The organism is Rhizobium leguminosarum, from assembly GCF_002953715.1.
Taxonomy (GTDB): domain Bacteria; phylum Pseudomonadota; class Alphaproteobacteria; order Rhizobiales; family Rhizobiaceae; genus Rhizobium; species Rhizobium leguminosarum_V.
The window spans coordinates 512,601-570,271 of sequence record NZ_CP025014.1; the positions used below are offsets into that span (position 1 = coordinate 512,601).

Annotated in this window: 49 protein-coding genes and 2 pseudogenes (2 of these 51 cut by a window edge); 24 read left to right on the forward strand and 27 right to left on the reverse strand. The window is 61.1% G+C overall.

Features of this window, described 5'->3' with window-relative positions:
• The 9 genes from CUJ84_RS31970 to CUJ84_RS32010 form a co-directional block, all read left to right on the forward strand.
• Positions 1-126, forward strand: the 3' portion of a protein-coding gene (locus CUJ84_RS31970) for a TadE/TadG family type IV pilus assembly protein (protein WP_105009585.1). Its footprint begins 672 nt before the window's first position; 126 of the gene's 798 nt are visible here — the last part of the coding sequence; the start codon falls outside the window, past its left edge; its stop codon occupies positions 124-126.
• The gene (locus CUJ84_RS31975; RefSeq protein ID WP_105009586.1) at positions 123-1,763 is read left to right on the forward strand and encodes a TadE/TadG family type IV pilus assembly protein; all 1,641 of its coding nucleotides are present in this window, start codon (positions 123-125) and stop codon (positions 1,761-1,763) included. Before CUJ84_RS31970 ends, CUJ84_RS31975 begins: the two co-directional genes overlap by 4 nt.
• Positions 1,735-2,415, forward strand: a complete 681-nt coding sequence (locus CUJ84_RS31980) for a TadE/TadG family type IV pilus assembly protein (protein WP_105009587.1) — start codon at positions 1,735-1,737, stop codon at positions 2,413-2,415. Before CUJ84_RS31975 ends, CUJ84_RS31980 begins: the two co-directional genes overlap by 29 nt.
• 1 nt (position 2,416) lies before the next feature.
• Positions 2,417-3,343, forward strand: coding sequence for a hypothetical protein (locus CUJ84_RS31985; protein WP_105009588.1), 927 nt, complete (start codon positions 2,417-2,419; stop codon positions 3,341-3,343).
• Positions 3,340-4,296: a Flp pilus assembly protein CpaB gene (gene cpaB, locus CUJ84_RS31990; RefSeq protein ID WP_105009589.1), complete on the forward strand. Its 957-nt coding sequence runs from the start codon at positions 3,340-3,342 to the stop codon at positions 4,294-4,296. Before CUJ84_RS31985 ends, cpaB begins: the two co-directional genes overlap by 4 nt.
• A 20-nt stretch (positions 4,297-4,316) precedes the next feature.
• Positions 4,317-6,215, forward strand: a complete 1,899-nt coding sequence (locus CUJ84_RS31995; protein WP_105009590.1) for an ATPase, T2SS/T4P/T4SS family — start codon at positions 4,317-4,319, stop codon at positions 6,213-6,215.
• Between the two features lie 112 nt (positions 6,216-6,327).
• Entirely contained in the window at positions 6,328-7,191 is an 864-nt protein-coding gene (locus tag CUJ84_RS32000; RefSeq protein WP_105009591.1) for a type II secretion system F family protein, read from the forward strand.
• The gene (locus CUJ84_RS32005; RefSeq protein ID WP_105009592.1) at positions 7,188-8,093 is read left to right on the forward strand and encodes a type II secretion system F family protein; all 906 of its coding nucleotides are present in this window, start codon (positions 7,188-7,190) and stop codon (positions 8,091-8,093) included. Before CUJ84_RS32000 ends, CUJ84_RS32005 begins: the two co-directional genes overlap by 4 nt.
• Before the next feature lie 2 nt (positions 8,094-8,095).
• Complete coding sequence (locus CUJ84_RS32010) at positions 8,096-8,971, forward strand: FHA domain-containing protein (protein WP_105009593.1); 876 nt, start codon at positions 8,096-8,098, stop codon at positions 8,969-8,971.
• Positions 8,972-9,083: 112 nt separating this feature from the next.
• Here the strand turns inward: CUJ84_RS32010 and CUJ84_RS32015 are convergent, their stop codons facing one another.
• The 3 genes from CUJ84_RS32015 to CUJ84_RS32025 form a co-directional block, all read right to left on the reverse strand.
• Entirely contained in the window at positions 9,084-10,175 is a 1,092-nt protein-coding gene (locus tag CUJ84_RS32015; RefSeq protein WP_105009594.1) for an acyltransferase family protein, read from the reverse strand.
• Between the two features lie 155 nt (positions 10,176-10,330).
• A complete protein-coding gene (locus CUJ84_RS32020) occupies positions 10,331-11,845 on the reverse strand; it encodes a lipopolysaccharide biosynthesis protein (protein ID WP_105009595.1) in 1,515 nt (504 codons plus the stop codon).
• 19 nt (positions 11,846-11,864) lie between these two features.
• Entirely contained in the window at positions 11,865-12,950 is a 1,086-nt protein-coding gene (locus CUJ84_RS32025) for a polysaccharide pyruvyl transferase family protein (RefSeq protein WP_105009596.1), read from the reverse strand.
• A 371-nt stretch (positions 12,951-13,321) separates the two neighbouring features.
• On the opposite strand from CUJ84_RS32025, the pseudogene CUJ84_RS32030 reads away from it, so the two are divergent.
• A pseudogene (locus tag CUJ84_RS32030) lies at positions 13,322-13,435 on the forward strand (FHA domain-containing protein); the annotation flags it as partial.
• A gap of 188 nt (positions 13,436-13,623) precedes the next feature.
• Here CUJ84_RS32030 and CUJ84_RS32035 read toward each other — a convergent pair.
• The 3 genes from CUJ84_RS32035 to CUJ84_RS32045 form a co-directional block, all read right to left on the reverse strand.
• Complete coding sequence (locus CUJ84_RS32035) at positions 13,624-14,229, reverse strand: LysE family transporter (RefSeq protein WP_105009597.1); 606 nt, start codon at positions 14,227-14,229, stop codon at positions 13,624-13,626.
• Between the two features lie 7 nt (positions 14,230-14,236).
• Complete coding sequence (locus CUJ84_RS32040; RefSeq protein ID WP_105009598.1) at positions 14,237-17,431, reverse strand: M10 family metallopeptidase C-terminal domain-containing protein; 3,195 nt, start codon at positions 17,429-17,431, stop codon at positions 14,237-14,239.
• A gap of 107 nt (positions 17,432-17,538) precedes the next feature.
• Positions 17,539-17,787: a hypothetical protein gene (locus CUJ84_RS32045; protein WP_105009599.1), complete on the reverse strand. Its 249-nt coding sequence runs from the start codon at positions 17,785-17,787 to the stop codon at positions 17,539-17,541.
• A gap of 155 nt (positions 17,788-17,942) precedes the next feature.
• Here CUJ84_RS32045 and CUJ84_RS32050 point away from each other — a divergent pair, with 155 nt between their 5' ends.
• From CUJ84_RS32050 to CUJ84_RS32060, 3 genes and pseudogenes are all read left to right on the forward strand, one after another.
• Positions 17,943-18,836, forward strand: a complete 894-nt coding sequence (locus tag CUJ84_RS32050) for a helix-turn-helix transcriptional regulator (RefSeq protein ID WP_105009600.1) — start codon at positions 17,943-17,945, stop codon at positions 18,834-18,836.
• Between the two features lie 9 nt (positions 18,837-18,845).
• Positions 18,846-19,988 (forward strand): helix-turn-helix transcriptional regulator, encoded by a 1,143-nt coding sequence (locus tag CUJ84_RS32055; protein ID WP_105009601.1) that lies wholly within the window; start codon positions 18,846-18,848, stop codon positions 19,986-19,988.
• Between the two features lie 211 nt (positions 19,989-20,199).
• Positions 20,200-20,343 (forward strand): annotated as a pseudogene (locus CUJ84_RS32060) (FHA domain-containing protein); the annotation flags it as partial.
• A 14-nt stretch (positions 20,344-20,357) separates the two neighbouring features.
• Here the strand turns inward: CUJ84_RS32060 and CUJ84_RS32065 are convergent.
• Complete coding sequence (locus tag CUJ84_RS32065; protein WP_105009602.1) at positions 20,358-22,286, reverse strand: adenylate/guanylate cyclase domain-containing protein; 1,929 nt, start codon at positions 22,284-22,286, stop codon at positions 20,358-20,360.
• Positions 22,287-22,505: 219 nt separating this feature from the next.
• Here CUJ84_RS32065 and CUJ84_RS32070 point away from each other — a divergent pair, with 219 nt between their 5' ends.
• The 3 genes from CUJ84_RS32070 (at position 22,506) to CUJ84_RS32080 (ending at position 25,687) form a co-directional block, all read left to right on the forward strand.
• Positions 22,506-23,276, forward strand: coding sequence for an SDR family NAD(P)-dependent oxidoreductase (locus CUJ84_RS32070; protein WP_105009669.1), 771 nt, complete (start codon positions 22,506-22,508; stop codon positions 23,274-23,276).
• 146 nt (positions 23,277-23,422) lie between these two features.
• Entirely contained in the window at positions 23,423-24,481 is a 1,059-nt protein-coding gene (locus CUJ84_RS32075; RefSeq protein WP_105009603.1) for an alpha/beta fold hydrolase, read from the forward strand.
• A gap of 156 nt (positions 24,482-24,637) precedes the next feature.
• Positions 24,638-25,687, forward strand: coding sequence for a class I SAM-dependent methyltransferase (locus CUJ84_RS32080; protein WP_105009604.1), 1,050 nt, complete (start codon positions 24,638-24,640; stop codon positions 25,685-25,687).
• Positions 25,688-25,967: 280 nt separating this feature from the next.
• On the opposite strand, the gene CUJ84_RS32085 is transcribed toward CUJ84_RS32080, so the two are convergent.
• From CUJ84_RS32085 to CUJ84_RS32095, 3 genes are all read right to left on the reverse strand, one after another.
• On the reverse strand, positions 25,968-26,903 hold the full coding sequence (locus CUJ84_RS32085) for an NUDIX hydrolase (protein WP_245457607.1): 936 nt from the start codon (positions 26,901-26,903) through the stop codon (positions 25,968-25,970).
• Positions 26,904-26,994: 91 nt separating this feature from the next.
• Positions 26,995-27,837, reverse strand: a complete 843-nt coding sequence (locus CUJ84_RS32090; protein WP_105009605.1) for a dienelactone hydrolase family protein — start codon at positions 27,835-27,837, stop codon at positions 26,995-26,997.
• 206 nt (positions 27,838-28,043) lie between these two features.
• Complete coding sequence (locus CUJ84_RS32095; protein ID WP_105009606.1) at positions 28,044-28,928, reverse strand: LysR family transcriptional regulator; 885 nt, start codon at positions 28,926-28,928, stop codon at positions 28,044-28,046.
• 125 nt (positions 28,929-29,053) lie between these two features.
• Here CUJ84_RS32095 and CUJ84_RS32100 point away from each other — a divergent pair, with 125 nt between their 5' ends.
• The gene (locus tag CUJ84_RS32100) at positions 29,054-29,239 is read left to right on the forward strand and encodes a 4-oxalocrotonate tautomerase (RefSeq protein WP_105009607.1); all 186 of its coding nucleotides are present in this window, start codon (positions 29,054-29,056) and stop codon (positions 29,237-29,239) included.
• A gap of 406 nt (positions 29,240-29,645) precedes the next feature.
• Here the strand turns inward: CUJ84_RS32100 and CUJ84_RS32105 are convergent, their stop codons facing one another.
• From CUJ84_RS32105 to CUJ84_RS32120, 3 genes are all read right to left on the reverse strand, one after another.
• The gene (locus CUJ84_RS32105) at positions 29,646-30,614 is read right to left on the reverse strand and encodes a DMT family transporter (RefSeq protein WP_105009608.1); all 969 of its coding nucleotides are present in this window, start codon (positions 30,612-30,614) and stop codon (positions 29,646-29,648) included.
• Between the two features lie 319 nt (positions 30,615-30,933).
• Positions 30,934-31,668: a phosphotransferase enzyme family protein gene (locus CUJ84_RS32110; RefSeq protein WP_105009609.1), complete on the reverse strand. Its 735-nt coding sequence runs from the start codon at positions 31,666-31,668 to the stop codon at positions 30,934-30,936.
• A gap of 620 nt (positions 31,669-32,288) precedes the next feature.
• Positions 32,289-32,600, reverse strand: coding sequence for a DUF982 domain-containing protein (locus CUJ84_RS32120; protein WP_011655309.1), 312 nt, complete (start codon positions 32,598-32,600; stop codon positions 32,289-32,291).
• A gap of 432 nt (positions 32,601-33,032) precedes the next feature.
• On the opposite strand from CUJ84_RS32120, the gene CUJ84_RS38110 reads away from it, so the two are divergent.
• The 3 genes from CUJ84_RS38110 to CUJ84_RS32130 all read left to right on the forward strand — a co-directional run bounded on the left by CUJ84_RS38110 (position 33,033) and on the right by CUJ84_RS32130 (position 34,698).
• Positions 33,033-33,254, forward strand: a complete 222-nt coding sequence (locus CUJ84_RS38110; protein WP_158686985.1) for a hypothetical protein — start codon at positions 33,033-33,035, stop codon at positions 33,252-33,254.
• A 94-nt stretch (positions 33,255-33,348) separates the two neighbouring features.
• A complete protein-coding gene (locus CUJ84_RS32125) occupies positions 33,349-34,038 on the forward strand; it encodes an HAD family hydrolase (protein ID WP_105009610.1) in 690 nt (229 codons plus the stop codon).
• A 180-nt stretch (positions 34,039-34,218) separates the two neighbouring features.
• The gene (locus CUJ84_RS32130; RefSeq protein WP_018246177.1) at positions 34,219-34,698 is read left to right on the forward strand and encodes a GNAT family N-acetyltransferase; all 480 of its coding nucleotides are present in this window, start codon (positions 34,219-34,221) and stop codon (positions 34,696-34,698) included.
• Between the two features lie 255 nt (positions 34,699-34,953).
• On the opposite strand, the gene CUJ84_RS32135 is transcribed toward CUJ84_RS32130, so the two are convergent.
• The 7 genes from CUJ84_RS32135 to CUJ84_RS32165 all read right to left on the reverse strand — a co-directional run bounded on the left by CUJ84_RS32135 (position 34,954) and on the right by CUJ84_RS32165 (position 46,041).
• The gene (locus CUJ84_RS32135; protein WP_105009611.1) at positions 34,954-37,359 is read right to left on the reverse strand and encodes a protein kinase domain-containing protein; all 2,406 of its coding nucleotides are present in this window, start codon (positions 37,357-37,359) and stop codon (positions 34,954-34,956) included.
• 42 nt (positions 37,360-37,401) lie between these two features.
• Positions 37,402-38,586, reverse strand: coding sequence for a serpin family protein (locus CUJ84_RS32140; protein ID WP_105009612.1), 1,185 nt, complete (start codon positions 38,584-38,586; stop codon positions 37,402-37,404).
• Positions 38,587-38,599: 13 nt separating this feature from the next.
• A complete protein-coding gene (locus CUJ84_RS32145) occupies positions 38,600-41,125 on the reverse strand; it encodes a trypsin-like serine protease (RefSeq protein ID WP_105009613.1) in 2,526 nt (841 codons plus the stop codon).
• The gene (locus CUJ84_RS32150) at positions 41,122-42,738 is read right to left on the reverse strand and encodes a caspase family protein (protein ID WP_105009614.1); all 1,617 of its coding nucleotides are present in this window, start codon (positions 42,736-42,738) and stop codon (positions 41,122-41,124) included. The genes CUJ84_RS32145 and CUJ84_RS32150 overlap by 4 nt, the downstream gene beginning before the upstream one ends.
• A 22-nt stretch (positions 42,739-42,760) precedes the next feature.
• Complete coding sequence (locus CUJ84_RS32155; protein ID WP_105009615.1) at positions 42,761-44,725, reverse strand: DUF4384 domain-containing protein; 1,965 nt, start codon at positions 44,723-44,725, stop codon at positions 42,761-42,763.
• A 212-nt stretch (positions 44,726-44,937) separates the two neighbouring features.
• A complete protein-coding gene (locus CUJ84_RS32160; protein ID WP_105009616.1) occupies positions 44,938-45,315 on the reverse strand; it encodes a hypothetical protein in 378 nt (125 codons plus the stop codon).
• A gap of 135 nt (positions 45,316-45,450) precedes the next feature.
• A complete protein-coding gene (locus tag CUJ84_RS32165) occupies positions 45,451-46,041 on the reverse strand; it encodes a hypothetical protein (protein ID WP_105009617.1) in 591 nt (196 codons plus the stop codon).
• A 157-nt stretch (positions 46,042-46,198) separates the two neighbouring features.
• On the opposite strand from CUJ84_RS32165, the gene CUJ84_RS32170 reads away from it, so the two are divergent.
• A complete protein-coding gene (locus tag CUJ84_RS32170; RefSeq protein ID WP_105009618.1) occupies positions 46,199-47,809 on the forward strand; it encodes a hypothetical protein in 1,611 nt (536 codons plus the stop codon).
• Positions 47,810-47,823: 14 nt separating this feature from the next.
• Here CUJ84_RS32170 and CUJ84_RS32175 read toward each other — a convergent pair whose 3' ends face one another.
• From CUJ84_RS32175 to CUJ84_RS32195, 5 genes are all read right to left on the reverse strand, one after another.
• Entirely contained in the window at positions 47,824-49,038 is a 1,215-nt protein-coding gene (locus tag CUJ84_RS32175) for a methyltransferase family protein (RefSeq protein WP_105009619.1), read from the reverse strand.
• Positions 49,039-49,052: 14 nt separating this feature from the next.
• Positions 49,053-49,358 (reverse strand): hypothetical protein, encoded by a 306-nt coding sequence (locus CUJ84_RS38115; protein ID WP_158686986.1) that lies wholly within the window; start codon positions 49,356-49,358, stop codon positions 49,053-49,055.
• A 24-nt stretch (positions 49,359-49,382) separates the two neighbouring features.
• The gene (locus tag CUJ84_RS32185; RefSeq protein WP_105009621.1) at positions 49,383-51,962 is read right to left on the reverse strand and encodes a caspase family protein; all 2,580 of its coding nucleotides are present in this window, start codon (positions 51,960-51,962) and stop codon (positions 49,383-49,385) included.
• A 224-nt stretch (positions 51,963-52,186) separates the two neighbouring features.
• Positions 52,187-53,464 (reverse strand): L-fuconate dehydratase, encoded by a 1,278-nt coding sequence (locus CUJ84_RS32190; RefSeq protein WP_105009622.1) that lies wholly within the window; start codon positions 53,462-53,464, stop codon positions 52,187-52,189.
• A gap of 95 nt (positions 53,465-53,559) precedes the next feature.
• The gene (locus tag CUJ84_RS32195) at positions 53,560-54,294 is read right to left on the reverse strand and encodes an SDR family oxidoreductase (RefSeq protein ID WP_105009623.1); all 735 of its coding nucleotides are present in this window, start codon (positions 54,292-54,294) and stop codon (positions 53,560-53,562) included.
• Positions 54,295-54,737: 443 nt separating this feature from the next.
• Between CUJ84_RS32195 and CUJ84_RS32200 the strand changes: the two genes are divergently transcribed.
• The 3 genes from CUJ84_RS32200 to CUJ84_RS32210 all read left to right on the forward strand — a co-directional run bounded on the left by CUJ84_RS32200 (position 54,738) and on the right by CUJ84_RS32210 (position 57,044).
• Complete coding sequence (locus CUJ84_RS32200) at positions 54,738-55,523, forward strand: IclR family transcriptional regulator (RefSeq protein ID WP_105009624.1); 786 nt, start codon at positions 54,738-54,740, stop codon at positions 55,521-55,523.
• 77 nt (positions 55,524-55,600) lie between these two features.
• Entirely contained in the window at positions 55,601-56,437 is an 837-nt protein-coding gene (locus CUJ84_RS32205) for an amidohydrolase family protein (RefSeq protein ID WP_105009625.1), read from the forward strand.
• Between the two features lie 202 nt (positions 56,438-56,639).
• Positions 56,640-57,044 carry a helix-turn-helix domain-containing protein gene (locus CUJ84_RS32210; protein WP_027687649.1) on the forward strand — a complete coding sequence of 135 codons (405 nt, stop codon included), beginning with the start codon at positions 56,640-56,642 and terminating at the stop codon, positions 57,042-57,044.
• A gap of 61 nt (positions 57,045-57,105) precedes the next feature.
• Here the strand turns inward: CUJ84_RS32210 and CUJ84_RS32215 are convergent, their stop codons facing one another.
• Both CUJ84_RS32215 and CUJ84_RS32220 read right to left on the reverse strand, forming a co-directional pair.
• A complete protein-coding gene (locus tag CUJ84_RS32215) occupies positions 57,106-57,372 on the reverse strand; it encodes a hypothetical protein (RefSeq protein WP_011655326.1) in 267 nt (88 codons plus the stop codon).
• A 66-nt stretch (positions 57,373-57,438) separates the two neighbouring features.
• Positions 57,439-57,671: the final stretch of a TfuA-like protein gene (locus tag CUJ84_RS32220; RefSeq protein ID WP_027687650.1), read on the reverse strand. 511 nt of this gene lie beyond the right edge of the window; the window shows 233 of its 744 coding nt (coding positions 512-744); its start codon lies off the right edge, out of view; the stop codon is at positions 57,439-57,441.

A 57,671-nucleotide genomic window follows, 5' to 3' on the forward strand; every position in this document is an offset into this window, starting at 1 on the left:
CCGGTCACCGCCAAGGTGGAAGCGCGCTTCCTGCTGCTCGAATATGCCGGCTGGGTCTTTGCCCGCGGCCAGAGGAAAGACGGCCGCTACTACACGATCTCGACGGCGGAGGTGAACCTGCTATGACACCGACCCTCATAAAGCGCCTGCACCGCGACGAGCGCGGCTTCCTGTCACCCATCATTCTCTACATGACGATCGCGCTCGCCCTGATGATCGTCTGGATCCTGAATACGGGACAGATGATCTACGACAAGCAGCGCACGCAGGACACTGCCGACGCCGCCGCGCTCGTCCATGCGGACTGGGAAGCGCGCTATCTCAACATCATGGCGATGAACAACGTTGCTTCCTCGCAGGCAACCGTCGTCATGGCGACCTCGGTCGCCTACCAGCTGACGACGGCGGAACTCGCCCTGCGCTCGGGTGTCATTCTGGCGAAACTTGCCGAATATTCTTTCACGGAAGGCTTCGGCCCGGCGTCGCTCCTGCCGCCGATGCCGCCGATGCCCTATTGCCCGGGCTGGCAGAAAGTTCCGATCGTCGGCGGCATCATCTACGGTGCTTGCTTGGCGTTCCAAGGGGTCCGGGCGATAGGAGCCACCAAGGCGCTTGCATATACGGTAAAAGCGCAGATCGATTATGATCCCTTAGGCCTCATCGTGAAGTCCAGCGACATCATCGACGCCATGAATGATCTCAACGACTACCTCGTCGAGAGCTTTCCTCAGCGGGTCGGCAACGAAGCCTTGCATCTGGTGCGCCTGAACAAGTCGGACCATGTCGTCTTCCACCCGCCGTGCGAATCCTGCAACGACGCCGGAGAGGGCGCCGGCGGCAACCTGCCGGTGGATCGCGACGGCATCAATCCCGCCTCGGCCTATGCTGAAATGTGCCTTGCCATGGCCAATGGCACCCAGGGACAAGACCCGCTCCTCATGCGCGGCGAGTTTGCCAATCGCGGCTTCCCCAACGGCAAGGGTCCGTTGACTGCAGGCGGCGTCGACGGCAGCCATATCCGCGACTGGGTCAACCACGAGAGCGGCATCGACGATGCTTTAGTGGACTTTTACATCTTTTATGAAGCCTTCGGCCCGGCCTATCTGAGCAAGGTCCCGTTTAAGGCGATCATCGAGCAATTTGGCGATCTCAGCTGGTGGCAGGAACTGCTGCTCGATGGCAGCTTCTTTGTCGCCGAAGAATTCTTCGGCATCGAGTTCGGTGTCGTGAACCCCTTCCAGCTGCCGATCGACGTGCCGCCGCGCTATTCCGACAAACAGACAAAGGACGAGAACGATTTCACCCGCAAGTTCGACATGATCTGGAACCAGGTCTGCGGCCCAGCCGGTGGCGCGATTTCCGTGGCGGGTGCTCCCCTGCCCGTCATCTCCTTCCCGAAGCCTTACTGGCTGAAGGGACGCATACCGTTTAACTTTACGCCCTTTGGCGGCGAGCAACTCGACGACTACCAGACGCTAGCGATCGTTTCGCGCGCCCCGCGCGCCAGGCTGCAGATCCGCATCTTCAAGGACAAGACACCGTCCGCCTATGCCTTGGCGCAGAGCTGGGTCCACAACTACACGGCCTTCGATCTCTACACCCAGGATTGGCTGGCATCGCTTGCCCCCGCGACACTCGCCGATGATATCGGCCAAGTTTCCAACACCATCAAACAGAGCCCGGCTGCCGATAGTTTCACCGGCTTGACCCGCGTCTTCGACCGAGGAGGAGCCAATGCCTGGGCTGCCGTCAACACACACTGAGCCTATGGGCGGTCCTCCGGGCCGCGGGCTGCTGATGCGGCTGCACCGCGACAGGCGCGGCCTTGCCTCGATTGAATTCGTGCTCGCCGCGCCGGTCATCTTGCTGATCGTGATTTTTGTCATCCACGCGAACAAGATCTCCACCAAGAAGGTCGGAACCATGCTCGCGATGCGCAATGCCGCCTTCGCCGAGGCGAATGGGCTGGACTGCACGTCGGATTTCTCGAACGTCTTCCCGATTCCGGCCTTGCCAGGACTACCCGGGGGCGACGCCATGAACTGCTCGCGCACACCATCGCACGAAGGCGACGGCGACCCGCCGCGCACCTTTGTCTGGGACGATGTTCAGAACACCCTCAAGAGCGACGGCCGCGATTTCGGCGACATGGTCGGCGACCTCGCCAATGAGAAGCCGCAGCTCGTCACCGCGACTGCCGACCGCGTCTACAAGTTCAGGGATTCCGACGATCTCGATACCATCAGGAGCATCCGCTGGAAGGATGCGTTTACGGTGGACGATTCCACGCTGTTTGCCTCGCACAACAACGATACCACGCGTCGCGGCTACGATCCGACCCTGCGCCGGGAAATCCGCGACGTGGCCGACGATTCCGGCGATCTCTTCGACGGCGTCTTTCCGGGGGCGAAATGAGATGAGACAGGGCTCGCGCATCGCTTTCCGTTTCGCCGGCCATCTCACTGGTTTGGCGCTCGTCATCGGGCTTGCCGCTGCCATGGCCGCACCGGGCCGCGCCGAGATCTACAAGGATTTGAGGGTGACGCTGAATTCGATGCTGGCCGGTATCGTCGGCGCGCCGGAACGCGCGCCGCGCGATCTCGTCATCAACGGCCAGCCGCTTGAATTCACACCCTACCAGAGCGATCGCAGCATTTCCGATATCACCGACGAGTGGCTGCGGGTACTGGCCGTCAATACCCGCCCTGCCCTGCCGAAAAGCAACGACAGGCAAGAGCTGACCGCCGTCATTGCCGCCAACATGCTGATCGTCCCGAAAACGAGCCGCATCCGCGACGATCTCGCCGTGGTGGTGCGGTTCTTCGACGGCGACGGCGAGGCGGCCCTCGACTATCTCAGACGGCAGGATCCGGCCAATCCTTCGGCAAGAGCGCCGATACCAGGCGTCTCGATCATGATCCGTCGTCCCGCCGATGCGCCGATGACCGAAGTGCTGATGAGCCGCTTCGACGATGTCACTGCGACGCTGCCGGCCTTCGCGGCTCCAGCCGATGTCAGCAAGCTGCCGATGTCGCTGCGTCCGCCGGCCGGTGTCGAAGTGCTGAGCGATATCGGCGATCGCGACAAGGGCCACACGTCGCGCACGGTCGTGTCGAAAGGCACGCTCACCGCCTCCCGCTGGTCGGATCAGCGCGCCGATCTTCTTGTCCGCGACGGCTTCACCATCGAGACGCCGCCGGCACAGCGCGGCGGAGTCACCGCTCTTTATGGCCGGCGCGGCAGCGTCGAGGCTAACGTTCTTTATGTCAGAAGCAAAACCGACGGCCGGACCGTCGAGGTCATTCAAATCAGGCAACCCTTCGTCGAAGGAATAACACCATGAACTGGAAGCTCATCGCGGCCGTCATCGTCGGGCTCATCACGGGCGTTCTGCTCTACTTCTGGACCGAGAGCGTCAAGAACGAGCAGGTGGCCTATGCCTTCATGCGGCTCCAGCCCGACAGGAAGGTGACGCGAGGACAGGCGATCACGCCCGACATGCTCGCCGAACCAGTCATGCTGCCGGAAAGCTTCGGGGCGCTCGCCAAGCTCGCGGTTCCCGCGGCCAGCGCCTATCAGGAATGGCTGAAGGACAGGACGGCTGCAAGCGATATTCCGGCCGGCTCGGTGTTGCTCTTCCAGTATTTCGACGATACCGACGGTGGACGCCTGACGACGATGATCGCGCCGGGTAAACGGGCGCTGACCCTTCCCGTCAATGCGGCCGCGGCCGTCGGCCATTTCGTCGAGCCGGGCAGCTATGTCGATATCATCGGCACGGTCGACGAACCGGTCGAGCCCGTGGCGCCGGCCGCCGCGACCCAGCTGGGCGCTCCTGGCCAGCCCGCTGCCGTGCCAGGTCAGCCTGCCGTCCCTGGTCAGGCGCCGGCCGCAGCCGGGCAGCCGCAGGCTCCAGCCCAGCCGCAGTCGCCGGTCGAGCAGATGCTGAAGAATTATCTCACCCAGTATCCAGGCGCCGACGAGAACGATGTCAACGCCTACCGCAAACAGGCGCAGGACTATAAGCTCGGCATAAGCTCGCGCACCCGCGTCGTCACCCGCACCTTCCTGCAGAATGTCAAAGTGCTGGCCGTCGGCGCAGCGACGACGGCGGAGGGTGCGGTCACCAAGGCCAATAGCACCTACAACAATGTGACCGTCGAAGTGACACCGTCGGAAGCTGAAATGCTGATTTTTGCCATGGGCCAGTCGAACGGCAGCCTCAATCTCGTGCTGCGCAATCCGGCTGACAATACCGTCGAGGACCTGCCGAGCATCAACTGGACGCGCATGTGACCGTCGCGGGGGAATGAGCCATGCTGTTGAAGATTTCCTATGAGGACGGCAGCGGTCGGGAGGTGATCCCGCTCTCGGCGAACGAGACCTATTTCGTCGGCGAAAGCAGCACGCTGACGCTGCCCGCCGGCGCGGGCGTCGTGCGGCTGCGCGGCAGCCACGTCTCCTCGCCGCAATTCGTGCTGCGAAAGTCGGGCCAGGGCTGGTCGGTGCAGCATCACGGCCGCAACCCGACGCGCGTCGACGACCAACCGCTTCGAGCCGGCACGCCGGTTGCGATATCGGCCGGCATGTCGATCTGGGTGCCGAATGTCACGATCGAACTCGTCGAGCCGGCCGCGGCCCCCGTGGCGGTCACGCAGTTTCCGGACCAGGAACGTGTGCTGGCGCTGCAGATGGAAATACATGAGCGATTGCTAAAAGACACACAGTATGACCGGCTGGTGAAATCCTCCGATTTCGGCCGCGAGGAGACGCGCAGCCGCATCCGCGAGCGTCTCGACATGTTCATCAAGGAGGCGCTCGACAGCGCGCCGCAGGATCTCGTCATCCTCGTCATCAAGAACGCCGTCTATCGGTGGCTGGCAAAACGCATCGCCCGCACAGGCCGACGGGATGCTTCGTCGAATGCCGCAAGCCTCTCGCGCGAGGAGCAGGACAATCGCCGCCTGTTCGACGTCGGCAAGGCGCTGATTTCGGCGCTGCAGCTCAAGCTGAACTTCGAATCCACCCGCTCCGACTTCGCCCAGCTCGACACCCGTTTCAGCGCCGCCTTCCAGTCCAGGCAGGCTCTGTTCAACGCTGGCGACCGCTACGAAATCGCCCATATGCACATGCGCTCCAATATCGAGGAGCTGATGTATCGCTGGGGAACGATCTCCGAGCTGATGGATCTCGACGTCATCTCGGAAATCATGGTGACGCGCTACGACGAGATCTACGTCGAAAAATTCGGCCTGCTGGAGCGCTATCCCTTCGCCTTCGCCAATGAGCGGCAGCTGATGAAGGTGATCGAGCGCATCGCCGTCGATTCCAACCGCTCGATCAACGAGAGCGAGGCGATGGCCGACTTCCGCATGCCGGATGGCTCGCGTGTCAACGCCGTCATTCCGCCGCTGGCGGTCAAGGGCGCCTGCCTCACCATCCGCAAGTTCGGCGGCAAGTCGCGGCTCGACATCAGCAAGCTGGTGACCGCCGGCGCGCTCAGCGAGCCGATGCGCGCCTTCCTCGAGGCGGCCGTCCGCTCGCGCAAGAACATCGTCGTCTCCGGCGGCACCGGCTCCGGCAAGACGACGCTCTTGAACAGCCTGTCGCAATTCATTCCGGTCGGTGAACGCGTCGTGGCCGTCGAGGACACGTCCGAACTGCAACTCGACGGCATCCATGTCGTCTATCTGCAATCGCGGCCGAAGACGGCGGAGTCCGAGACCAGCGTCACCATCCGCGATCTCGTGCGCAACGCCCTGCGCATGCGGCCTGACCGCATCATCGTCGGCGAGTGCCGCGGTGCCGAAGCGATCGACATGCTGCAGGCGATGAACACCGGCCATGCCGGCTCGATGACGACGGCGCATGCCAATACGCCGCAGGACATGATGACCCGCCTTGAGGTGATGGTGCTGCAGGGCCAGAGCTCGCTGCCGGTCATGGCGATCCGCCAGCAGATCGTTGCCGCCGTCGAACTCGTCGTGCAGCTGAACCGCCTGGCGAACGGGCGGCGCGCCGTCACCGAGATATCAGAGGTGATCGGCATCGATCCGGATACCGGCCTCATCATCGTCGAGCCGATCTTCAATCTCGTCGGCCGCGCCGGCGGCCAGGCCGTGCATGCCTTCACCGGCTACCTGCCGAGCTTCGTCGCCGAACTCGTCGAGTTCAACGACGACGGCGAAATCGAAAAACTGGATATGTTCGTCTAGAGCGGTTCAGGTTTTCGCGGAAGCGCAGAACCGCTCTAAGCTTTTGTTTTTACGCAATTCCGGACGGAAAACCGCTTCGCACTTTTCCTGGAATTGCTCTGAGGGGGAAACGATGAATATCAGCATTCTGCAGATTTTTACGGTCGCCCTCGGCGCTGTGACGGCGGGACTGCTCGTCTGGGGCGCGCCGGTGCGCTGGCCGGCGCCGCTGCTGCGCGCCACCGAGCGTGACATTGCGCTCGCCAGCGAGGCGGCGCAGGTCTTCGGGCGCGATGCCGTTCCGCCCTATACGATGATCCTCGCCTACGGCATCACGGCGATTGTCGTCTTCATCGTGGTCTCGCTGATCTTCGGGCCGATCTTCGGCTTCGTCGTCGCCATCCCGGTCGCCATCTTTCTGCCCAAGGGCGTGATCCGTTATTTTCTGCAGCGCCGCTGGCTGCAGATCGAATCGCAGCTTCCCTATGCCGTCGACCAGATCGTCTCGGCGGTGCGCACCGGCAAACCGCTCGCCATCGCCGTCAATGCGGTGGCCGATACCGGCCAGATGCCGGCCTCGCGCGAGTTCGAGCGCATTGCCCGTGAACAGAAGCTCGGCATCGGCCTGGTCGAGGCGCTCGACCGCCATGGCCGCAACGTGCCGAGCCTGCACTTCAAGATGGTCGATGCGGCTCTCGGTCTCTTTGCCCGCCAGGGCGGCGACATTTCCGAGCCGCTGACGGAAATGTCGAAATCCTTCAAGGAAATCTGGAAGCTCGACCAGAAGATCACGACCTCGTCGTCGCAGGCGCGCATGAATTTCCGCGTCGTCAACGGCGGCGCGCTGTTCATGATCCTGATGATCTTCTTCGGCCAGCCGGAACTGATCGACAAGGTGTTCGGCAATGCCATCGGCATCGTCATCGCGATCGTCGGCGCCGTTCTCTATGCCACCGGTTTCTTCTGGATGCGCTCGATGATGAAGGTTTCGGTATGATGTCCGGGATACCTCTTGGCCCCATCGCCGTCGTCTTTGCCGGGATCACCGCTGCGCTGTTCGTCTGGTGGATCGGCGACATGCTCGGCAGCATTCAGGTGGTGCGCCGGTCCGCAGGCGGCGATGGTCCGCCGCCCAATATCGTCGACAGCATCGGCATGCGCACGCCGGTCGAATTCGTGCTGACGCATTTCGAGCCGCTCCTGGCCGATTACGGCGCGCAGCTCGAGCAGAAGCTGATCTATGGCGGCCGGCCGTTCGGCGGCGTGACGGGGCGGGAATATATCGCGCTTCTCGTCGTTCTGAGCCTCTTCGGCTTCATCGTGCTCGGCCTGCTGTTCGGCATTGCCAGCGGCAGCGTGATCGGCGGGCTCGTCGCCGGCCTGATCCTCGGCCTGATCCCGGCCATCTATTTCTGGGTCGTCGCCGACGACAAGGCGCAGGATCGCAAGGAGCGCATTTCGCGCGAATTTCCCTATTTCCTCGATCTCGTCGTCATGACGCAGCAGGCGCAAGCGACGCTGCCGGAAAGCCTGAGGCTTTATGCCGAGGCGGCACCCGGCACCGTCATGAGCGAGGAGATCGAACAGACGCTGAAGGACGTGGCGCTCGGCACCGGCATGATCGAGGCGCTGCAGCGGCTGGAGCGCCGCATGACCGCCGAGGAGGTCATCCGCGTCATCCGCGCCGTGATCCAGGGCGAAGTCGAGGGCAGCAACCGCGTCGAGCTGTTGCGCGAACATGCGCGCGACCTGCGCTTCCGCCGTTGGGAAAAGGCCGACAGGGCCAGTGAAAAGCTGAAAGCCAAGATCGTCATGCCGGCGATGATGATCGTCGTGTCGATCCTGCTTCTGGTGCTGGCCCCGGCAATTGTCGAGATGATGTCGAGTGGGATGTTCTGATCATGGTCTTTTCCTTCTTTCGCGGAAACAAGCCAAGCCTTCTGCAGACCGGTCCCGGCGGCCAGAGCCGCAGCCATGTGCTCGACCGGCCGGAAATGTCGATCGGCCGGGCTTCCAATGCCGATATCGTCGTCGACGATCCATTCCTGGCGCCGATCCATGCGCGCATCGAGCGGCAGAGCGACGGCGGCTTCATCATTCGCCGCATGGGGCTGAACCCGATCATGCTGCGCGGCGAAGCATTGTTGCAGACGGCCTCGCTGAAAACAGGCGACAGCTTCCGTCTCGGCAAGGACGTCGAATTCCAGTTCGTCGTCAAAGCCGCCGCCAAGGAGGCGCCGAAGAAGGAGGCTTCCAAGGTCGGTGACGACAAGCCGAAAAAATCGCTCCTCAAGCAGCCGGCTTTCCTCGCCGGCATGGGTGTCGCCTATCTCGCCATCGTCGGCATCATCGGCTACGTGATCCTGTCCGACAGCGGCAGCGCGGAAAGTGGCCCGACGGCCGAGCGCATCAATGCCGAAGCCGGCCGCATTCCGACATGCATCAAGAACGCCCGGCGCATGCGCCAGGTCTCCGAGCAAAGTTTCAACGGGGCTGTCGGTGGCCGCGTCGGCAGGGATGGCGATGCAACCTATGCCGCTCTTTCGCTGGCAGCCGAACCGTCTGACGACACCGCGCTGGCAAAGGCCGCCGAGCCGATCGTCGAGGCTTACAAGCGCACGGCGCTCGCAGCCCTTGCCTCGGAAAACCGCGGCAACAATACGCTGGCGCAGAGTCTCTACCAGCAGACCTACGATCTCGTTCCCGACATCAACTGCTCGGCCGCGCGTTTTGCGCTGCAGCGCCGCGCCGCCACGAAGCCGCCCGCCCGCCGCTGATCGACGACATAAGCGCGTCGAAGCGGTTTGCTGCAAGACGAGCGGTTGACCGACCATTCCAAGCGCACCCCATGCATTTAAGTAGGTGCACCTAGCAAAGCCGACGCAAAAGTTATCGAGCTCGACGGGTCCGCGTAGCCATGGTTTTGTCAACGAGGCGAGCGGTCAGATAAGCGAAACATACGACCGCGCTGAGAAACACTGAGAATGCGAGAGGGCTATTCAATCCAATCGACGCCGCAACCGGCTTGAAAACGCCGATCGCACCTCGATGTAGGATGTAGATTGGGTAGGAGATATACCCAATCCATGTCGCCAACGCCTCTGCTTTTGCAGGCATCTCCAAAAGTAGGCCAAGCATCACGATGAGCGGCGCCAGGGCCATCGCGAACATCAAGTCGTAGTAAGGCCGCAGCACGACAGGAACCGGCGCCGCAATGCAAATCATCAGAAGAAGGCATGGCACAATGGCGGCCCAGCCCTTCCTCCATGCGGGCATGCCGCCGAATAGACGGCTTATCACGACCCCTGCGGTAAATGAAAACATCACCCTTGGCAGGCCGCCTACCGCGGAGGGCCACTCCCAGCCAATATTCAACATGCCGTATTTAAGACCGACAAAAACCAAAGATGCAGCCGAGACCAATACAACTCCGCAGAGGGCGCGGATAGAAAGCCGAAAAAGCCACAGGGCGAAGACTATATTCACCAACAGTTCCCAGAACATCGACCACGCTGGACCGTTGATTGGAAACATTCCTTGCATCGGGTTTGCTTGAAGGAAATAGATTGGGCTGGGCAGAAAGAACGTGTTCGCAGTCGTCGACGCCAGCAGGTCGATGACACTTTGATTTCTCAGCCCCCAGCTTGTTAACAGAATGATCTGTATGAGGCCGACCAAAATTCCGATCAAATAGAGCGGATAAAGGCGCTTGATGCGGGCCGCCATAAACGACTGGAACAGCAGACCGCGGGCGAGCCGTTTTCCGTAAATATCGGCGATAATAAATCCGCTGAGAACGAAGAAAAAATCGACGGCCAAATAGGCTGAAGGCGCATAGCTCTCCCGGAAATGTGTAGCGACAACACAAATAGCGGCAAATCCGCGCATTGCATCGAGCGTATAGTAGCGGTTGCGGTCGGCAACCGAGGCTCCTACATCGTCCATCGCCGGTGGCGAATAACCGCGGTCGAGGCTAGTCATCTTATGGATTATCCTATTACGCGTTGTGTCTGAGGGGCGTTCGGATGCGGTGGATGAGAACGTCACCGAAGCGGCGTTCTCATAATTTCAGATGACGGCTTGAGCACCAGATCCTTCAAATCGCAAGACAGGTCTATGCGGGTAGGGCCTGGAAATCATGCAGGGTTGGCAACCGCACCCCTGTTACTTTTGCGCTGCCGTGCCTGCTTTATACTGCCGATCAAGATATTTAAGCGAGCTCTGCACAGAACGAATATCAGGCCGCAGTAAACCATGCCGCCTGCAAGGATTTCCAAAGCCAAGCGTGGATACGGGGACCAATGAATGAGCAATTCGTGGAGGAGGAAAACGACTGCAACCATTCCTGCAGAGGCTATGGTAGGCCGCAGGAATTGCGCCAGATATGCCGGGATACTCAGCTCTATATGCTGCGAAACCTTCCAGCTGGTGATCGGCCAAAACAACAGAACTTCGATCATTATGGCGAAAACAATCGTCGTGACGCCATAAGGATAGAGAATTGCGATCGTCAGGAGTGTGAGGAGGTTTCGTGCCAGCTGGTAGTAAAACCACCAATCCATCTCTCCTTGGCTCTTGATCAAGGATGCCTGCACGTAGCCGATCCCAGCCATCAATCCTATGACGCAGTAGAACCGAACCGGCCAAACGGCCGCGATCCAATGTGCACCGAAAATTGTCGTGATCGCATCATCGGCAACGGCGGCAAGGCCAATGAATACGGGGTAGGACACCAGAGCACAGCCAAACGTTGCCATGAGAAATGCTTCTCGAACTTTCTTCGGATCGGACCGCAATGAAGAAAGCAAGACGTGCGTGACAGATGTTAAGCCCCCGGCGATAACGTTGTTGATCATATCAAACAAGCGCTTCGAAAAGTTATAGATCCCGAGCGCTGCCGGGCTCAAGAGCACTCCAATGAGCAAGTTGTCCAAGCTCATCGTCTGTAAAAACCGCGTGCCGGATGCAAAGAACCCATAGTGAAGGAGTTCGTTGAGGCTTGCTCGCTTCAGGTGAAGCCCGGGCCGCCACCCGGCGCCCCAGAAAGCGGCGCCGCATGATGCTGCTGTGGCCGCGATCTGTGCAATCGCAAGCCCCCACAAGCCGAAACCCGCGAGAACCAAAACAAGGCAAATGCAGGCAGAAGTGATGGTAGCAATCACAGTGCGGACGGCTACCAGATGAAACGACATCTTCCTATTGACAATTGCATTCGGAACGACGGCCGTGAAGTCGAAGAAAACCTTCAATCCCATGATGTAAATCAGGGGTGTGATTTGCTCATGCCCCACATAGGCCGCGATTGGCGAAGCGGCTATGCACAAAGCGCCATAGATCAAAAATGAAAAAGCGAGCGAAAGCAGGAATATCGTATCCAGATGGCTGCGCCTGATTTCGGCTTTTTGTATGATCGCTTCGCCAAATGCCGTTGGTCCAAAGCTGCCCGCAAACGACACAATGCTGAATGCCAGCGCGACAAGACCGAAATCCTGGGGCTGGAGAACGCGAGACGTCACCACAAAGACAGCGAAGGTCAGAACTGTCGGAATAAGCGTGCTCAGCGCCGACCAGAAAGCACCCGTTACGGCTGCGGCGGATCGGTTCTCACTGACATGGCTGAATAGAATATCGTCGTCTCGTAAAACCGACAAAGTGAGCTCCTACCGGGAATCAGACTATGGAGGGTTGAGGTATTAGATCGGGCGCGGGAATAGCGGGACTTGGATTCATGGGTTTACTCGACTTGTACCAAGCTCCTCCCATCTCATACGGCAGGCGAGACATTGCTGCTAAAAGCTCACCGTGATTTGTCGCTTTCTCCACCAGAGGGCTATCGCCAGTCTGGCTATCGATGACGTCGTGTAGATTGCTTCCGTCCCTCGCAACCGCGATATGCGGCTTGTTCAGCAAAAGACAGAGAATATGACCGTGTAGATGGTTGGTGATGATCCGTTGCGCGCCGGACAGGATCTTCACGCCGTAATCGACATATCGAGCCGCGACATCCTCACGATGTTGGGCGATCATCTCTGTGCGGCTAAAGCCATGCCGCAACGCCGACTTGACGACGCTCGACTTGCGCATGCGCGACAAGCTATTTGGACCGTTGATCCAATTGGTAAGAGGTCCATCAACGATCGCTCGTGCTTTCGCTATATCAACCTCGTCCTCTCCAAGAGGCTGCATGACGTATAATACCCTGAGAGGATCGGCTTCGAACGGTTTCAGCGTTCCCATGCCGAATGCCGTGTCCGGACCAGCCTCAACTTCACAATCGAAGTTGGCTTTCGCTAACTCGAAACTCTGACCATCGCGCGTCATGCAAAAAAACTTGCGATGCCTCCCAATCGTACGTTTCGCGTATTCCTTGAGGGACTCGTTGGCGAAATGAATCGTTTGCGGCATCTGAATGATCGTTCGATCCGGATATTTCCACATCAAACGGTAGCGAACATCATCCCTGCCCGTCCGCGCGTCTCCAAGGTCGGTCCAACCGCAAATGAATATTGGAGCGTCGCCTGGTGTTGTTTTTATCTCATCTATACTTTGAGCGGTGCTGCCAGTCAGCACCGGGAGGCGCCCCGTTACTTCGCGCAATACCATCGACAATCCAAGCCAACTCGCATGATGGCCAGGGTCTTTATTTGATGGAAAGTTCATTATAACGTAAGGCTGTCCCCGGCTTACAAATTTCCTTACGATTTCAATCAACTTTTCTTTTTGTCGTCGTATTACAACTTCGCCGAGGTGATGCATATACTCAACTTGTATTTTCAAAACTCGAACAGCAATTACAGCCGCGATTCTGAAAAGTCAATTGGAGGATGTATTACTTTTGAGTAATAGTTAAGTGGGCAAATTGTCTCACTTCTTAGCCACCAACGATCACGAGGTTCGAGCGTCGCGCCTGGGCTGGGAATTGCGAAGCGAACGGACAGCCCGCGGCACATCCGTGGATGATGAAGTGTTGATTGGACTAGATGTCGAAGAAGGAGATCGCGGGCTTTCGGCGATGGCCGGACCATCAACAGCACCGCGCAATTCCGTTCCGGTTTCCGCGATATCTATTCTTACGACAGCAGGGGAAGCGGGCAAAAACGCCTGGGATACCAGGCTGGCCGCTTCAGCTGATAACGAGCCTCTACCAACAGACCTACGATCTCGTTCCCGACATCAACTGCTCGGCGGCGTGTTTCGCGCTGCAGCGCCGCGCCGCCGTGAAGCCGGTCGCCCGCCGATGATCGCCACGCTCTCCGCCACCGTCAACAGCGACATGCAGAATAAGATTGATAAGCTGCTTTCGTGGATTATTCGGTATTGCATTGTCCACCAGCGGTCGTCAGTTCCGCTTGCCTTGCCTTGCCTTGCCTTGCCTTGCCTTGCCCTGCGCGGCTCGACCATATCGTCGTTAGCTCCCTGAGTGATTGGATCAAAGCACATGCTCATAAAGCAGTATTAAGCCATAAAGCCCCATGGCGGCTGCCAGGACGGTTTGGGCAGCCCTCGCCCAGATCGTGTCGAGCCGTTGAATGGCGGGGACGGAGAAAACAAGTCCAACCAAGATAAACCAGGAGAAGGCCATGAGGAAAATGATGCAGGAGGCTGCTTCACCCATACCGGTCCTGAAGTCCGGCTGGGCGAGATAGAGGCCCACGAAGAAGGGAACGGACAGGGGATTACTGAGCGCCGTTGCGAGGCCCAAACTGTAGAGCCTGAGACTCAGGCTATCCGATCCGACCTGTTGTGGGCGCGCGCCCGCAAGAGGACGGCGCGCAAGCCGGACGGCTGAATAAAGGAGAATCGAGGACAGAACAACTGAAGCCCACATATCCAGGTCATCCAGCATGTAAAGGGACGTTGCTCCGATCGCAGCGAGATAAGAGGCCATGGCGGCGCCGGAGGCAATCCCGGCGGCCACGCTCAGCAAGCGACCCCAGGACGGCCTTACGGCCACGCGAAGCACAATAAGCAGGTTTGGCCCCGGCGCGACCAGAACCAATGCATACGATAGAGCAAGCGAGGCGAGAAGCGGCATATCCGCCTCACATAAGCATGTCGTGATGGGCTGCCACCGCCAGGACGGGCTCGGCCACGTTCTGGATGTCGATGGTGAAGGACTTGACAGTCGATGCGCCGAGGCTGTCGGTGGCCTTTGCGGTGATCGTCAACGCGTGATCTGTTATGGTCTCGTAGTCGATCGCCGCCGTCGTCTGCAATTTGTTGCCGACGATCTTGAAATGGTCGGCATCGCCGACGAGCGACCACTTGATCGTATTGCCCTCGGCATCGATGGCTGAAAACAGGCCGACCGAGGAGCCGACCTTGATGTTCTCTTTGATGCTGGCGCGGGAGAGTTTGAGCTCGACCGGGGCAGTGTTGACCGCAGGTTCGGCGACATCCTTGACCGAAATCGCAAAGGTCTTGTCGACTGACACTGTGCCGTCGGAGACCTCGACGATGATAGCGAAGGAACTCTTCGCCTCGAAATCGAAGGCCTTGGCGGTGACCAGCCTGTCGCCTTTCAGCGAGAACTGCCCGTCGGCGTCGTCGATGAGCTTGAATTTCAGCGTGTCGCCGTCGCCGTCGAAGGCCGAAAGCAGGCCGAGCGTCGTCCATCGCGGCGTGTCCTCTGCGACGACCATCTTGGAGAGCTGGATGTTGGTCGGCGCGGTGTTGACCGGAGGCGGCTCGCCGGTTCCCAGATCGATTGTGCGATCCGCGAATTGCGCGAATTCAACATCGAGACCGTATGTGTCCTTGCCTTCCGCAACGCTGGCAATGGTGTGAAGATCCGAGTTCCATTGGTAATCGGCGTATTTGCCGGCAAACACGATTGTGTCGCTGCCATCGCCACCGGAAAAAATGTCGTCACCGCCGCCGCCCGATATCCGGTCGTCGCCTTTACCGCCACTCAGGATATTGGCAAGCCTGTCGCCGATAAGCGTGTCGCCGTAGTCGGAGCCGGTCAGGTTCTCGATCGAGAAATACTTGTCTCCCGCCGCATCCCCGGTGTTGACCGAGGAGTCGGCGAGACTGGCCGTCACGGCCTGCGTCGCATCCGAATAGGAGGCGGTGTCATTGCCGGAAGCGACAGCGCCGTAGCTTGGCACATCCACCGAGACGTGCAGCTGATAATCATAGGCCCTGTTGTAGTAATTATCGACCACCAGGTAATAGTCGCCGGTATTCTGGACGGTAAACGTCAGGTGGGAATCTTTTACATTCGTCGATCCCGGATCGAGCGGCCCCGTCATATCGTCATTATAGGCGATATCGAGCCCGCGCGAGGCGTATAGGCGGATGTTGGTGTCCGTGGTCACGCTCGGCGACGTGCTGTCGATGTCGAAGGTAACGGTGGTGCCGGCAAGGAGCCGGAGATGGTAGTAGTCAAAGCCATTCTCACCGGTTGAGGCGTCGACCGTCACATGCGGCAGCGAGGTGGCGTTGGCGATGTTGGCGTTGGCGCCCAGGCTGAAGCGATCCGTCAGATCGAGCGCCTTGTCAGCGGAGGAAAGATCGAGCGTGGCGGGCTTGACAACCTCGCCGCTGCCCATGCCGATCGGCGAAACCGGGCCATCCGCCGAGACATGAAGCTGGTGCGCCATTTTGCCGTTGCCGGAATGCGTGATGTAATAATCGCCTGTCGTGGCGACGGTAAAGGTGATGAAGGAGTCTGTCCCGCTGGCCGAGCCGGGATCGAGCTGTCCACCCATCGCCTTGTTGAAGGCGACCAGCGCGTGCGCCGAGTCGTAGAGGCCGACTTGGCTGTAGGTCCCGTAAGGCAGGCCATCGACATCGAGCGTCACCGTCGTCCCGGCGTTGAGATGCACGCGATAATAGCCTTCGCTGTAGGCTTCTTCGTCGGGCAGGTTGATCGTGACATGCGGGACCGTGGTCGAATCCTGGACATTGGCATCGGCAAAGACGCTGAAGCTGTTGGAGATATCGAGCGCCGTGGCGAAGGACGAAATCGCGTTGCCGACAGGCTTCGTCACCGAGCCGCTGCCGAGGCCAACGCCCGCAGGCTGGTCGTCGCCGTAGAGCACGTCCGCGCCCGCGCCGCCGCGAAGGATGTCGTTGCCGGCCCCGCCCAGCAGTCCGTCATTGCCGGCTCCGCCGTTCAGTGTGTCGTTGCCCTCCTTGCCCGAGAGCGCATCGTTGCCGCCGCCGCCGCTCAATGTGTTGGCAGCGATGTTGCCCAGTATCGTATCCGCTCCGGATCCGCCCTTGGCGTTCTCGATCAACGAGCGTGGATCGTTATTGTAGAGCAGCGCGTTGGCGATATTACCCTCGGGCGGCGTGATGATGTTGCTTGCCGAAAGATGGCGAGCGGCCAGCTGGCTTTCGGAGAAAGTCGACATCGCACCCGGGGCGAGGTCAATCTTGAGGTCACTGCTGTAGTTTGACAGATCGTAGGTGTCGACGCCGCCGCCATCCCAGACCGTGCCGTAGATCGTGTTTGTCGCCGGGGCGCCCTGGCCGACACCGTTGTGGAATTGCTCGCCGGTGGTCGGGTCCCATGAATAGGTCGTGTCGCCGCCGTTGGTGGTGAAGTTGGCGCCGTAGAGATATTGAAGAGCCGCGATATCTGCCGGCATGAAGCTTTGTTGCGACTGGTCTCCCGCGTAATAGCCGAACGAATGGTCGGCTCCGAAGAAGATGGAATAGTCGGCGCTGTGCCCGCCCTGATCCAGGCCGAGGGTCTGCGCCACGCCCCTCATGATGTCCAGAAAGCCAAAATTTCCCTTTATCGGCTGGCCAAAAAAGAAATTATCCTGGCTGAACCATGCGTCGCCCGCCTCGGGCGTGTGGCCGGGGGCATTGAACATCGTCGAATCGAAATTCTCGATGGGTGGAGCGTCGCTGTCATAGACGGTCTTCAACTGGCTGAACCGCAAAATGGCGTGGTCGGTCGCCGTTTCGGTCACTTCGGAAAAGTTGAGGCCGGTGTAAGAAGAGACCATGGCAAGGGCGGAGCGGGTCGCATCCTGCTGAGCGGCGGTAAAGCCGACATGCTGCGCCCACCAGGGCCCAAGTCCGACGCCCGGATATTCGAAGCCGCCAGAGGGATAATAGGAATAAAAAGAACCTTGAGCAGGGAAGCTGTAGGTCAGCGTCGTCGACGTCCATCGGGTACCCGAGAGAAGCGGATCGATATTTGGATTTCCTGAGGGGCTTACGTCTGCACTATCACCTGTTTCGGCTGATATAAGTGCGGCTTCAGTTATGTCAGACATCACAAATCCTTCCAAATCAATGTCTTAGAATTTAACGGAGCATCGAATTCCAGCACCTAAGCCAAAACAGCGAGATTGTTTGCCGCCGAGACGAAGGTGGCCTTCGATCAGTCTGGCGTGAAGCTGGCGCTCTCGGCACCTGCCGCATCCGAGAGAATGGTGACTGCTCCCGTCACGAGGTCCTTCAGGAAGATGTCGGAATGGCCGTCCGCGTCTCCGGCGACGAGATTGGAGGCGGAGGAGGTGAAGACCGCCTTGGCTCCATCGGGGGAAATGCTGCCGCTTCCGGCCACACCCGAATTGCCATTGCCGGCTTCGCCGTCAGCGTTCGAGGAGAGAATGATCGGTGTCGTCATGTCGTGCCTTCATCGTTGCGTCGGGACGAATTCTGGCGCGACTGTAGTGAGGGTTGTAAATAACGGCGTCCACCATTGGGATGAGAAACAGCTTGAGCCCATTTTTGGACTGCACTATCGTTGCTGCATTGCAGTAAATCCGAAGAGCATCGCAAATGGCATCAAATATTTCGCCGGATGTATTTTCGTCCGTGCTTGGGCAGATTTACGAATGTGCGCTCTTTCCGGAACGCTGGCCTGCCACAATCGAGACTATCCGGCGCCTTTTATCTGATATATCGGGCCTGGACTTCGAACAGCCCTGTCTGTCGACATTGGCAGCCGACGGTGCCGGTCACGGCAACAGGGGTGACGGCGATATCAGGATCGCCACCCGGCCGGCCCTCGATGCCATCCTGATCGGGCATCTCGAGCGGGCTGCGTCGATCGGCCGCATCGCCCGCGATCGGGCGATCGCATCCGAGTTGCACGAGGCCAATGTGGATGGCTGGGAAAGCGGGGTTCTTCTTGTCGACGAGGCGCTTTACCTCATTCGCGCCAACCGGGCCGGCGAGAGCATGATCGAAGGCGGCAATCCGGTGCGTCTGCGGCATGGATGCCTGGAACTCAGACCGGCCTCGGCGCAGAAGGCGCTTGAGCAGGCCGTGGTGAAGGCGACCGGCGAAATTGGCGGATCAGGGGCGCCGATCAATTTCATCGCTGTCGACGGCGCCGGCGTTCCGGCTGTGATCCAGGTGATGGCGGTGCGCGAGGATTTGAGGCCGCCGCTTCCCGTGCGGCAATCAGCAGTCGCCATCGTGCTGGTCTCGCCGATGGCCACGCGCTCGCCGCCGCAGCAGGCGCTGAGCGCGCTTTACGGCCTGACGCCGGCTGAGACTCGCGTCCTCCAGCTTCTGGGGGCGGGATCGACGCTGGCCGACATTGCCGGCACTCTGCAATCGAAGCGCTCGACGGTGAAGACGCATCTGCTGCGGATCTTCGCCAAAACCTCCACGAACAGGCAGGCCGATCTCGTGCGGCTCGTCCATTCCCTGTCCTCACCGGTGTAGCCCTTCCCGATGAATATTCATCCACCGCTTCAACTGACCTCGCATCTCGTCGGCATGATCTATGACTGCGTTCTCGAACCGGTCAAATGGGAGGCCTTCGTCAGCGAGCTGCTGCGCGAGCTCGACTTTTCCTATGGCCTGCTCAGCATCAGCGCCTTCCCCGAAGGCAACGCCGTCTTCGGCGTCAGCGTCGGAATCGAAGGGCCGTGGATGGAAAAGCTGCCTGGCTACTGGGCCGATATCATGGATCTCTGGGGCGGCGACGCGCGCATCCAGCAATATCCGCTGGAGGAACCCATCCTTCAGTCTGAGATCGTCGACGGCCGCCGGCTGAAGGCCAATCCCTATTACAGCGGCTGGTTCGCGCCGCAGGGCTATATCGATGCCGTGGCGATCGGGCTGGAGCGCAACCCGCATATGGTCTCCAGCATGGCGCTCGGGCGTCACGCCTCGGTCGGCCCGGTGGGCGAAAGCGAGCTCGGCCTGCTGCGCCTCCTTGCGCCGCATCTGCGCCGCGCCATATCGATCGCCCAGCAGTTAGAGCTGCAGTCGATCGCAGCATCGGCCTATGCCTCGGTGGTCGAGAGCCTGCCTGTCGGCGTGCTGCTGGTGGACGAACTGATGACCATCATCCATGCCAATCCGACCGCCGAAAGCCTGCTGTCGCGGCCGGGGCCGTTTCGGTCGGCCGGCAACCGGCTGGCGGTGAGGGCCGAAGGCGCCGCAGCGCTCGAACAGGCCATCGCCAAGGCTGCGTCCGACGAGGTCGCCCTTGGCGGCAACGGCGGAGCTGGTATTCCCCTGCGCCATGCCGACGGCTCCGCCTATGTCGTGCACGTCCTGCCACTGCGGCAGCGGCAAAGCCGCGGCGCACTCTGCCTGCCGGCGTCGGCCGCTCTCTTCCTCGTGCCGGCCGGCAGCCAGGCGCTGCTGCCGAGCGAACCCGTGACCCAGCTTTACGGCCTGACCCCAGCGGAAACCCGCATCTTCGAGCTGATCGCCCACGGCGAAGCGCCGAAGGCGATCGCCAAACAGCTCGGCCTGTCCGCCAACACGGTCAAGACGCATGTCCGCAATATCTTCGCCAAGACGGGAACGCGCCGCCAGGCCGATTTCGCCCGGATGGCCGCCTCGCTTCGCGTGCTGCTTTGAGGGGCGATCGGAAATGCCTCGCCTGCATGAAAGCCTCGGCCAAGCGGCGCCGAAATGCGCTCAGGTAATGGAGAAACTGCCTTCTCGCACGGTGGAAGGTACGAACCCTGGTCCACTCTGGGCAATAAACGGTATAAGCGGCACACCGCTTTCCTTTTCCGGTCTCTAGACTTCGGATCGGTCAGGGCAATTCGGCGGTGACGCGGAAGATGCCGCCGAGCCGATCGTCGAGGCTTACAAGCGCACGGCGCTCGCATCCCTTGCCTCGGAAAACCGCGGCAACAATACGCTGGCGCAGAGCCTCTACCAGCAGACCTACGATCTCGTTCCCGACATCAACTGCTCGGCCGTGCGTTGCACAGGGTTGCTCTATGGCTGCCCGAGGGGGTTGGCCTTCCCCGCCTCGCATTCCGGCAGTCGCACAGGTTTGGCGAGGTTCACCAGCGCCTCGGGCTTGGCGCACGCCGGGAAGCCGGCGAGCGGCATTGTCTCTATAAACCGATTGCGCTCGATTATGCTTAGGCCGGGTTCACTGATCATGCTCTCGACAGTCACCTCGGGGTGCTGCTTGAGAGTTTCCATAGCTGAAGCATGCGCCTCATCGGTTCGACCCAGTGCCGCAAGCGAGCTGCTACGGACCACCCAAGTCCACCTTTGGTAGTTGTTAGGCGTCATGCGCTCCAGCATCGTCACCGCGTCCTCATACCGCCCCGCCATAAAATAGGCAGGTGCGAAGAAGTTGGACGCCCACATCGGATAATTCGGGTCGAGCCGCATGACCTTGTCGACCATTTGAGCACCGCGTTCTGGTTCACCGAAGCGTGCTGCATAGCCGCTGTAAAAAGTCAGGATTTCGGACGAACCCGGAGCCAGACGAAGGGCCGTGTCGAATTCGGACTTGCCGCGGCCCATGTCGCCCTTATTGGCAAGGCTCATACCAAACACCGCATGGGCTTCAGCGTCGCTCGGATCAAGCCGCACCGCGCGTTCGGCCACATCGGCGGCCGCCTTGCGGTTGCTCTCGGGATCGACGCCAAACACACCCATCAGATCATGAGCATGGTAAAGTTCTACCCAGGCCCGTGCCAGCCCCGGGTCCAGCTCGACGGCGCGGTTGAGAAACGTGATGGCCTCCTCGTCATCGGCTTTTGTGAGCTTTTCAATCTTCTCGGACCCGAGAAGATAGTAATCATAGGCATTCAGGTTTTCAGGCCGTTTGCGTTTGGCTGCAGCCCGCCCGGCCTCTTGAATCAGTCCCACTCCGCCGCCGAGGCGGTTGGCGACCTGTTCTGCGATTTCGGTCTGAACGGCGAACACGTCCTCAGCGGGCCGGTCCCAATTCTCCGACCAAAGATGATGGCCGGCCTTTGCATCGATCAACTGTGCTGTGATCCGTACCCGATCACTCTGCCGCTGGATCGAGCCTTCCAGTACAAAGCCGACATGGAGCGCGCTTGCGACCTGGCGGGCATCCACGGGCTTGCCTTTATAAACGTCCGTCGAATTCCGCGCCACCACCTCGAATTCGGGAAACCGCGCGAGGTCGGTGATGATGTCCTCGGTCAGCCCATAGGCCAGACGCCCGCTGGCCTCGTCGCCGCCATAATTGTTGAAGGGCAGCACCGCCACCGACGGCTTGCCACTCAAAGGTTCGGGCTGCAAGAACCACCAGACCCCGCCGCCCGCCAGAGCAAGCGCCACGATCGCCGCTGCAGCCGCCTTGGCCCAGCGCGGTACAATTTTGAGAAGGGGCCGACGCGCCCGTTTGCCGTCGAGCCTCAGCCGATACATCCGTACCGGGCGGCTGATGTTCTTGACCTGCTGCTCGCCGGCGAAATCGAGCGGCCAGTCGAGTTTGCCCTGGAGATGATCGTATGCCGTGCCCGACACCACCACGCCGCCCGGCTCGGCCAAATGCTCCAGCCGCGCGGCGACATTCACGCCATCCCCATAGACATCGCCATCCACCAAGGCCACATCGCCCAGATTGATCCCGACGCGAAATACGATGCGCTCGGGCTCCGGTAGGTCGGCGTTGCGCGCCGCCACGGCATTCTGAAATTCCGCGGCGCAGGCAACCGCATCAACCACGCTGTCGAAGGCGACGAGCGTGCCGTCGCCCATCAGCTTGATAACGGTGCCATGGCGCTGGGAGATGGCGGGATTGATCAGGTCGGCGCGGATGGCCTTCAGTCGCTTGATGGTGCCGGCCTCATCGGCCTCCATCGCCTTCGAGTAGCCGACCATATCCGCCGCTAGGATCGCGAGCAGCTTTCGGTCGAGCGCGGGGGTGCCCATCATCGTTGCCTTGCATGAACATGCAATAGTGTCGGCAGTCTACACCCATCGACGCGCCGCAACTAGCACGCCGCCAAAACGGCAGGTCTGCTTGTGGCGCTACCCAGAGCCGAAGCAGGCCTCACGCGTCCCAAAGGGACGCTCCTCAGCATGCTGAGAATATCTGGCATCCGCCCGCCGACGCTGCCATAAATCAGCTTCATCGAGGGAGGAGCCATGATGCAGAAGAATGCGCCGGACTTCAGCCTTGAGGGCAAGGTGACTTTGGTGACGGGAGCAAGCCGTGGCATCGGTCGAGCTTGCGCGCTTGCCTGTGCGAGAGCAGGCTCCGATATTGTTTTGGGGGTCCGCGATGTCGCGGCGTCGGCGGGCCTGGTTGCCGAACTCGAGGGCGCGGGACGAAAAGTTCTGCCCGTTGAACTGGACATTCCCAACAAGGCCCATATCGCACAAGCGGTCGACGCGGCGCTTACCACGTTCGGTCGGATCGACGTCCTCGTCAACAACGTCGGCGTGGCTCCGGGCAATCTCGCGGAACTCGTCGAGGAGAAGGACCTCGACGAGATACTCGATGTCAACATCAAGGGCACTTTTCTGATGATGCAGGCAGTAGGGCGTCACATGATCAAGCGCAATGGGGGCCGGATCATCAGCATCAGCTCACAGGCTGGCACCGTGGCACTGCGCGGCGAGGCAATCTATTGCATGAGCAAGGCGGCAATTAATCACCTCACGCGCTGCCTTGCAGCCGAATGGGCATCCTATAATGTCACTGTAAACACCGTATCGCCGACGTTCATTCACACCGATGGTACAGCACCTTTTCTATCCGATGCCGAAAATCACAAAGCGACGCTCGGTCACATTCCACTCGGCCGGATCGGTGAAACCGATGATGTGGTGGGGGCCGTGGTCTTCCTGGCATCGCCGGCTGCGAGCCTCATCACGGGCGCGAACCTGCTGGTGGACGGTGGATGGTCCGTCGCCTGAGGCCTAGGCTGGCTGCACAGGAGCGCAAGACACGGTCTCGAAGGCAAGGGTCGCCTCGTCGGCAACATTGACCACACGTCCGTCATGGCGCGAAGTTCGTCGGGACGGACCTGTTGCGCAACCTCTCGATGCGCTAATCTTGACGGATGAAACTCAGCCAGACCATACGGTTCTGCGCCTCCGCCGACGGCACCCGGATAGCCGTCGCATCGTGCGGGACGGGACAAGTGATCCTTCGGGCGGCTCACTGGCTTAGTCATGTCGACTATGATGTCGAGAGCCCGGTCTGGCGGCCGTGGCTGCAGGCGCTCTCGGCCGGCAACCGGTTTGTGCGTTACGATCCGCGCGGCTGCGGTCTATCGGACCGGCATGTCGCCGATCTTTCGGTTGAAGCGTGGCACGCGGACCTGGATGCCGTGGCAGCCTCGATCGAGGAGCCGCGTTTCGTCCTCCTCGGTCTTTCGCAAGGCGGCGCCCTCAGTATCGCATTCGCCCTGAGGCATCCCGAGCGGGTGTCTCACCTGGTGCTCCTGAATGCCTATAGTCAGGGTGCGCGGGCACGCGCGCAGACCGAGCCCGAGCGCTTGGAGGCCGAGACGCTCGTCAACCTCATCCGCATCGGCTGGGGCCGCGACAATCCGGCATTCTGTCGGTTTTTTACCAACCTTTTCATTCCGGACGGGACACCCGAACAGCATCGCTGGTGGGGCGATCTGGAGCGTGTGACGGCAGCACCCGACGTTGCCGCGCAACTGCTCTGGCAGATGCAGGGGCTCGATGTGCTGGATCTGGCGACGACACTTCGCGTCCCGACTTTGGTTGCGCATAGCCGCGGCGATATGCGCGTACCGTTCGACCAAGGCTGCAAACTTGCGGCCGCGATTCCCGGAGCACGCTTCATACCGCTCGAGAGCAAGAACCATGTGCTCTTGCCAGACGAACCGGCCTGGGCCGTCTTCCATGGCGAACTCGCAACATTCCTCGGGCAGGATCGACCCGTGCGACCGCGCGCAGTGCGCGACGCCGGCCTGACAGCCGCCGAGGCGGCGCTTTTCGACCTCGTCGCGGAGGGGCTCGACAATCGCGCAATCGCAGCCCGCCTTGGCAAGAGCGTGAAGACCGTGCGCAACCAGCTGTCGGTGATTTTCAGCAAGCTCGGCGTGCATAACCGTTCGCAGGCGATCGTCATGGCGCTTTCCAGGTAGCGAGCTGCGTCGCCTCCACCTTTGGGACAAACGCCCCTTTACCGGGCCTGAATCCGCAGCTGCGCGGGACAGCTGTCTCATGCCGTCAGGCGCGACGGGTCTCATCCTTGAACCGCGATCGGCAAGAGGCCGCCCGTAAATCAGGAGGAATCCGACATGACCCAACTCAACGAAACAACGCTCAATGAGCTCGTGGGCCGCATCCTTGGCGACCTTGGCGGTGCAGTCAGCGTGCCGCTGGTGCGGATCGGAGACGCGCTCGACCTCTACAAGACCCTCAAGGATATCGGACCCGCGACGGCCGACGCGCTTGCAGGGGCCGCGGGATGCGCGCCGCGCTATGTGCGCGAGTGGCTGGCAGCGCAGGCGGCTTCGGGCTATGTGCATTACGAGAATGGCCGGTTCTCGCTCACGCCCGAGCAGGCCTATGTGTTTGCTGAACCCGACAGCCCGGTCAACCTGATTGGCGCGTTCGATACGGCTGCGGCGATGGTCGAAAACCAGCCGAAGGTGCAGTCTGCCTTCAAGACCGGTCGAGGCGTGGCTTGGGGAGATCAGGCCGGCTGCATGTTCTGCGCCGTGGCGAGGCTGTTCCGGCCCGGCTATGTGAACGCCCTCGTGCAGGACTGGCTGCCTGCGCTCGGTGGCGTCGTCGACAGGTTAAAGGCGGGCGGGACTGTGGCCGATGTGGGGTGCGGACATGGGTTGTCGACGATCCTCATGGCGCAGGCTTTCCCCAATTCCCGGTTCATCGGCTACGACTTCCATGCGGATTCGATTGCGGCCGCGACTGCCCACGCCCGGGCAGATGGCCTGACGAACGTGCACTTCAAGGTGGGCCGCGCGCGGGACTTCGACGGAAGCGACTTCGATCTGATCACCTGCTTCGACTGCCTGCACGACATGGGCGACCCCAAGACTGCGGCGGCGCATATCAGAAAGGCGCTGAAGGAGGGTGGCACGTGGATGGTGGTCGAGCCCACGGCCGGGGATACGCTCGAGGACAATATCAACCCGGTCGGGCGGCTTTACTACTCCGCCTCGACGATGATCTGCGTTCCCACCTCCCTGGCGCAGGAGACGGGACTCGCGCTTGGCGCCCAGGCGGGAGAGAAGCGATTGACAGAGGTGATCCGGTCTGGCGGGTTCACACATGTCCGGCGAGCAGCCCAGACCCCGCTCAACATGGTGCTCGAAGCAACCTGATGAGAAGGAGTGGCGCGTCGGTGTCCGGCCAGATGTGGCTTCAAACCAACCATGTCCAGGTATAGATGACTTGACCGACGAAATCGTCCAATTCGATTGCAAGGACCGAGGGGCCATCAGGCGCAACAAATCCCGTAGATCGACTGTGAGATCATAAATTCTCAGCGTCACCATGGTGCTCCTCCAGAGGTTACTGCTGCACTCGGTTACCTGACCATACGAGGTCGGCTCCGACCGGATTGATAATCCACGGAGAGGTCTCGGAGGATCAGGTGAGACCTTACCGCCAATGCAGCTGCAGGAACTTTCTGGCTTTGATGAAGCTCCACGTCACAGCAGCGTTTTTGTGCGGGCCATTATCATCGAGAATATCGTCAACGGAGTAAAATAGCAGTTCAGACGCTTCGTTTCGATCAGCTGCCGCTTCTGCGCCTGACAGGATATCCGCAGCCGTGGATTCGCTCGGCATCAGGAGAAACAGTTCCGGGTGGCAGAAGACCGGATCATAAGCCAGACCGACAGCAACCGCTTCAGATCGGGTTACATCACGAACGGCGATTTCCTCCTCTACTTCGCGGGCAATCTCGTTGAAGAGGTCTAAGGGACCGTCGCTCTCACGTGGCTCGGCGTACCCCCCGATTAGATAGAGGCCGCCGGGGTTTTGGTCCGCCAGCAGACTTCGCTTCGTGACAATGACATTGCCGTCGCCCGTCAGCACCACGGCCGTTAGTCCAAGGGGGTCAGCGCGATCCGCTTCTGGATACTCGAAACCGAAAGTGGGATGGCGTGTCGCCACGTAGGCAGAAAAGCGGGTCCGGCTTGCAGCAATGCTCAGCCGTTCACCTTCAACCCGGTAAGAGGCCATCCGCAACAAAGCGCCGTCGAAAGCAGCTGGACGCTTTGCGCATACTGCTGCCCAGGTCGATTTCCTGACTTCTTCCACGCGATCCTGCAGCTCGAAATTGCCAACGAGGTGGCAGTCGATATGATCGACGGGAATGCTGAAAGCTTGATCTTGGAACACACCATTACCCCGTTGAAAAATCGAATCGTAGGCCGCTTCGAGGTAAACATGAGCAAGAAGGCCAACCAACAGCTTTTCGATTGGCATTGGATAGAAGCTGGTAAGCAGGCTTTCAATTCCACTATCAAGATGCCTGCCCGCTCTCCCAGACACGCTGATAGAAATCGAGCGATTTCTCAGGCGTTTCGACACATAACTCCAAGCTCAGTTGCAATTGGTGCCTCCTTCTCTGCTCGAAATGTCTGCTGTTGCCAGAAGTAGCGGACGCGCGGCCGGCAGCCAATTATTTGTCGAGATACTTGTTCAGGAATGCTCGAACGCTGCTAAAGGACTGCTCGGCCGCCGTCGCATTATATTCTTCCCGATGGCCGAATGCCGTCTTTGCCACCGCGACGTACGGGGAATCGAAATCATGGTATGCACCCGGATAGACGTTGAGTTCGATTGGCGGGCCTTTGCCACTCAGGTGAGAAACCCTTTGCCGACACCTTTCGGCGGGGCTCCAATCGTCCAGTTCGCCATTTAGGATCAAGGTTGGCACCGTCGCATCGCCCTCATGGGGAGCGCAAACCGGATAGTAGGCGACTGCAGCCTTGAACTTTCGATCCATAAACTGCTCGATGCCTTCGGTTTTCGTGGCTTCCAGTGTTGCGATTCCACCAGCCGAGAAGCCCATCAGCCCCACACGTTGGGCGTCAACGAAGGTGTATGTCGACAGGAGATCGAGAGCCCCGTAGGCATCGAATACCCGATCGGGAAGATAACGCTCACAGGTGTTGTCAATGTTGCGGGTGGTGAAGCTGTCGACCACCAGCACGACATATCCCCATGAGGTCAACCGCTGCGGCCAGTAAGTCTTGGTGTTCGGCCGAATACCTCCGCAACCATGCATGATAACGATGGCCGGAAAGGGACCATCTCCCTCAGGTCGGCTCAGATATCCCAGCAAGTGCGTCGCTTGGGCCTGCGGGAGACTGACACCTTGTTCCCTGGCCCTGCGTTCCAGGAATGGACTTGGCTTTGTGACTGCGCTGTCGAATCGCACCAACTCGTCAGCGTGAGCCGCAGGGTTAGGCTGCACGATAGCGATGAGCAAAAGTCCGAAAACAAGCTTTGTGATTTGCATTGCGTTGTTCCGCTGGGCGACAGGCAGTTGATCAAACGCTATCCACAACCGATCATCATCTAGATGCGGAAACTTCGACGTCCATAGGCTAAAAAAGGGCGTGGCAAATAGCCGCCCCTAATGAGTATCCGCAGTCTTAAGACCGCAGCCGGGGACAGAGCTCAAGGCTAAACCTTACAAGCGACATCGGCCTCGACCGAGCCTCGTCAGCCAAACCGTTCCACCAGGAAATCTATCACCGTCCGCAACATCGCTGTCGGCCGACGGTTCGGGGCATAGACGAGGTACATCGGTACAGGCTTGTAAGACCATTCCGGCAGCACCTGCTCGAGCCGTCCTTCGGCGATATCGGCGGCGAGCAGCAGTTCCGGCTGAAGCGCAATTCCCGCGCCGCTGAGCGCGGCCATGCGCAGCGCCGCCCCCTGGTTGGTAGAGAATTTTCCGGAAATCAGTACGTCGCGCATTTCGCCCCCCGGTCCGACCAGGTGCCAGCGATCCTGCATGCGCCAATAGGAGTGGCCGAGGCAGAGATGGTTCGTCAGAGCCTCAGGCGAGGCCGGCCGGCCATGGCGGGCAAGATAGTCCGGCGAGGCAGCGAGAATCCGCCGGTAGGGCGTGAGCGGGCGGGCGACCAGGCTGCTGTCCGAGAGCGGGCCGATGTGGATACCGAGCTCGAACCCCTCGCCGACGAGGTCATGGACATTGTTGTCGAGCGATAGCTCGACGCTGACGTCGGGATAGGCGTTCTGGTAATCGATCAGCGCCGGCACCAGGACTTGCGTCCCGAAGCTGACCGGCGCAACTAACCGAAGCCGGCCGCGCGGCGCCGATTGCAGCTCGCTTGCCGAAGCCTCGGCCAGCGCCACTTCGGAAAGGGCGCGCTTGCAGCGCTCGTAATAGAGCTGGCCAACCTCTGTCAGCTGATGGCGTCGCGTGGTGCGATGGATCAGCTTCGCCCCGAGCCGGGCCTCAATCGTCTTGATGTGCTTGGCAACCATGGCAGGCGACACTTGTGCGATCTCCGCGGCCGCCGCGAAACTGCCATTGTCGATGACCCTGACGAACATCGCCATGCCGGCCAGCTTGTCCACGATTGCCTACCTGTTGGTTTCGAATGACGACACCAACAGCTTATTTATCAACCAAAGAATTTACAACATGGTCGTCATGCCCGCGCCAAGACGACGGACATCACCAACCTGACCAAGGAGACACCATGCCCATTCTTCACCTGCAGATGCATCCCGGCCGCACCGACGATCAGAAGCGCGCCTTCGCGCGCGAAGCGACCAAGGCCGCCGTCGAAACCCTGGCGTGCCCGCCAGAGTCGCTGGAAATCCTGATAACGGAGATTGCCAAGGAATCCTGGGCGGTCGGTGGCAAGCTGAAATCCGAGGCCTGAGAGACGACCCGCAGCGCCGAAGGCTCGTGCTGAGGGACGCCGCCGCCAGAGTATTGGACAGGGAGCCGGCACTCGGCTCCCGTGCTGAATGTGAAGGGCGGCCGGTTGATTTTACTGGCCGCCGCAACTCCACCGCACGCAAGCCTTTGGGCAGGCGACTTCGTCGGGGAATTTGCCTTTTGGTGCATCTGAGCCGTGGCGGAGTTCGGCCCTAAGCGAGCTTTTTCGTCGAGGATAAGGCTGCGTTGCGCCCTCATATCAGTCGTAGAGCCCAGCCAAGCGGCGGCTTGAAAGCGGCAACGCATTGGACTGGCGAGACGGCATGTTTGCGTCAAAAGCGGATTTTACGTTGAACGTGATTGCATCTCCGATGCCTGCGCCTGTTTTTGGCCCTGTGTCCAGCGGGTCACTCGTTCGCAAGCGCTGTCTTTCCAGATGCAAATTGGCGATCATAGAAAATCCGAACCGACAGAACGACGCCGGCGATCAGGACAACAACCCCGGCGACTTCGATCGGCGTTGGCCAGCGCGCATGCACGACAAGTCCGCCGATCACGCCGAAGACAGTCTCGGAGACGATCAATTGCGCGGCCAGGGCAACCGCCAGGGTCCTTGACGCAATACTCCAGGCCCAGACGCCGCCCACGGTGGCCAGTAGCGCGAGAGTTGTGCCCCAGACATAGAGGTTGCCGGCAGCGCTCCAGCCGAATCCCAATGTAGGAAGCCGGAAGAGGTCCATCGCGGCACCGATGGGATAGAAGGTCAGCATCAAGACGCCGCCGCCAACCAGTATCAGCGCCGACCACACGCCGGAGGGCATGTCCGGCCGTGCGGCGAGTGCTGCCTGATTGGAAAGCGCGAACCAGACCCAAAGGCCCACAGCAGCAAGCGCCAGCGGCACGCCAATCCACAATGATTGCACAGAGTCCAGTCCTTCGGCCGTGAATGCCGTGCCATTGACGAGAACAAGGCCGACCAGCACCAGTGCCAGAGGCACCATGAGGGATCGCCATGGCAATGATGCCTGACCCTGATTGCCAATGACCATCAATACGATTGGTACCAGCCCGAGAAAGGCCGGAGCGATGACTGGGCCTGCAAAGAGGGCCGCTCCCGTCACTGTCAGGAAGTAGCCGACATAGCCGACGAAGGCGAGCCAGATGGCTTGCAGGCAGTTTCGAAGCGTGAGGTGGCGCATGACACCCTTCTCGGAAAACAGAATGTAAAGCCCGACGAGCGCCGAGACGACGTGACGGATGAGGGCAAAATCAAAGGTGGAATAGTCACCGATGATGAAGGGCACGACGAAGTTGAGCGAAAAGGCAAAGGCCGCAAAGAGAGCGGCCGACACGCCAACATAGAAAAGTCTGTCCATAATGTTCACCCTTTTGAAGTTGCGTCACCGAGCCCTGGTCTCCGCGACACCGAGTGTGCCGTTTGGCAATCAAGCGAAATGCTTGATCGAATGGGGAAAATTTACCGGCCACGCGCTCTGGTCGGTAGCCGGCGAAAATGAGAATCAGCCTCTCGATACGCATCACCCGGATCGTAAAACGGTGCTGTATCTCGGGGGCCGCGATGCGCGTGCAACGCTTCCCCACCGAGCTCGCCGGCCACGACGGGATCATGTTCCAAAACCGGTCGTTCTTCTGGAATTTCGAGATCGACGGGGCGCGTCGATCCGCCGGAACTGCTCAGACCGGGCGAACTTCGGCAAGCCGCTTGACTGCATACTCGTCCCGCCAGCAGACGGCGGCTTCCCATGCGGCTGATGCTTGCGCGGCGATGTCATGCGCGCCGTCGTCGAGGTCGGCAGCGTTGCCGGGCAGTACCAGGTCAAGGTCGGGGACGTCGACATGTGCCTCGTCCCAATCGATCAACGCGACCCGATCCGCGGTCATGCGGACGTTGGCAGGGCTGTTGGGGTTGCCGTGGACAACACATGTCTGACGCCCGATGAGCCGCGCCCACGCTGCTCGACATCGAACAACGCCCTCAAGCGGCATCGCGGCAAGGTTGATCCTCGTTCCAGTTTCGGCATGCAGGAGGTCGGTCGACGATCGCCAACCCGGGCGCTGTGGCCAGCCCTGCGTCAGCCGATGCAGTTCGCGGAGCGTTTCGGCCACGCGACGCCAGTCGGACTCCGTCTCAGGCGGTCCGCCCTCCATGTATTTCATCACCACCAGACCGTCCACGAACAGCTTGCCGTCAGTCGTCGGAATCGGCACTGGAACGTCCATCCCTTCACGGTCGAGATATTGGAGCAGCGCGGCTTCCCATGCGAGATCAGCGTCGGTCCTGGAGCCGAGACGAGCGACCGCGATCTGCCCGTTGATGCGAACGCTCCACACGTCGTTGGCGACTCCACCGGCAAGTGGTTCGATGCGAACCGCACCTTCACCCCATTGCCCCAGCGCTTCCCATCCCATTGACGATATCCCTGGCGATCGTGATCAAATCGACGGAGAAATAGAAAAAGTTTGCGACGCCACGATGTCCGCTGCTGGCGGCCCGAAGCGGTCGTTGGCGAGGAGTTTAGTTGCTTCGCTCAGGGCTGAGATTAGGTGGAATACAAAGTACGCTTACTCCATTGCGAGCTCGAAAACTCAACGATTTTTCCACTAAGCTGATTTCGATCCTCGACGCCTTGTCTAGTATGAGCGTCTCGGGGGCTCCGTCACTCCCGGAACACGCCCTGCGGAAGACCTTGATGACAGGGCCGTAGACGACCAGATAGCGGCCAAGGTCGACGCAATTGGGTTCTCCTGTAGTAATCGGATTACCGCTAGCATCACATCTCTCAGCATAAGGGAAATTTTTTGCTGTCATCGAAAGCCGAATGAGGGCTGCGCTCTGGCTGAACATTTCCCACAAAATATATACGACGATAACGACAGAGGCGAAGAGGCCACTGAGTCTGAAAAGACCAAGGGACAGACTAGGACCGGCTTCATCATCCTGCATTTTGTGCTTTTCTAGCTTTGGGACCAACGTCCGCGGCTGGGCGCAAACGTGACTTCGAAAGGCGAGTAGCCTCTGGAAATACGTGCTATCTTTGCGCGCTTGACGGCAGGTCCGGCCGTCGCTCTCCCACACCCTGCCGGACGAGCGATAGCGCAGCGATACCGGCCTCATCGGCCGCACGCAGAAGCGCTTCCCGGAATTGTTCCGGGGCGATCTTCCCGCTCAATGCGTCGACGCAGGCTTTGACGGCAGCCACATATTCCTCGCCGTCATCGCAAGGCCAGTCGTTGATCAGGAGACGGGCCGCGTCTCCCAGCGTCCATACGATCTTGCGAGATGCCGGGCCTCGCAAAGCAAATCCAACCGGCGTAAATGCTGATGATGTATTCCAGCACATTGTCCTCGACCCCTCAAGGCACGGATACTGCAGTCCCCACGTTCAATATACGCCGTATTCTGAAATTTGGAATTGAAAAGTGTAGAGGTATGCGGCTTGAGCGCGAGCTGCCGGATGAAGAAGAAAGAGCGCTCTAGAACCTTATGTCGGAGCGCCCTGCGGTCCGTCGAAGTGTTGCACTGATGGACGCATTCCGGCATCGCAGCAGATTACCCCGCCCCGGTGTCAGCGGCGCACGCTTCCCTGTTCGGTCCCACGTTTCGCCGCGCTCAGCGCAATTCGGCGGTGACGCGGAAGATGCCGCCGGCGGGGCGAAGCGACCCTGCACCTCACCCTGATGATCGAGCGGTGGGTTATTTTGTGATTTTAACGACTTTGGTGACGAAACTAAAAACAGCCTTCCCGTAAGCTTGCGGCTTTGGAGCTGTGCGATTGATCACAACACGTCACTTCACCTATGCGGTAATTCTGCTCGGCCTCTTTGCAGGCTTGGCCGGGGCTTATTCGCTAAGCAATCTGTCGCTCGAAGGGATGGATCGGAGCCGCTTCACCTATGAGTTTAGGAAGTGCTACTATCCAAACTGTGACCGTATGATCGTGCATGACAGATGGCTCGATGAAGCTCTAGCAAAAGCACAGCGACGCAGCCATTGATGATCGGGCGGGGACAATCCGCTTTGTGTTTTCATGGCGCAGTCCCGGCAAGGCAGTATACAGTCAAGCGGATCCCCACTGTCGAAAGCCATACATGCAGCGCCTGCCCCGTGCTCCCAAAGCCGTCCTGTTCGACATGGACGGTTTGATGTTTGATACCGAAGCTCTGTATCGCGATGCCACGATCACGGCTGCACGGAATGCAGGCTTCGAATTGCCTCTGCCGGCCTATCTTGAAACCATTGGTTTGCCGGCTTCCAGTGTCCGCGAAGTTTTGTTGGCCCGGTTCGGCAAGGATGCCCCTCTGGAAGATCTCTGGAGTCAGGCTTCGGAACTCTTCACGCAGATGGTGCAAACGGATTTACGAACGAAAGCAGGCTTGCCGGAAATTCTATCCTTCCTCGAAGAGGCGCGGATCCCTTCGGCCATCGTAACCTCATCGGATCGGACGGCCGTCGAGGGCCATCTTTCCGCAACCGGGCTGCAAGACCGGTTCCAAACCATTGTTGCCTATGGCGATTACGGGGTGGGAAAACCGCATCCCGCTCCATACCTGCTGGCTGCCGAGCGGCTCAACCTGCCCATTTCAAAATGCGTTGCCCTGGAAGACTCCCGAAATGGGGTTCTCTCCGCATCAAGCGCCGGAGCAATGACCATCATGGTGCCGGATCTGGTTCAGCCGGCTCCAGATCTTCTTGGCCGCTGCGCCTGCGTCTTGGCGGATCTTCACGCCGTTCGGGACTTGATCGCAATCTCGATAGTGGGCACGAGTAGGTGGCATTGAGGCGGGCGAGACGGAGCAGGAAATCGTCAATTTTCTGCCGGTGGCTTGAGAGCCAAGCCAAGGCATTTCAATCGAAAGCTACACCGCCTTGACGTGAATCGAACCGCAGAGCCGCACTTCATGCAGTTGACAGGCCGGGACGGTTCTTTCATCTGGAGCGCCAGATCAGGAGCCTCTCACATGACCCTTACCGTACGCCCCGCGACGCCTTTAGACGCGGCAACGATCCTGCGATTCGTCCGCGAATTGGCCGACTATGAAAAGGCGATCCACGAGGTCGAGGCGACCGAGGAGAGCACACGTGCGGCGATTTTCGGCGACGGTTCTGTCACGCATGCGCTGATCTGCGAACGCGAAGGCCAAGCGATCGGCATGGCGGTCTATTTCTTCAGCTATTCGACTTGGCAGGCGAAGAACGGCCTTTATCTGGAAGATCTCTACGTAACACCGGACGCGCGCGGCTCGGGGGCCGGCAAGGCGCTGCTGCGGCGCCTAGCACAGATCGCGCTAGAGAAGAGCTGCGGCCGCTTTGAATGGAGTGTGCTCGACTGGAACGAACCTTCGATCCGCGTCTATGAGGCGATCGGCGCGGAGCCGCAGAAGGAATGGATCCGCTATCGGATGGCGGGAGAGAAGCTGGCGGCGTTTGCCCGCGGCTAGAACTCTCTCTCCTTTTCCTGGCGACGGCCTCGATTTTCGGAGCCTTTTCCAGCTCTGGCCGCGTCAGCAGTGCGTCCCGCCTCTTCCAATAAATCCGCAATCAGGCATTGGACAGACCGCTCAGGAATGCCGTCCGGCGATACTCGGCCTGTTCGAGACGGCCCCGGCTCTGGTCGTACTTGGCCTTCACCGCATTGAGATTGGCTAGTAATCGGCACACAGCTCCCGCTTTCCGATCTCCACCCCTCTGATCCCTTACCGCAATTCAGCAGTAACCCGGAATATCCCGCCGGCCGAAGCGTCCGAGCAGACGACGAAGGTCGAGCCTTCCTGCGCCATGAAGGCGATATTGCCGCCGGCTTCGCAGGGGGTGGCGCTCCATTGCAGGATGATGTCGCCATTTTCGGGCAGCTTTTCCGTGGGGATTTTCGTCGCGCTTGCCATCCATTCCGTTGCCGACGGCAGATGGACGGGGGCGTTCAGTTGTTTCGACAGCCACGCGGTATAGTTCTGCGCGACGGCAAGCGGCACGTCGTCGGCCGGCTGCTGCGGATTGTCGGTATAGGCCTGGGCCGCGGCGGGATCTGAATTGGCGGTGTAATATTCCGCCATCTCCGCCCGGGTGACAGCCTTCGTCTGCATGCAGAAGGACTTGTCGATCTTCACCGCGCCATTGGCAACGCCAAGCATGCCGCCGAGCTCCTTCATCGACGAGGTCATCAGCCGGACATTCTCAAGCGAATAGCTTCCGGCCGGGACGGTCTCGAAGGCAAGGGTCTGCGAAACCGGGCAGAAGCCGCGCGCCGACAGCGCCTCGAGATCGGCAAGGATCGGCTGGTAGGCGACGACGGCGAGCTTATAGGCCTCGGCGGTGTAGCGGCCGTCGGCTTCGCCGATCTTCGGGGCGAGCGCGGCAAGCGTCGGATCGGCAGCACCTGCGCGTGTTGCGATCGAGGCGCTGAGATCGGTGACTTTCTGCTTCAGCGCCATCGCCTCGTCCTTTGCCGCCATGACATCGGCGATGACGGCGTCGAACAGTTTGGCGGCGTCGCCATAGCCTGACGTCGCGGCCGGCATCTGCCATTGCTCTGCCTTGGCCTTGGCCTCGGTCATCAGCCCGCTCGCCTTTTTGACGTCGGGGCTATCGCCGGCGCCGATGCGGTTGACGGTTTCGCGTTTTGCCGCCGCATCCTTCTCGGCTGCCGCCAGCGCGGTCAGCGCCTTGGCGAGATCGTCAAACGTCGTTTTCGATGCGTCGTAGGCGTCGACCGCAGCATGCATCTGCTTTGCTGTGGCCGCCTCCGCAGCAGTCTTCATCTTGGCATCGGCCTCGGCAAAACCTGGCGCCTTGTCGCCGCCTGCGGCCGAAGCGGCAGATTTCGCCTTCTCGGCATTCTCCTTCGAGATACCGATCAGCGCATTGCCAAGATTGATGGCGGCCGTCTGGAAACCCGGAAGCGCCTTTTCGTAATCTTCGTCCTTGAGCAGGGCATCGGCCGATGTTAGCGCCGCAGCACCCGTGTCATAGGCAAGCTTTGCCTGGTCACCGGAAGGTCGCTCCGGCGCCTTGGCGGCAATCGCCTTCTGCTTGCGGCTTTCGGCCTCCTTCTTCCAGGTGCCGACATCGGCGACGAGTTTCGGATCCGGGCGAAGAAGTTTCGGGATGGTGACGACACCGACGCCGATGCAGATCAGGAGCAGCGCGCCGATCATCGACAGCTTGGCAAGCGTCCACTTTTTCGGTTTCGGCGCCTCCTGCTGCTGTTGCATGCCGCCGCGCGGATCCCACGACATCGGCTGGATGCCCGTCGTCACCCGGGCGAATTCGCCCAGCGCATCGGCGCCCATGCGCGGTCGCTGGGCCGGGTCGCGGCTCAACATCCTTTCCACAAGGCTTGCAAGACCCTCGGGAAAACCGGGGATCAGCACGTCCAGGCGGGGAAAGACGTTGGAAGGGTCGAGATGGATGTTCTTCCAGCTCTGCTCGCGCTGATGCTCGTCCTCCCAGACCATGACGCTGTCGAAGACGCTGGCATAGGTCTGCCGCGGCAGGAAGAGCTTGTAGGCGATCATGCCCATGGCATAGATGTCGAGTGCCGATGAGGCGGAGAAGGTGCCGCTGGCATAGATCTCCGGCGCGCCGAATTCCGGCACATAGGGCGGGATGATGTGCTCGCCGATCTTCGAGATCAGGTGCAGGTTGCCGATCCGGACCGACAGGCCGGAATAATCTTCGGAGACGTAAATGCACTGGTCCGTCAGGGCGTTGTGGGCATAACCGGCGCCATGCAGCGTCGCCAGGCCCTCGAGGATGTGGCGGCCGATCTCGACGGCGCGCTCGTAAGCCACCATCTCCGTTTCGTCGAGATATTGGTGCAGCGTTTTCGACGGCCGCTTCTCGACGATATAGAAATTGTCATCTTCCGGCGACGGCGGGATGAGGTCCTCGATCTCGACGAAGCGCCGCGCCGTCAGAGATTTGGCCTCGTTGATGGAGGTCCAGACCCGCTCGAAACGAGCCTTGTCGAGTTTCAGCGCCACATCGGGCGTGACGATGAAGACCGAATGGTCCATCCGCTTGTCCTGGGCGGGATAGACGATGAATTCGTTTTCATAGATCGGCTCGCCGATCGTGTAGCGGGCGATCAGATCACTTCTCATGCACTTGTCCCCCTGCATTCATTGCATTCACGAACCCGAATTCTATTCGCCCGCCAGAAGCGGATCACCGATCAGACCTGCGGCCAGCAGCAGGCCGGTCTTGGTATCGCGAAGCGCGAAGGCAAAACGGGCATCGGCCACGACGCGAACAAGCTTCGGATCGATGCTGCGTTCCGTGATAACAGCCGTGGCCGCTGCCGCCTCGGTGCCGTTTTCGTCAACCTTGATCATCGTCTTCTGCAGGACGCGCGACAAGCGGATGTTTTCCTTGGTGAAACCCGGGAAACCCGCATCCTTGGCCTTCTCGGGCGCCACTCCCATCGCATTAAGTACCGGCATCAAATCACGCCCGTCGTTCAGGGAAAAGCGGGGCAGGAAGATTTCGCCCTTGGCCGCTTCGAATTTCTCGCCCTGAAGCCAGGAGGCAAGCGTCTTCAGGTCCGCGCCGCCGACGCCCTTGCCGGAGCGCGCCGCCACCACAACCATGCTGTAGCCCTCGCCAGCATAGGCAAGATCGACGGCTGAGAATTTCTCGTCGGAGCGGAATTTTTGCCCGTCGCCGGCAAGATGCATCATCGGCACCGAAATCGTCGAGCCATCCGGGCGCTGAAAGGGGCTTGCCGGGCTTTCCCGATCGAAGGAGGTCTTCCAGCGCGCCTTGAACGAGAGCGCGCCGAGGCTGACGAAGCCGCCGCCGGGCGGTGCGTCCAGGATTGATGGAATGGCGCCCCGCGTCGCTTGTTTGACCCAGCCGTTGATGTGCTCGACCGATTTCGGTCCGTCGAGGTCCTCGATCGAAGGCTTGACGTGGTGACCGGCGAGCATGGAGAGCGCGTCGGGAACGAGCACCAGCTTGTCGTCGAAGACGATCGCGACCGCCGTCGCCAGGGGCGCATCCGTAGCTGCCGGCTTCTCCGGAGACATCGCGTTGAGCGCCGTCTCCGGTCCCTTCACCGCGCCGCCGAAGCCGAGGCCTTTGGCAATCGAGGCCTTGCCCGCCTCGGAGGCGCCGAGGCTTGCGAGACCGAGCGCGGCGGCAAGGCTTGCCGGCGACACCATGATATTGGCAGCACCCTCCTTTGCCAGCGTGCGGTCGATGAGTTCGGCGGCAAGCCCAGCCTGTGCGGCGAGCATCGCCTTGCTGTCGCCGGAGTTGCCGGCATGGGCGGCCGGCGCAAGCGCCATCAGGGAAGCGGCAAGACCCGCCAGCAGAGTGGATTTCGGCATGGTTCGCTCCTGTTCAGCGGATGCGATAGAATTTGGAATCGAAGGACCATTTGCCTTGGGCGCCGGTCTCGTCGTCGCCGACGATCCTGAGGCTTCGGGCGAGATCGTAGACATAGTTGAAGGCGGCGCGCTGGCCGACGAGCGGCGTCGGCACATCGGGCAGGTCAAGCACTTCGATCGGCTTGTCGCTGAGGATGGCAACGACCATGCCGACGCCCGCCGGTCCCTCCACCACATATTCGAAGCCGGTATAGGGATTGCGCGCATCGGGCACGACGACCGGCCGGGCCGGATCAAGCCGGTTATCGCCGCTTTTGGCAGTCGGCTTCAGGCCCATCGAGCGCTTGTTCGGATAAAGCTGCGTCAGTTTGCCGGAGGCATCGATATCGACCAGGATCAGGTAACCGGACTTTTTGGTGGAGACACGCATCGCCACCTTGTCGCCGATGCTGACCGCGGTGCCGGGCAGCACGTCGACGGCGACGCCCGCCTCATTGTCGCTCTTCAGCGTATTCTCGACTGCGGCGACCGGCGTCTTCGCCTCCTCGCCGGTGATGACATCCCGGCCGAGCGCATCCGGCTGGCCATAAAATTGCGGCACCGGCGTGAAGCGGCAATCTTCCGCATGCGTCCGGCAATATTCGTCGGATTTGCGCCGGACATAATCGAGAAGGGCGGCATTGCTGACATTCGGCTTGTCGGCCGCGCGCGCCACGCCATCCTGCACGCCTTCGATGAAGTGGCGGGTGAAAACCCCCAGCGCCGGCTTGGCCTCGCGGTCGACAAGCGCCCACTGCCCTGCGTTGACGGCCGACCAGACCATGGCGTTTTCGCCGCCGAAGGAGAATTTTGCTTCCTTGCCTGACTTGTTCGGCGGTTCGAGCGCTGCCAGCGCCGGGCCGAGGCAACGCACGGTGCCGGAGGGCGCCGCCACCGCGCTGCGGCTGCCAGGGCCGACATGGCAGGCATCGATTAGCAGTGTGACGCGGCGGTCCTTGAGGCTGTTCAGCCGCGCGGCGATCTCGGTTTCGCGGATCTGGTTGGTGACCGTCACCTTGCCGCCTTCGCGGACCAGCTTGGCATCGGCTGCCACCAGCGTCGGGCTGGTCGTTTCCTCGGCACCCATTTCCTCCGAGCCCTGGCCGCTGAAATAGAGGAAGACGCGGCTTCCAAGCGTCGACTGACGCACCAGCCAGTCGTCGATCTCGGCAAGGATCGCCTCGCGGGTCGCCTTGCGATTGGTCAGCGTGTGGATCTGTTCCGGGCGGTAGGCGAGCGTCTTGGCGAGGAAGACCTGCATCGCCTTCACATCGGTGGCGGAGCCGGTCAGCTTGGCCTCGCGCATCTCGTAATCGTCGATGCCGATCAACAGCGCGCGGTCGCCGGGCGAGCTTTCGATCACCGGCGTCCGGACGACCTGTGGCTGAACGGCGGGTTCGTCGCCGACAGGCTTGTCAGCCGGCGGGGTATCGCCGGCGGGCGCGTCGGGCGTTTCGGTCGTGGCGGCAGGCGCCGTATCGCCTGCGGGCGGGGTGGTGATGGCGAGATTGGCCTCTTCCTGTCCGGACTTCCTCTGCTTGGTCCCGCCACCGGTGGTGGTGGACGCGACCTGATCGTCGGCAGCAGGCCCTTCAACATCAGGCACGTCGCCATCGGTCTTTGCGGCGATCCAGTCGCGGAAGGCGGCCACACGGGTATAGACGCCGTAATGCTCCGCCTCGGCGCAGCCGGCGCCCCAGCTGACGATGCCGAGCTGGATCCAGCGCTTGTCGGGACGCTGGGCGACGAGCGGCCCGCCGCTGTCGCCCTGGCAGGCATCCTTGCCGCCTTCGGCATAACCGGCGCAGACATTGCGCTCGTCGATCGGGTTCATCCGCATCGAGCTGTCGCGATAGGCGGCGCGGCAGTCCTCGCGCGGGACGATCGGCAGTTCCACTTCCTGCAGCTCGGTCGGCAGGTACTTGTCGTCCCAGCCGTGATCGGCCTTGGTGTAACCCCAGCCGGTGACGACAGCCGGGTGGCCGGCGGCCTCCACCTCATCATCCGAGGCCGAGGCCAGGATCGCCGGCTTCGATTTGGCGGGCTCGCTCAGCTTGATGAGGGCGATGTCGTTGGCGAAGACCTTGCGGTCGAAATCCTCGTGAATGATCACGTCTTCGACGGCAAGCCCCGGCTTGTCGGGGCCGTCGACCGCGATCACCTTGTCGATCTTCGACTTGCCCTCGACGATCAGCAGGTCGCGGGCAAAGAGATCCTGCTTGCCGGAGCGGCCGCTGGTGACGCAATGGGCTGCCGTCAATATCCAGCGTGGCGCGATCAGCGAGCCGCCGCAATGGCCGCCGAAGCGGCCGCGCTGTTCGGGGTCGGGCGCCAGGATCTTCACCTGCCAGGGCCATTCGCCCTTCTTGGCGGCCTGGCCGCCGATGACCCGCCCGCCATCCTCGCCAGCAAAATCGGTGTCCTGCTGCGCCAGAACAGGAGCAGCCAGAAGCAGCATGACGGACGCAATATTGAGGACCCTGCTGATCGACGTGCTCATAGCTTGCCTCCAGCGGAGGTATAGAGGACCGTAAATCCGACACGCGCGCCCTCGGGCAGGAATTCACCGAGGCGCTTGGCGATATTGCCGGCGGTGCGGCGCCTGTCGTTCTGCTTCAGGAACTCCACAAGTTCGGGCATCGGGGTTTCAGAGGTGACGGCAACGAGCAGGTCGGTGCCGAAAGGTGCGACGACGGAAAGATCGAGATCGAAGGTCTGAGACATCTCAGCATCGACCTCCTTCTCGTTGGGATAGAGGAACTGTACGGTTCCATCGCCGGTGACGTCGAAAAGCACGAGCTTGCGGCCTGATAGATCCGAAACCGTGACGCCGACGCGCTCACCTTCGCGATGGACGGTGTCGGAAGGCGTCACGCGCGTGGTCTGCGGGTTTGTCTCGGACAGCCGCTTCAGGGTATCGAGCGCGGCCATCCGGTCGACGACGAAAGGCATGTCGCCGGCGCCGACGGCGGAAGCGACGACGTCGCCGCCGGCAATCGCCTCGCGCTTTTCCGGATCGAAGACCAGTTCGGCATCGGCACCCTCGGTCAGCTTGAACGGCGTGACGGCTGATACAATCCCCTGCAGCACCGGCTCGGAGCCGAGGGCGGCGACGCTGATCGGCGCGGGCTCGGCGGGCAGCGGAGCGTTTGATTTCTCCGCCGCCGCCTGGGCCCCCGCCCCTTCGTAATGATAGACCACGGCGCGGTCGAGATCGGTTCCGGGCGGGCTTTCGGTGAAGATGTTCTGCCGCTGGTCGGTGAACTGGTAGACCGCCTGGCGCACATATTCGAACAATTCGCGGCGGCTGACGGCGCCGTCACCATTCCGGTCGGCGGCGCCTTCGAAGGCGCGGGCGGTGGCATAGCTCAGCGCGCCGCGTTTCTGCGGGATGCCGGGAATTGATATCTCGGGCGATTTGGTATTCTCGTCGACGGCGGCAAGAAAGGTCAGCCGCTTGAAATCGAAGCCGGTGGACAGCGCATCCGCCGTGGTCGAGATCGGCGCGAGGTCGTCCTCCTCTATCGTATAGGAAGGCGCCTGACGCCAGGTGATCTCGGCGCCGCGCGGATCGACGTCGCGGGTCATGCCGCCGGCGTGGCAGGTATCGGCGATGAAGACGACATCGGCGCCCTTGGTCTCAAGATTGCGGATCAGCGCCTTGAATTCGTCGCCGAAGATGCGCTCGCGTGATCCGGGAAGACGGGTGTCGAAGCCGGCGAGCACATAGACCTCGTCGCGGCCGCTCGGTTTCGAGCCCTTGACGCGTTCCGGCTCGCTCGACCCGTGACCGGCGATGCCGAGCACGACGAGGTCGCCAGGCCCTGCCCGTTCCGTGACGGCCTCGATCGCGTGGAAGATGCCCTCGCGGTCGGCCGCACCATTCTTCAGCAGCGTCATGTCCTCGACGCCGACCGAGCGCAGCGAAAGCGAAAGGTCCTCGGCATCGGCGACGGCGCCGTGCAGCGGCGGGACGTTGCGGTAGAGGTCGATGCCGATCAGCACCGCCCTGACCGCACCGCGCTCCGGCGCCTCGATCACCCTTGCCAGGCTGTTGGTGGCCGCCAAGGTGAGGAGGGCAAATGCTGCGGCCATGGAAACGGATGCGGACATGGCCAAACTCCCCTCGCCCCAGCTATTCGCGGCGCCATTCGACGCGCCGGTTCAGCGCATCGACATCGTCTTCGGTGAGGTTTGCGGTTGCGGTCACATCCACCGGCTCGGATGCGCCGCGGCCTTCGGCGTCGATCGTCGCGTCGATGCCGTTGCTCTTCAGGAAATCGGCGACGGCCTGGGCGCGGCGTTCGGACAGTTTCTGATTATAGTCGTCACCGCCGAGCCGGTCGGTATGGCCGATGAGGATGACGCGGCCGGGCTTCTGCTCCTTCAGCGCCTCCAGCAGTTCCTCAGCGGCCTCGGTGCCGATCGAGGTGAAGCTCGACTTGTTGAAATCGAAGGTGATCGGAACCGGAATGGAGACCGGCACGATGCCGCGCACATTCTCGGAATAGATGCCGCCGAGCACGCCGCTGCGGTGATCCTTCTCGGCCGGCACGAAGCTGCCTTCAGGATTGTCGCTCGTCGGGTTGGCGGCAAGGATGCGGGCCTGGGCGGCGCGCTGGATGAGATCGGAAATCGTCTCGGCCGGCGGCGCCTTCGGCGTGCGGGTCTCGTTCTTGATGATCTCGATCGCCTGCTGGTAATCGGCAGCGGCATCGGCAAAGCGACGGGCGGAGAAATAGATCTCGCCGAGCGTGGCGGAGGCCTGCCAGAGCACCTGCGGGCTGTCGGCGGCGATAAGCAGCGGCTCGTAATCGCCGACCGGCTGGTTGGCGGCCATCATCTCCTGGGCGGCGGAAAGCCTGAGGGCCGCGACGCGGCGCTGGGCGTTCACCTGGAACTGGCCGCAATCGGCGCTGACGGCGATCGTATCGGCTTCAGCGGCGGCAGCCGTGATATCCTTGGCGGCAACGGCGGTGTTCAGCTTGTCGAGAAGGGCGGTGCAAACAGGCGTATCGGCATTTGCCATCTCGATCTCCTCGCCGGCCCCGGCGGCCTCGTCAGGTTCGGCCGAACGGCCGAGGTTTAGCTGCGGCATCTTGATGCTGAAACCGCCGGGAAGCTTGAATTGCGGCATCTTGATCTGCGGCATCGGCAGTTTCGGCATCTTCGTCTGCGCAGACTGGGCCGGCTGCTTGTACTGCGTCGGCTGCTTATATTGGGTCGGCCGGGTGGATGAGGTGGTGTCGGCCGGACCGATCAGCTCCAGTTCGTCGGCGGCAAGCTCCTGGCCGGGCGCCAGGTTGGTGACGATCTTGTATTTCTTCGGCGGCTGTTGTGTTGCCTGCTCGACAGGCTTCGGCGCGACCTTTTTCGGGGCAACGGGCCTCGGTTTTTCCACCACCGTTTCCGGCTTCTTGGCGACTTCCTGTTTCGTCACCGGCTTCGGCTTCGGAGCGGCTGCTGGTTTCGGCGCAACGGGCGGCTTTGCAGCCTGTTCGACCGGTGCGGGTTTTGCCGCGGGAGCGGCTGCGACGGGCGGGGTTGCGGGCAAGCTGTCGACCGTCGTCAGCGTCAGCGTCTTGCTGCTGATCTTGGTGCCGAGGCTGCGGGCTTCTTCGAGGCTACGGGAAACGGCTTCCATGCCGCCGTCGATCGAGCGGAACATGCCGCTGCCGCTGCCGCCGAGATCGGCAAAGATGTTGAGCGGCTTGGAGGAATAGAAGACCTTGATCTGCTCCTGGCCGACCGGGCCTGAAACCTGCAGCCGGGCGCCGCTTGCCGGATCCGGCACCTGGACGCGCTTGCCGGCGCCGACCAGGGCGTCGGTCTGGTATTTGTTCGGGAAAAGCTTCACGACCGCGCCGTTCGGCGAGACGTTCAGCACCGTGACATAGGCGGTCTCAGTTGACTGGATGAAGAGGCCGACCACTTCGCCGATGGCGTATTTGGCTTCAGCGCGATCGAAGGTGATGCTGACGGGGCCGGTTTGCGCCGGCGCTTCGGTCAGTGTGCGTTCGTTCTGCGCCTCGACGGCGGGAACCACCGAAAAGAACGAAAGAAAGGTGGCTGCTGCTAGGATGGCTTTGCGGTTCGGCATTGGAAAACCTCCTCTTCGAACAATCTCACACTGTGTTGAAGATGAGAATAGCACTGACCGGCGAAATTGGGATGGCTTCGCCTGTCTTGCTTGAGGGAGGGTTACAAATTATTTGGAGCCTGGAAGAATCCGCCAAGGCAAAGACGTGAGCAAGACTCACGCTCGGCAATATCCGATGCCTTTTATAGTCCCGTTCGACTGCAAAGAGATGGTTAGTTCTTGGGTTTCTGCCCGGCTGATTTCAAAATCGAGATCAGGTCGCTCATTCCCTCGGGCGAGGAATTGTAGAGCCAGAGAATATCGGGATTGTCGACCGTGAATTCCTTGCCGGGGCCCGAGCCCATGTCGCGGCCGGGCGAGGTCGCATCGGGGAGCTTGTCTTCGCCGGGTGCAAGCCCCTTGGCGCGCTCATGTTCGGCGATGATCGCCGTCGCCGCAGCAAAGGCCTTCTCGTCCTGTTGGCGCAGCGCTGCCAGCGAGGGGTTTCGCGCCGCTAGCGCATCCTCAGCCGGGCCGGAATAGGCAAGCCGGGGTATCTGCAACGCCAGCAGAAGGCCGATCGACAAGGTTATGAGCCAGGATTTCGTCATCGTCGTCAAATCCGTTATCAACCTGATGCGCACCGCAACAGGGCAAGCAGCACGACAATAGGGAGAGGCCGGAAGGATGGCAACGGCGCTCAGTGCCAATCGATTGGGAGGGTCGAAATCGACTGGCAGCGGATGTCAGACAATTTTCAATTGCTGCAGGCTAAGGCGCAGATCGCGCAGCATTTCGCCGAAGATCTCCTCGATCATCCCCGTCGACCAGACGACCATGGTGCCATAGGGCGAGCGCTTGCGCTGCATGAAGCCCGCTGTCTCGAAATCGATCAGCGTCTTGCGGCAGGTCTCGCTCGACATCACCGCGACAAGGAAACGGGCGAGGTTGGACTGGTCGATCGCGCCTGATTTTTCAGCCCAGTTCTGGATCAGCCGCGGCTTGGTGTCGGCGGTGAACATCGAGGCGAGCGCACGATCCTGCGAGAGCCCCAGGCGCTGCAGCTTGGCCGGATCGCGGGTGAGCGAAACCACGTAATCATTGTGCAGATCGGCGAAGCGTTCGATATCCTCGGCGGTGCTGATGCCGAAGACCTTCATCGAATAGAGGAACTCGGCCATCAGATAGGTCGGCTCCGAGCGCAACTGCGCCAGATGCTTGTCATCCTTGCTGGCCGAGGCCGCGCAGACGCGATCGGAAAAGTTGATCCTTGCCGCGCGAACCTGCTCCAGCAAGCTTATGTCGAGCGCCAGTTCGTCACCGTTCCATTCCAGCATAAGCATTCCCTGCCAGCAAATCTTCGAGACGATGATCTTGTACTATCGCCGGCGCAGATCTCCAAATCGTTTGGAAAGCAACGGCTTGCTGAGGGGCCATATCTAGCCTACCATTTTAAAGACTTGGTCACAGAGCATGATGCCGGGGGTCGAGGCAATGCGTAGTTCAGGGTCGCATTTTTTGCTTGCCGCGGCACTTGCGGTCGCCTCGCCGGTTTTTGCCAAAGACACTGTGATGATCGAGCTTCGCGGCGGCGACGGCGCACGTTCGGTCGGCATCATCTCTTCCAACGAGGAAGTGGAGGCATCCGGCCCGGCGGCGATCACCGTCGGCGACGACGGCACCATCTACGTCCTCGACCAGAACAACGGCCGCGTGCTCGCCATCGACGCCGAACGCTCGCGGGCCGATCCCGAAATCCTGCCGCTGCCTGATAATGCCGCGCCGGAGGATCTCGCCGTCGTCCACAACGAACTCTACCTCTGGTCGGACGGCGTCGTGCCGCTCGAGCGCTCCACCGATGCCGACGGCCGGTCGCAGACGCTGCGCGCCGTCGACGGCGGCGGCGATGCCGACGATTACACCCGCTCGGTCTTCGCCTCGATGGGCTCGGTATCGCCCGGTCCGCTGAACAGCATCATCGACGAGATCGGCCGCAGCACCAGCCGGCCTGAGGCCCGCCCGCCGGTCATTCAATATGTGCCGAGCCGCGGGCTCGGCGATATCGTTGCCGAGGTCTCGGCTGCTGCAAACGACAAGGCGGAAATCCTGCTGCGGCGCAGCAGCTCGGAGGAGAATTTCCTCTCGCTGCAGCTCGCCTCGGAAGGGCGGATTGGCACCGTCGAACTTCTCGACATCGACACGACAGGCAGGCCCTATGCGCTGGTCGAGCTTGTGCCGGCCGACCGGCCCGAGCGCACCGGCATGCTGGTGGTGCGCTTCACGCCGAACGGCGCGATGGACCGGGTCTACGACCTGCCGATCGAACCCGGCACGGTATTCTCCAGGCGTTTCGTGGCGATCGGCCCACGGGGCGACGTGCTTTATCTGCGTTCGCAGGAAAGCCGGGCGCAGGTGCTGCGGCTCGACGGCCGGGAGCCCGGCCGCAAACTTGCCGTCGCCCTGCCTGCGAAACAGTTGAATACGGGCAAGCCCGGCAAGACGCCGAAAGTGGCGATCGTGCCGAAATCGCGGGGCGACGTCATCGAGCGGGCAATCGGCTTCGAGACGCTGAACTGGCTGGTGACGCCGACGGCCTATGGCAGGGATCCGGGGCCTGGCTGCATCAACATGAACCGGCTGCGCCGCCCGATCTACCTGATCGGCAAGCGCGGCCAGACGGTCAAGGGTGTTCCCTACTGCTGGGGCTGCAAGACGCCGCTCGAGAATTTCATCGGCGGCGTCGAAAAGGGCCAGACCGCCGGCAATGTCTGCACCAAGAGCGCGCCGCAATCCAATATCCTCGGCGTCGATTGCTCCGGTTTCGTCAGCGACGCCTGGGGCCTGAAGATGCATGTCTCCACGCGCGCCATCCCGGGGATCACCAAGCGGCTCTCCGACCCCTGGTCGATGCGGCCGGGCGACGCGCTGAACAAGCCGGGCTCGCATGTGCTGTTGTTCATGCGCTTCACCGACGACCGCAAGGTGGAAGTGATGGAGGCGTCGCCGAATGCCTGCAAGGGCCGGGTCTGCCGCAATACCTATTCGCTCGGCAGCCTGTTGATGCGCGGCTACCAGCCGGTGCGTTTTAAGGGGCTGGATGGTTGAACGGACAAGTAGCGTCAGGCCGCCGGCTTTGACAGCAACCGTCGCTTTGCCATCGCCCAAAGCCCGTGGCTGGTGACGCTCTCGGCATAGTCCCGATAGGCGGGATCCTCGCTCAGCATGCGCTCTTCGGCGCGGGCGCGCATGACATAGATAAGGCTGACGACCGCCAGCATGCCGGCCCGCGCAAGTCCTTCCGTTAGGCCGCTGGCGATGAAGCTGGGAGCGGCAAACAGCCACCAGGCGATGTTCTTCGAGACATAGGCCGGATGCTTGATGAAGCGATAGGGGCCCGACGTGATGATGCCGCGATGGGTAAGGTTGGAAAATCGCGGTCCGAAGGCGACGGTCGCCCAGACATAGATGACGGTGCAGAACAGCGTCGTGACGCTCCAGAGAATGAAGACGGCCGACCCTTCTTGGATCACGCTCTCCCATCCCGGCCCTTCGCCATAAGGCACGAAGGCATGCGAGATCGCAGGGAAGAACGGCTCGTAACAGATGAGGCAGACGAGCCAGCCGAGCGCCGTCGTTTCCGTTGCCCTGACATGCCAGCCGAAGAGTTTGAAGGTGGCGATATAGCCGCCAGCGGCAAGTACGGTGTCGAGAAGAAAGGCAAGCCGCAACAGGCCTTCGAACCAGGCGGCTGAGAGCGGTGGAAACGCCCAGGCCGGCTTATCGGCAAGATCGGAAAAGGCCGCCATGCCGCCCGAAAACATCAGCACGAGAAAGAAGCACTTGATCGCGAGCAGGCGCAATGCGAACAGCACGTCCTCCTCGCGAAAATCCTGCATCAGCACCGCACGCCCGACCTGATTGAGGTAATCGTCGGGCTCTTCGGCGACCAGATCGGTGGCTACGATGTAGAGGATGGTGGCTGCAGCAAGCGCGATTGAAATGACGATGGTCGTGTGCCCGGCCTCAATGAACCATCGGACCGCTGACGACTGCGTGAAAAACGGAAAGACCGAACAGACAATGACGACCACGCCAAGGAGCGCAGCGAGGCCGACAAGCTTCGTTCCGACGCGCCGCCAGAAGACGACCGGAGCGTCGTCTCGTCTCATCCTCGATGCCCAGGCCCGACGAGCAGCCAGTGTGCCCTCGACGACGGTCCACGTCAGGAGAAGGCAGAATAACGCAAGGGCCATCGCTATGCCGGACTCAAGCCGGAGATACGTGGAGAGTGCGATGCCCATTGCTGCTCCGATGAACGTCGCAGCTTGGATCATGAAGGACCCTGCCTTTACCAGGAAGTACCGCCCGACGACCCGCCCGACGACCCGCCAGAGCCACCGCCCATGCCGCCGCCAGAGTTGGAATTCCCACCGGAACTGTTCTCAGAGCGGGCGAAAGCCGGTTGATTGCTCTTTGCCGCCACTCTTTTGACGGTGGGCGTGGTTTTCCTGGCAGGCGTGGCGTTCGTAGCCGGCTCTTCGCTGGCGAACAGTGTCCTGGCGCCTGGGTCGAAGATGCAGCTCTGCAGGATTGCACCGGAACCTGCGATGAATGTCGAGCACAATAGGACACGGATGATGAGCTTGCTGTTCATGTATGGCGCCCCCAGACCGCCGTTTTAGAAGAGATCGTACCTCGGATTTCGCTTTACCCATGTCGCCTTGGCGAGCTGAACGAGCCTGTCGTCAAGCGACTTGGTCTTCGGAAGTGCCTTTTGCTCCTGAGTGGTCAACTCGGCAACGAAGGTTTTTTCCGCTTTCTTCTTTGCAGCATTGGGCAAGGTCTTGAGTGCCGCCTTTGCCTGGTTCTTCGGATCGCCGCTGCCCGGCATGTTGATGGCGGTCGCCAGCGCGAAATAACGTGCCGCCGTTGCAAGGCTGTCAGCGTCCGTGCCTTCTTCTTTCGCCAGCATGGCGCGGTCGAGCGCACCCCAATAGTCGCCGCGTTCCGCGCCCATCTCCAGCCACTTCACCGCTTCGGCCTTGTCCGCGGCAACGCCGATGCCGTCGCGGTACATGCGTCCGAGATTGGTCGGGGCATGAGGCTGTCCACCCTCCGCCGCCCGCGTGAATAGCTCGAGCGCTCTTGGGAGATCCTCCGGAGCGCCTTTTCCGAAACGGTAGACGAGCGCAAGATTGTTCAGCGAATAGATGTCGTTGCGCTGGACGCCGGCCTCGTAGAAGCGGATGCCCCGCTCCGGATCGGCCGGAACGTTGACGCCGTTCAGGAAGATATAACCGAGCTCATTCATTGCATAAGTATGACCGAGATCGGCAGCCTGTAGCATCAGTCGCAACCCTAGCTGCTGATCGGCCTTGGTGCCGCGGCCATAATAGAGCGCCTTGCCATAGCTGTGCAGGGCAAAGGGGTCGCCCTTGGCCGCACCGCCCTTGGCGATCTCGCTTGCCTTGGCTGCGTCGCGTGGGACAGAGGCGCCGAACTCGTAGAGCCTTGAGAATTCCTGGATCGCCCGAACATGCCCGGCATCCATCGCCTTCTTGATCGTCGCAAAGGCTGTTTTGGTGTCGCGGTTGGCAAGCTGGGCGCGGCCGAGCTGATAGACAAAGCGCTCGACCTCAGGATAGGCCTTTATCGCCTCCGTGCAGGCGGGCAGTGCAACATTCGGGTCGATCTCGTTCGGCAGTTTGCCCGATGTCACACCCTGCAGGTCGAGGGGTGCCGCGGCTGCGGTGTCGCAGGCGTCGAGCGTTGGCTTGAGGGTGATGGTGGCGGGCGGCAGATTATCGTTGGCAGCCTGCAGCGTCAGGGCGAAGGTCTGGTTTTCCGTGCCGATCTGCGGCTCGTAGGAAAGCGCCGGAACATCCACTGCCTCAAGCACATGGCCAAGCCCGATCACCCGGTCTCCGGCGCGCAGCGTGCCTTTGTCGGGCAGAGCGGCGACCTTGAAGGTCATTTCGGTGGCCGACGCCGGTACCTCAGGCAGGCTGGCTTTGACGGGGCCGACACCGATCGTGGCCTCGATATCGCGCGGCAGTGTTTTCAGATAGGCGTCGGCATCGGCCAGCCGCACCTGCTTTTGCTGTTCGAGCTGGGCGAGCTTGGCGCCGGCATCCGCCGAGACGGTGATCGCCACCACGCCCTGCGTCGCCTGGCCGTAGGGATCGCTCACGGTATAACCGATCAGGCCGACGGTTCCGGCGGCAACACCTGATGAATCATAGGTCAGCGCCGCCAGCGCTGCGGCAGGTATCTTCGCGCCCTGGTCGACCGGCTTGCCGTCGAAGCTGAGTTTGCCGGTCTTGGGAAGCTGGTTGAGGGTGACGAGCAGCGCCGAGCCGGTCTCGTCATGCGGCGGAGCGATCGGCAATTTGGTCGTGGCCGCACCCTCCGGCACGCTCACCTGCTGCATCGGTTCGACGGTCGGCGGCGGCGGCGCCGGAATGAAATAGAAGCTGTCCATCAGTGAGGAATTTTCCCAGGGGACCTGCTTGCCGCCGGTCATGGCGATCACATCACGGCGCACGTCGGTGAGGACCTGGCGGATTTCCTTGTTGGGTTCGCTGGCGCGCTTGATGAAGGATTCGGAATAGGGGCTCAGCGCCCCGGTGCCATCGAGCGCCACCTGGCCGGGTTCAGTGGAAAAGGCGATCAGACTGCCGAGATCGCTGTCGATACGTGCAAGTCCGCGTGTGGCGCCGACCGGTTCCAGTTTTTCCGCCATCCAGAATTTCTGGGCGTTGAAGGGATTGTTGCGGCAGGCGTCGAGGAAGATCAGCTGAACCCGTGAATTCTGCTTGAGATGGTTGAGGATGAGGTCGAGCGGCATGGTCTGCGTCTCGACGTCATAGGGCGTCTCCAGTGTCGCATCGACCGGCACGATGAAATTCTGTCCGCCCACCTGGATGCCGTGGCCCGAATAATAGATCAGGCCGGCCTCGGCATTGCTGGTCGAACGGAGGAAGCGGCGCACCGTATCCTCGAGCCCGATGCGGTCGACATTGACGCCGATCGTCACATCGAAACCGGCCGCGCGCAGCGTGCTGGCGACCTCTTCGACATCATTGGCAGGATTGGGAAGCGAGGGCAGCGTCTTGTAGACAGAGTTGCCGATGACAAGGGCGACGCGGCGTCCGCTCTCTTCTGTAACGGCGGCAAATGCCGTGCCGATCGGCAGCAGCATTGCGGCAACGATCAGCAGATAAGCGCACAGTCTCTTGACGTGGTGAAACTTGGGCATGGCTCGATCGCAAACATTCTATTGTCCAGAGTTCAATAAAATTTGCTGGCCTGCTGGTGCTGGGCCCCCTCCGCATTCACACGACGAAAATATTCCTCGGCGCTTTAAAAAGCAAGCTTCGCCGCCTCCAAGTCAATTGGAGCAGTCCCGTCAGATTGGAAGCCCATCGCCGACAAGAAAGACTGTCGAAATCAGGAATTTAACATGCGGCCGGCGAAGTTTCCTTAGCCTCGAAACGTATAGTTGCTGATCGAAGCCGGTTTCATCTCGATGGAGAAGCCTGGCAGGGTGGGCGGCATGTAGGCGGCGTTCTCGATCAGGCAGGGGTCGAGGAAGTGTTCGTGCAGATGATCGACATATTCGATGACGCGGCCGTCCTTGGTCCCCGACACTGCGACGTAGTCGATCATCGACAGATGCTGCACATATTCGCACAGGCCGACGCCGCCGGCATGCGGCCAGACCGGCAGGTCGAACTTGGCGGCGATCAGCAGCACGGAGAGAACCTCGTTCAGCCCGCCCATGCGGCAGGAATCGATCTGTACGATGTCGATCGCGCCCTCGGCGATGAACTGCTTGAACATGATGCGGTTCTGGCACATCTCGCCGGTCGCGACCTTCACCGGGGCGATCGCCTGGCGGATCTTGCGGTGGCCGGCGACATCATCGGGGCTGGTGGGTTCCTCGATGAAGAAGGGCTTGGCGAAGGAGAGCGCCTTGACCCAGTCGATCGCCTGGCCGACATCCCAGACCTGATTGGCATCGATCATCAGATAACGATCGGGACCGATTACCTCGCGGGCGATCCTCAGACGGCGGATGTCGTCTTCCAGGTCGCGGCCGACCTTCATCTTGATATGGTTGAAGCCGGCATCGATCGCCTCCTGGCAGAGGCGGCGCAGCTTTTCGTCGCCGTAGCCGAGCCAGCCGGCCGAGGTCGTGTAGCAGGCGTAGCCCTCCTTTTCGAGGATGGCGATGCGTTCCGCCTTGCCCGCCTCGGCGCGCTTCAGGATCTCGACCGCCTCGGCGCGCGTCAGCACATCGGTGAGATAGCGGTAATCGACGATATCGGCGATTTCTTCCGGCGACATCTCGGCGACGAGCCGCCAGACGGGCTTGCCGGCCTGTTTGGCAAGCAGATCCCAGACGGCATTGACGACGGCGCCCGTCGCCAGATGAATGGCGCCTTTTTCCGGGCCGATCCAGCGCAGCTGGCTGTCGCTGGTCAGGTGCCGCCAGAAGGTGCCTGGATGGGCGAGGACTTCGGCGAGGTCGGCGCCGACGACGAGGTGGCGCATCGCTTCGATCGCCATGCAGCAAATGTCGTTGCCTCGGCCGATGGTGAAGGTCAGGCCGTGGCCGGCAAGGCCCGGCGCATCCGTATCGAGAATGACGTAGGCCGCCGAATAATCCGGATCGGGATTCATCGCATCGGATCCATCAAGGCTTTGCGACGTGGGGAAGCGGAGATCGAAGACACGAAGGTCGGTGATGCGGGTCATGGTGTTTCTCCCGATTATATGCGCCGATTATATAGAGCCGATTGCAGTGGCCGGGCCGGCCGGCAAGATTGCCGGGCCGGCCGCATCAGCTGAAATCAGATCGTCCAGCCGCCGTCGATGGCGATCGCCTGGCCCGACGTGTAGGTCGCGCCGGCGAGATAGACGGCGAGATCGGCGATCTCTTCCGGCGAGCCGAGCCGGCCCATCGGCTGGCGGGCGATAAAGGCAGCGCGCGCTGCGTCGTAATCGCCCTGCGCGCGCATGCGGTCCTGCAGCGACGGGCTTTCCACCGTGCCGGGGCAGATAGCGTTGCAGCGGATGCCCTGACCGACGTAATCGGCGGCAACGGCTTTGGTGAGCCCGATCACCGCCGCCTTGGTGACGCCGTAGGCGAAGCGGTTCGGCACGCCCTTGATGCTGGAGGCGACGGAGGCCATGTTGATGATCGCTCCGTCCTTGCGCTCGATCATGCCGGGCAGCACGGCGCGGATGGTGCGGATCATCGCCTTGACGTTGAGGTCAAAGGCAAATTCGAGATCGGAATCCTTCATCTCGAGGATCGAGCCGGCATGGACGAAGCCGGCGCAGTTGAACAGCACGTCGACAGTGCCGATCTCGGCGACGAGGGCCTTGACCGCGTCCTCTTCGAGCACGTTCAACTGATGCGTGAAAACGCCGGTTTCAGCGGCAAGCGTCGCCAGCGCCTCGGTGTTGATGTCCGTCGCGTGAACCTTGGCGCCGATCGCGGCAAAGGCTGCTGCCGTCGCCCGGCCGATGCCCTGACCGGCGGCGGTGATGAGAACGGTCTTGCCGGAAAGTCTGTTTGTCATGTCACGGGCCTTTTCTGGAATTGTCTACGCTGAACGATGGAGTGCGGTTGATATCTTGGCGAAGCTCGGTCGTGATGGAGCACGCCGGTCTGCTTCCGGAGGTGCATGGTTCTCTGCGTTAAATGGAGGAGTTGGCGCTGTTGCACAGGCAGATCAGCGGGAGATTCAGCCGATTGGCTGCTTTTTCGGCGATCTCCGCCGGCGGCAGGGCCGATGACCATTCCCATGCGCTGCACGGTCTTCCTCCCTGTCCCCGGCTTGCTTATGATCCTGCCGCTCGGGGCGCCTTCGGTACCTCAGTCGTTCGCTTCCGATCGACCTTTTTCAGTGATGATTTGTCTGTTTATAGACAAACAGACGATTGGCCAAGGGTCAAGTGCGAAGTTTTCCTTTTCCGGCTGCAGTTCTGCGTATATGCAGAATAATATTCACAGGAGGAAGGAATGGAGATCGACGAGTCCGACCGCTACCGCGCTCCTGCCCTCGATAAGGGCCTCGATATCCTGGAATTGCTCGCCGGCGTCGACAGTGGCCTCACCCAGGCCGAAATCGCCAAACGGCTCGACCGCAGCCCCAACGAATTCTACCGCATGCTCGACCGGCTGGTGCGCCGCGGTTACGTCACCCGGCTGGATGGCGACCGCTATTCGCTGACACTGAAGCTCTTCGGTCTTGCCCAACTGCACGCGCCGGTGCGCCGGCTCGCCTCCTATGCCACGCCGCTGATGCGCGATCTCGCCCAGCGCACGCGCCAGGCCAATCATCTTGCCGTCTTCGATCGCGGCGCGGCTGTCGTCATCGCCCAGCAGGAGGCGCCGGACTATTGGGGATTCTCGATCCGCATCGGCGCCCATATCAGCCTCTTCGACACCGGCTCGGGACATGTGCTGCTTGCCTTCCGCAGCGAGGAGGAGCGGGAGATGATGATCTCGGAACATGTGCGCAGCCGCTCAGACATCGAACTCGGGCCAGAATTCTACGATCGTCTCCACCAGATCCGCGAGCGCGGCTACGAGATGATGGCGAGCGCCCAGACATCAGGCGTCTACAATCTTTCCGCTCCGGTTCTTGGACCGGACCGCCGCTGCATCGCCGCCCTCACCTGCCCCTTTATCGCGCTCGTCAATGCGCCGTCCGCTCCCGACATCACGCAGGCGATCACACTGGTGCAGAAGACCGCCGCCCAGCTTTCGCTGCTTGCCGGCGCCGATGTCGTCAACCCCGCCTGAGGCCTAAGAATTTCTATTTGAACAATCCATTCACCAGGAATAGGTTTGCCGCAAAACCACTCTGGGAGGAGAAGAGCGTGTTCATCGACACCCATCTGCACATCATCGATCGATCGGCCCTGCCCTATCCCTGGCTCTCAGGCGTGCCCGCTCTCGATCATGATTTCCTCTACGAGACCTATGCGACGGAGGCCCGGCGCTGCGGCATCACCACGGTGCTGCATATGGAGGTCGACGTCGATCCCGCCGCGATGCAAGCCGAGACCAATCACGTCGCCAGCATCGCCAAAGAGGAAGGCAGTCTGATTGCCGGCGCTATCGTCTCCTGCCGGCCGGAAGAGGAAGGCTTTGCCGCCTATCTCGAGCGGCAAAAGGCCGATCCCTTCGTCAAGGGGTTCCGCCGCGTGCTGCATGTCGTGCCGGATGATGTCTCCGAAGGCGCCCTGTTCCGCGAAAACATCAGGGGCATTGGCGGCAGTGGCCTGACTTTCGACCTCTGCACATTGCCGCATCAGGCGAGCCGTGTGACCGCCGTCGTCGATCTCGCGCCTGATGTGCAGTTCGTGCTCGACCATTGCGGCGTGCCTGACATCCGCTCGGACGCCTTCCAGCCCTGGAAGGCCGGCATATCAGAGATTGCCCGGCGCCCGAACGTGGTCTGCAAGGTCTCCGGCGTTGTCGCCTATGCCGATGCGAAGACATGGACGGCGCAAACGCTGCAGCCCTATCTCGAACATGTGATCGCAAGTTTCGGCTGGGACCGCGTCGTCTGGGGCAGCGATTGGCCGGTCTGCACGCTCGGTGGCGGCCTCTCTACCTGGGTCGCGGCGACCCATGCGATGCTCTCCGGCGTGAGCGAGGCAGAGCGCTCGAAGTTGCTTTTCGCCAACGCGCAGCGTCTCTGGTCGCTCTGACGTCACAAAATAAAGCGACCGGTCTCCTGGACGTGCCATTTCGGCATGTTTTTTGTATCGTTCCGGGACAAAAAACGCCCGATTTTCGGGCTTAACGCTATCTACATGCAAGCAATTGCTAGCCTTATTTATCTCGGCTAAAAGTTGTTGACACGGATATGGCGAATGACCCCTGTCCGCTGCCTTCAGAAGGGAAAATGAGATGAAAGAAGAACCGCATTCCGTCGATGTTCACGTCGGAAAGACGATCCGTATCCAGCGTCTGTTGAGGAAAGTTTCTCAGACGGAACTGGGAGATCGTGTTGGCGTAACGTTCCAGCAGATCCAGAAGTACGAAAAGGGCTCCAACCGCGTTTCCGCCAGCATGCTGGTCGAAATCGCCGGCGCGCTGAAGGTCGATGTCAGGACGTTTTTTGACGATCTGTCGACCCCTGATACGGCCAACGACAACCCCGCTCCGAGCGAGGAATTCGTTATTTCGCGCGAAGGCGTGCAACTCAATGCGGCGTTCTTTTCGATCAAGAACGAAGCGCTTCGCAAGAAGATCCTGAAGCTCGTCCAGGCGATTGCCAACACCGAACAGTTGGAAACCGAAGCGGCCGAATAGACCGGTTGTCCTTCACGCGCTCCAAACGGACCGCATGAGGATCAATGGCGATCAATCGCAATCAATGGCGATCGATCAGGATTAGATTCTCGCTGGCATCCTTCATTGCGATCTTGGCTTTGCTGCCGAGCAGCTTCTCGAGATTGACGTCAAGCTCCCTGTCGGGATCTATGCCGTCCCAATCGATGACGACCTGCAGCAGCGCCATGTTCGTCAGGTGCATCAGATTGCGCAGCTGAAGCTTTTCAGCCTCATCCTTGGCTGCCGACAGCAGCCGGAAGATCCTTGCGTATTCGCTGCCGGTACCCTCGTTGTATTGATCAAACATCGTTCCCGCCTCTTTGGTCGTGGAACCCTACGATTCCGTCACTGCTGCATCTTTCCGCCGCGACCGTTATTCAAGCGTTACAGGAACCGCATTGCGCGTGACTTCGGCGTGCAAGAGCTCCCAATGTGAGGTCGCGGCAAAGTGCCAGTCACGGTTGACGGGGAGGAATTTATCCCGGCGCAGCCATTCCAGCACCACGCGCGCGTCGTTGCGCTTGCGCTCGACGCGGCTGCTGCGGATGGCGGCGAGGATATGGTCGCGGCGCGGCTTGCGGAAATGGCACTCGTCGGCCACCTTCG

Coding starts and splice junctions, on each gene's coding strand:
- CUJ84_RS31975 (WP_105009586.1), top strand. CDS start 123: ATGACACCGACCCTCATAAAGCGCCTGCACCGCGACGAGCGCGGCTTC.
- CUJ84_RS31980 (WP_105009587.1), top strand. CDS start 1,735: ATGCCTGGGCTGCCGTCAACACACACTGAGCCTATGGGCGGTCCTCCG.
- CUJ84_RS31985 (WP_105009588.1), top strand. CDS start 2,417: ATGAGACAGGGCTCGCGCATCGCTTTCCGTTTCGCCGGCCATCTCACT.
- cpaB (WP_105009589.1), top strand. CDS start 3,340: ATGAACTGGAAGCTCATCGCGGCCGTCATCGTCGGGCTCATCACGGGC.
- CUJ84_RS31995 (WP_105009590.1), top strand. CDS start 4,317: ATGCTGTTGAAGATTTCCTATGAGGACGGCAGCGGTCGGGAGGTGATC.
- CUJ84_RS32000 (WP_105009591.1), top strand. CDS start 6,328: ATGAATATCAGCATTCTGCAGATTTTTACGGTCGCCCTCGGCGCTGTG.
- CUJ84_RS32005 (WP_105009592.1), top strand. CDS start 7,188: ATGATGTCCGGGATACCTCTTGGCCCCATCGCCGTCGTCTTTGCCGGG.
- CUJ84_RS32010 (WP_105009593.1), top strand. CDS start 8,096: ATGGTCTTTTCCTTCTTTCGCGGAAACAAGCCAAGCCTTCTGCAGACC.
- CUJ84_RS32015 (WP_105009594.1), bottom strand. CDS start 10,175: ATGACTAGCCTCGACCGCGGTTATTCGCCACCGGCGATGGACGATGTA.
- CUJ84_RS32025 (WP_105009596.1), bottom strand. CDS start 12,950: ATGCATCACCTCGGCGAAGTTGTAATACGACGACAAAAAGAAAAGTTG.
- CUJ84_RS32035 (WP_105009597.1), bottom strand. CDS start 14,229: ATGCCGCTTCTCGCCTCGCTTGCTCTATCGTATGCATTGGTTCTGGTC.
- CUJ84_RS32040 (WP_105009598.1), bottom strand. CDS start 17,431: ATGTCTGACATAACTGAAGCCGCACTTATATCAGCCGAAACAGGTGAT.
- CUJ84_RS32045 (WP_105009599.1), bottom strand. CDS start 17,787: ATGACGACACCGATCATTCTCTCCTCGAACGCTGACGGCGAAGCCGGC.
- CUJ84_RS32050 (WP_105009600.1), top strand. CDS start 17,943: ATGGCATCAAATATTTCGCCGGATGTATTTTCGTCCGTGCTTGGGCAG.
- CUJ84_RS32055 (WP_105009601.1), top strand. CDS start 18,846: ATGAATATTCATCCACCGCTTCAACTGACCTCGCATCTCGTCGGCATG.
- CUJ84_RS32065 (WP_105009602.1), bottom strand. CDS start 22,286: ATGGGCACCCCCGCGCTCGACCGAAAGCTGCTCGCGATCCTAGCGGCG.
- CUJ84_RS32070 (WP_105009669.1), top strand. CDS start 22,506: ATGCAGAAGAATGCGCCGGACTTCAGCCTTGAGGGCAAGGTGACTTTG.
- CUJ84_RS32075 (WP_105009603.1), top strand. CDS start 23,423: ATGAAACTCAGCCAGACCATACGGTTCTGCGCCTCCGCCGACGGCACC.
- CUJ84_RS32080 (WP_105009604.1), top strand. CDS start 24,638: ATGACCCAACTCAACGAAACAACGCTCAATGAGCTCGTGGGCCGCATC.
- CUJ84_RS32090 (WP_105009605.1), bottom strand. CDS start 27,837: ATGCAAATCACAAAGCTTGTTTTCGGACTTTTGCTCATCGCTATCGTG.
- CUJ84_RS32100 (WP_105009607.1), top strand. CDS start 29,054: ATGCCCATTCTTCACCTGCAGATGCATCCCGGCCGCACCGACGATCAG.
- CUJ84_RS32105 (WP_105009608.1), bottom strand. CDS start 30,614: ATGGACAGACTTTTCTATGTTGGCGTGTCGGCCGCTCTCTTTGCGGCC.
- CUJ84_RS32110 (WP_105009609.1), bottom strand. CDS start 31,668: ATGGGATGGGAAGCGCTGGGGCAATGGGGTGAAGGTGCGGTTCGCATC.
- CUJ84_RS32120 (WP_011655309.1), bottom strand. CDS start 32,600: ATGTGCTGGAATACATCATCAGCATTTACGCCGGTTGGATTTGCTTTG.
- CUJ84_RS32125 (WP_105009610.1), top strand. CDS start 33,349: ATGCAGCGCCTGCCCCGTGCTCCCAAAGCCGTCCTGTTCGACATGGAC.
- CUJ84_RS32130 (WP_018246177.1), top strand. CDS start 34,219: ATGACCCTTACCGTACGCCCCGCGACGCCTTTAGACGCGGCAACGATC.
- CUJ84_RS32135 (WP_105009611.1), bottom strand. CDS start 37,359: ATGAGAAGTGATCTGATCGCCCGCTACACGATCGGCGAGCCGATCTAT.
- CUJ84_RS32140 (WP_105009612.1), bottom strand. CDS start 38,586: ATGCCGAAATCCACTCTGCTGGCGGGTCTTGCCGCTTCCCTGATGGCG.
- CUJ84_RS32145 (WP_105009613.1), bottom strand. CDS start 41,125: ATGAGCACGTCGATCAGCAGGGTCCTCAATATTGCGTCCGTCATGCTG.
- CUJ84_RS32150 (WP_105009614.1), bottom strand. CDS start 42,738: ATGTCCGCATCCGTTTCCATGGCCGCAGCATTTGCCCTCCTCACCTTG.
- CUJ84_RS32155 (WP_105009615.1), bottom strand. CDS start 44,725: ATGCCGAACCGCAAAGCCATCCTAGCAGCAGCCACCTTTCTTTCGTTC.
- CUJ84_RS32160 (WP_105009616.1), bottom strand. CDS start 45,315: ATGACGAAATCCTGGCTCATAACCTTGTCGATCGGCCTTCTGCTGGCG.
- CUJ84_RS32165 (WP_105009617.1), bottom strand. CDS start 46,041: ATGCTGGAATGGAACGGTGACGAACTGGCGCTCGACATAAGCTTGCTG.
- CUJ84_RS32170 (WP_105009618.1), top strand. CDS start 46,199: ATGCGTAGTTCAGGGTCGCATTTTTTGCTTGCCGCGGCACTTGCGGTC.
- CUJ84_RS32175 (WP_105009619.1), bottom strand. CDS start 49,038: ATGATCCAAGCTGCGACGTTCATCGGAGCAGCAATGGGCATCGCACTC.
- CUJ84_RS38115 (WP_158686986.1), bottom strand. CDS start 49,358: ATGAACAGCAAGCTCATCATCCGTGTCCTATTGTGCTCGACATTCATC.
- CUJ84_RS32185 (WP_105009621.1), bottom strand. CDS start 51,962: ATGCCCAAGTTTCACCACGTCAAGAGACTGTGCGCTTATCTGCTGATC.
- CUJ84_RS32190 (WP_105009622.1), bottom strand. CDS start 53,464: ATGACCCGCATCACCGACCTTCGTGTCTTCGATCTCCGCTTCCCCACG.
- CUJ84_RS32195 (WP_105009623.1), bottom strand. CDS start 54,294: ATGACAAACAGACTTTCCGGCAAGACCGTTCTCATCACCGCCGCCGGT.
- CUJ84_RS32200 (WP_105009624.1), top strand. CDS start 54,738: ATGGAGATCGACGAGTCCGACCGCTACCGCGCTCCTGCCCTCGATAAG.
- CUJ84_RS32210 (WP_027687649.1), top strand. CDS start 56,640: ATGAAAGAAGAACCGCATTCCGTCGATGTTCACGTCGGAAAGACGATC.
- CUJ84_RS32215 (WP_011655326.1), bottom strand. CDS start 57,372: ATGTTTGATCAATACAACGAGGGTACCGGCAGCGAATACGCAAGGATC.